The organism is uncultured Pontibacter sp. (assembly GCF_947495565.1).
In the GTDB taxonomy this organism is placed as follows: domain Bacteria; phylum Bacteroidota; class Bacteroidia; order Cytophagales; family Hymenobacteraceae; genus Pontibacter.
This window is the reverse complement of the sequence record NZ_CANLZM010000005.1, coordinates 1-57,671: the sequence shown is the minus strand read 5'-3', so window position 1 is coordinate 57,671 and position 57,671 is coordinate 1. Positions and strand designations below refer to the sequence as shown.

Genomic DNA, 57,671 nt, shown 5'->3' with positions numbered 1-57,671 from the left:
GCATCCGGGAAGATCGGGTACACGATCCGGATCAGGCCGTAGCCTCCCACTTTCAGGAGTATGGCTGCCAGCAACACCGAGATAGGCGTAGGCGCTTCCACGTGCGCATCGGGCAACCAGGTATGCACCGGCACCGACGGCACCTTAATGGCGAACCCGGCAAACAGCAGCAGGAACGCTATAAAACGCAAAGGCAGATCCCAGAGCACCGAGCCGGATAACACATGCAGCAGGCTGTTCGGGATAAAATTGGCCGGCTCCATCATGGCCGGAATGCTAAAGGTGCGCACCAGGTTATAGCTGCTGATCGCGTTGCGCTGCAACATTTGCTGCACCTGCGCAACCACTGCCTTACCGGCCTCAGCGCTCTGCTCCGCAAACCCCATTTGCACAGCCGTAGCCTGCGGGTCTATTACGGAAGTATACAGCCCGATCATCACGAGAAGTATGAAAAGCGAGCCCACCAGCGTGTAAATAAAAAACTTAATGGCGGCATACTCGCGCTTCGGCCCGCCCCAGATACCGATCAAAAAATACATCGGCAGGAGCATAAACTCAAAAAACAGGTAGAAAAGGAAGAAGTCAAGAGCCAGAAAACAACCCATCACGCTGGTTAGCAGCAGCAGGTAGAGCAAAATGTAGCCCTTTACGTTCTTGGTGATGGTCCAGGAGGAGATTACGCCGATTACGCCCACAATGCCTGTAAGCAGCACCATGCTGATGCTGATGCCATCCACCCCCAGAAAATAATCGATCTGGAAGCGACCCAGGCTGCCGAGCGTAAACCCGATCCAGTTTACCTTCTCTACAAACTGATAGCCCTGCTGCCCGTTGGCAAGCACCGCCCCATCGAAATTGAAGTATAAAAGTATGGCCAACCCCATCTGTACCAAAGTGCCTGCCAACGCCACCGCTTTTATGGGCTGCTGCAGGCGCACAGGCAGTAGCAGCACCAGCAGTGCGGCCAGCAAAGGTGTAAAGATGAGGCTACTAAGTATAAAATTGTTCAACGCTGTTGCTTGTTAATTACTGATTGTTTTTAAAAGCCGGGATATCAAATCCACCTATCCTTTAAGCCGCTAAAACCTGATCTCAAAGGTACCATCAAAACAGGATGATGTATAGCATTAGTAAAATAAATCCGAACAAAGAGTAAGCGTAATAGCTCTGCACCTTTCCGTTTTGCAGGCCCCGGCCAAGCCGCCCGGCAAGCTTCGAGAGCGCACCCACCAGCCACACCAGCCCATCAACTACCCAGCGATCAAACCAAGCCATAATTTTGGCTATAATCACCAGTGCTTTGCTGCCATTGTTCAAGGCATAATCTATCACGCGCTTGTCGTTGCGGTACAGGGCTCGGGCCAGCACCAGCGAGGGCTGCACAAAGGCTTTGTCGTAAAATTCGTTCAGGTAGAAGTGGCGTTGCGACAGGCGCGCCGCTGCGAGTTGCGGCTCTTCGTGCAGCAGTTGCGCCTCCGGCCTGTTTCTATACTTCAGGATCGCCCAGCTTATACCGGCCGCGCCCAGCAACGTTGAAAGTATGCCGAATACCAGGTGCAAGGTATGGTTTGCCTCGTCCTGCAGGTGCACCGCCTCCAGCAGCCTGCTGGAAAGTATGGATGTGCTCGTCAGGTTTTCCAGGCCGACACCCTGCAGTAACCAGCTACTGCCAAAGCTAAGCGGGTTAAGCGAGAAGAAAATGCCCAGCGAAAGTATAGCCAGCACAATCACCGGCCAAAGCATAACGCGCTCCACTTCCTGGCTTGTCTTCAGGCGGAGGTCCTGCACCGAAAAAGGCGCCCTAAACTCACCGAAAAAGATAAACCACATGTGCCGCGCCATGTAAAAAGCTGTGAGAAGTACCACCGTGAACCCAATAACCGGCACCAGAAAGTATGCTCCGCCACCCAGGGTCTGCGCCCAAGCCCAACTCCCGGAAAGGATGGCATCTTTAGACAGAAACCCGGAAAACAGCGGCAAGCCAACCAGCGCGGCAGTAGCTACTAAATAGGTATAAAATGTTACTGGCAGAGCTTTGCGCAGGCCACCCATGTTCCGGATATCCTGTGCGTTGAGGTGCAGGTGATGGTGGTGCAGCCCACGATGCATGGCGTGTATAACGATGCCTGAATTTAGGAAAAGCGCTGCTTTAAAGAAGGCATGCGTTGCTAAATGGAAAAGCGCGGCATTGTGCGCGCCTGTGCCCATGCCCATTACCATATACCCTAGCTGGGAGATTGTGGAGAAGGCCAGCACGGCTTTAATATCGTTTTGCGTAAGGGCTACCAGCGCCCCGATTAAGGCTGTAACAGCGCCAACTAAGGCAATAACAACAAGCGCGTCCGGCGTGAAGAAAGCATAGCAGCGGGCCACTAAGTATACGCCAGCCGCCACCATGGTTGCGGCGTGTATCAGTGCAGAAACCGGCGTGGGACCCTGCATGGCATCGGGTAACCAAACCTGCAACGGAAACTGCGCCGATTTCCCCACACAGCCCATAAACAGGCCAAGGCCAGCCAGCGTCAGGAAAGTGGGACCGATTTCTATGAGCCAGGGCTGTCCTTTTAAAGTATAGGTTACGATAAAGCTTCCGCCATCCCAGGTGCCGCTGCCTACCAGGGTGCGCAGCGTTTCGAGGTCGAAGGTTCGGAAGTAAGTATAAAATGCGAATAGCCCGAGCAGCAACCCGATATCGCCAACGCGGTTAAAGAGAAATGCTTTTTTGTTTGCCGCCACGGCAGCCGGCTTATGAAACCAGAACCCGATCAACAGGTAAGACGACAAGCCCACCAGCTCCCAGAACATAAAGAGCAACAGCAGGTTATCGACCAGCACGATACCCAGCATGCTAAACGTAAACAAGCCCAAGAAGGCAAAATAGCGGCTATAGCCTTTGTCAGCGTGCATGTAGCGTACCGAAAACAGCTGTACCAGCAGGGAGATAAAAGTAACGATCACCAGCATCAGCACGGTGAGGTTATCCAGCAAAATACCGAGCGTAAAATCTGTGAGGGAGCTGCCCGGCATGCTAAACCAGGTTGTGCGGCTATGGAAGGTGGTTACGTTCCAGGTTTCTAAAAAGAGCCAGCCGGAAAGTATAAATGCCCCTGCCGTGAGCGCTATGCCCAGCCAATCGCCGTGCCGCGGCAACAGCCGGCCAAAGGGCAGCAGCACCAAAAAACCCAACAGCGGCAGCAGCAGCACAACCAATGCGGCAGTGGTTTGGGGCGAGGCGGCCAAAGGCTGTAAGAGTTGGGTTAGCTCCAAGGTGCTTTCTGTTGAGTTAGGGTGCTTTGCGTAACAGCGGGCAAAGTTACATATATTGGCTTAAACTAATACGTATAGTTTAGGGCAGATTTCGGGAAGCTATTTGTTCTCTGCTGTTATAACCTCGTTCAGGTTTGCTGTTTTAAAATACTGATATACCCGCAGCACAATGGCCAGGGCCACGGCAGCCTCGGCTGCGGCCACCACAATCACGAATAGCGAGAACAGCTGCCCCTGCAGCAGCGAAGGGTCGTATCGGCTGAAGGCCACCAGGTTTAGGTTGGCAGCGTTAAAAATCAGTTCAATGCCCATCAGCACCACCACCGCATGGCGCTTGGTGATAACGGCAAGTATACCGATGCTGAACAGCGCGGCACTCAATAAAAGAATATGTTCTAGCGGAATCAGCTCCATACTTATGCGTTCTGTTTATCCGTGGCAATGTATGCGGCGCCCATCAGGGCCATCAGCAGCAGCAGCGAGGCCAGCTCAAAAGGCACTACCACGTCCGTCATCAGTTTAATGCCGATTAGTTGCACCGTGCTTTTCTGTTGCCCCAGCACATCCAGGTGCGTCGTTTGCAGCCAAGGCAGTGTGCTTATGTTTGCTTTCAGGATGGCGTAGCTCAGGCCGACAAGTATGAGCCCTGCCACCAGCGTACCCCAAATTTTGTTCACGCTCTCCGAGAGCACCGATTTATCATGCACCCGGCTGCTGAGCATAATCCCGAACAGGAGCAGCACCAGCACGCCGCCCACGTACACCATCAGCTGCGTTACGGCAATAAAATCGGCAAACAGCAACACGTAAATGCCAGCTATACTTAGCAGCGTTATCAACAGCGAAAAACCGGCATACAGCAGGTTGCGCGTCAGCACCATGTAGGCACCGGAAAGTATGGCAAGTATGGCGAAGATGTAGAAAAGCATGCGTTGTTTTAAATCCTGATGTAAAGGTATAAAATCCTGCAGAAACGTATCACTTCAAGATTATCTGGCAACGGCTCCTCTCCTGCCGCCCAGTTTTATTTGCTTTGATTTACGCAGCGAAGGCCGTTCTACCCATCTGTAGAAAAAATGAGCTACAAGTATGGAAAGCAGCAACCCAATCGCTACTAGCAGCACATTTAGCACGTCGGAATCTGTAAATTTTGCAACCAAATTGATAAACACAGCCCCGGTAATAGCATGCAGCAAGTATAAAGCGTATGAAATGCGCCCAAAAAAGCTTCCGACAGCGCTTTTCGCGAACGGGAACAGCAGGATAACCAGTGCCGTCAGCAGCGCGAAAATTACATCTGGGTAACCAAGCACTATCACTCCCGAGAGGCTACATCCGCCTAAAACAAGTATAAATTCCGTTAAGCTGATGTGGTTTGTGAGCCTCAGTGCCACCGCTATTCCCATAAAAAACAAAGGCAGCCAATCTATAAGGTGGCCCAAACCCGGAAATAGGACCGGAAGAATAAGCCCGATGACAAGTATAGCCCACCTGCCTGCCATCTGCCCTAAAAGCATGGGGCCGATCAGCGCCATAAACAGGTAAAACTGAAATTCAATGGCTAGTGTCCAGAACACGGGGTTTACCCACCTCACGCCTTCAAAGAACCCAACCAGGTAGCCCACATGCAGCAGCAGCTCTTTCGCGCTGGGGCGCAAGTCTACGGGAGTGGCACCCGGCACCAGTTCCCGGGCATACATGTATGCTACGGTAAGCAGCAAAGCCACCAAATACGGCGGCTCAATCCGGATAATCCTTTTTAATAAGTAGCTGCCAAAATGCTTCAGCTGATACCCGGACTTGAGAAGCGAAAGTGTGATGACTGTGCCGCTGATCACAAAAAACATCGGCACGCCATACTTCCCACAAGAGAAAAAATCGTTCACCGGTTCCTGCTCAAAAAGGGCATTTGATGAAATAAAGTGAAACAGGCAAACCATTAGTGCAGCCACACCTCTTAAAGAGTCGATAACGGAGAGGTGCTTTATTTCTGGCAACTGCATTTTATATATCTGGCGCAAGCGTCCGTTTGTCCCTTTTACATTACAGAAGCACGAAAAGACTTTTTAAACACAAAGTGGTGCTTTCAACAATACATCAATATAATTATCACCCCTTCTTCCTGGCTGCCAACGCCGCGGCTTTGGCGGCTGCCATTTCCTCCTGCTGTTTGGCGAAAAGCTGTTTCTTCTCTTCGGCCTGCTCCGGGCTTAGGTCTGTAAAGTGGTATACCATGTTTTTGATGTCTACTTCCGAGAAGTCGTACACGGGCGTCATGGTGAGGCAGTCGGTGGGGCAAACGGTGGTGCAGAGGCCACAGTAGCAGCACTTGGCCATATCAATGTCGAAGGTTGGCGCGTAGAGCCGTTTTTTGGTGCCGTCGGAAGTCGTGCCGATGTCCTCGGTGGCTTTCACAGAGTCGATGGTGATGCAGTTTACCGGACAGATCTTGGCGCAAAGGTCGCAGACAATGCAGTCGTCTATCTCGTTGTGCAGGCGGTAACGGCCGTTATCAGGCACAGGAATAGCCTCGTACGGATACTTGAGCGTAACCAGACCATCATCCTGCTTAAAGTAATTCGCATCCGACACATACTCTGGCGTGCGGCGCTTGTTGGCTTTCCGGAAGTGGCTCCAGGTCAGCCGCAGCCCGCTCAGCAGCGACTTCACCACGTACCAGAAACCAGTTGTATTATTTCTCACTTCGTTCGAGTTAAGAATTAAAAGTTAAGAGTTATGAGCCAAAATCACTTTTAACTCATAACTCTTAACTTTTAACTATATCATATCATTAACATCCGCCAGATGCCGGCCAGCAGCACAACAACCAGCGCAACGGGCGTTAGCACTTTCCAGCACAGGTGCATGAGTTGGTCTACGCGCAGGCGCGGATACGTCCAGCGGAGCTGCAACTGCAGGAACAGCAGCACAAATGTTTTGCTCAGCAGCCAGAAAATCCCCCAAAGTATACTAGAGAGTTCACCTACAGTTCCGCTTGTCCAATAAGCTAGGCTAACCGGCCCGATGTTTGGCAAAGGCGTGTTCCAGCTGCCCAGGAAAAGTATAACCGCCACCAGGCACACCAGCACCATCATACTATACTCTGCCAAAAACAGCACGGCAAACCGGAAACCGGAATACTCTACATGGAAACCCGCCACCAACTCAGACTCGGCTTCCGGTATGTCGAAAGGGGCACGGTTGCTCTCGGCCAGTGAGGCAATGAAGTATATTATAAAGCTCACCAGAAGTATAGGTGCCCGGAAAATGTTCCAGGTGGTGATGCCGCCTATCGTTGTTGTATTGATGCCAAGCTCCCTTATGCCGAATAGCCAGTTCATGTCGTACTCCATCCCCGGAAACTGGTTCATGAGCGCGCCCTGCTGATAACTGATCTCCTGAAAGTCAAGCGACTGACAAATCATGACGGCAGAAAGTATGGCCAACCCGGCCGGAATCTCATACGACACGATTTGTGCCACCGAGCGCATAGCGCCCAGCATGGCATACTTGTTATTTGAGCCCCAGCCCGCCATCAGCAGCCCCACCACATCCAAAGACACCACGGCCAGCAGGTAAAACACGCCAATGCCAATACCAGCCGGCACTAGCGCCGGCGCAAACGGAATTACGGCAAAGCCAGCAAACACAGCGGCAAAAATGAGGATGGGAGCCAGCTTAAACAGCTTTTTATCGGCCGCGGCAGGTATGATGTCTTCTTTCTGCAGCAGCTTCAGCACGTCGGCCACGGCCTGCAGCGAACCTTGCGGGCCCGCCTCGGTAGGCCCCATGCGGTCTTGCATAAAAGCGGCTACTTTGCGCTCGGCATAAGCCAGCACTATCACCACTCCCAGCAGAGCCCCCAAAGTCAGCAGAAAAGCAAGCATAGGCGTTCGTTTTGTTCGTGCAAAGGTAGGGCAAACTGTAGTTAATTAAGAATTCTGAATTAAGAATTATGCAGGCAGGACTTGATGAAAACAAAATCCCAATATCTTTTGTGTTGAAGATATCGGGATAAACCTGTTAATGCGCTCTACTAAAACTCAAATCCCATTTTCCTTCGTCAGGGTAATCGGCTCCCCGTCTGTAATAAGTATAGAGTGCTCGTGCTGCGCCACGTAGCCGCCTTTATCAGCCAATAACGTCCAGCCATCGCCTTTTTCGTGCGTATAGCTGCCTTTGGTAGAGATGAAAGTCTCTACGGCTACCACGCTGTTTTTGCGGAACCGCTGTGTATTGTCTTTATCGTAGAAGTTCGGGATTTCGTCTGGCGCCTCGTGCAGGCTTCTGCCTACTCCGTGGCCTACCAGGTTCTTGATCACTTTAAAGCCGTTCTTTTTGGCTTCTGTTTCAATAATCCTTCCTATCTCGGAGATTTTTTTTCCGCCTTTGATCTCTTTCAGCGCCTTATGCAAAGCATTTACAGAGGCCTCCACTAACTTGCTCAAGCCATGCACATCCTCGCCAAGTATGAAAGAGCCGCCATTGTCAGCATAGTAGCCATTTAGCTCGGCCGATACATCAATGTTAACTAAATCACCCTCTTTCAGCACCGTGGTTTCGGAAGGAATACCATGCGCAGCCTCGTTGTTGACGCTGATACAAGTATAACCAGGAAAATCGTACTCCGATTTAGGCGCAGATTTGGCTCCAAATTCTTCCAGTATTTTATTGCCGTACTCATCCAGCTCTTTAGTAGTGATACCTACACGAGTATACTCTCGCATTTTTCGGAGCGTAACGGCAACGGCTTCACTTACTTTCATTATCCCTTGCAGGTCTGCTTCTGATTCTACTATCATGTTCTTTTGTTTTACAATATCTCCTCCACCAAATGCGGCACAAACTGCGATAAATTGGTGATGATGCCTTTTTCTCTCCTGTAACCGATGGCGCAGCCTTCTCCGGCCCAGAACACGCCAGCCTGGTACTGGTAGCCTTTACTGTCTTCGGGCAGGTCTACCCAGCGCTGGTATACCTGCTGCTGCCCGTCGTACTCGCCGGCTATTTTTGTTACCGGCACGCGGTCCACTACCTCTACGCTTTGCCCCTCGCGGCCAAAGTATGGTTTGCGGATATACTTGCCAGTGATGGGCGAAAGGTCAGTTTCTAAAAGCAAAGGATGGTACGGGTACGCTTTCCAGAGCCAGGCCAGCATGCCTTTGCTCTGAAACAACAAGGTATAAGCCGGGTTAGCAACCATGACCGTGCGGGTAGCGGCAAGTTTTGTAAGGCTGTCGCAAAGCTCAGGCTCCTCCCAGGCAATCTGCTCCCAAGGCAGGAGCTTAAACAGAAACGGAAACTGCCGCCACTGCTCCTGCTCCACCTGCGCCCACACGCCCCGCTCCGCACCCTCCGTAGACACGACCATATCCTCTGCGGCACACAAATGCGGCTCGAAACCGGCTTCTGTAGCGGCCTGTACCAGTACCGCGCAATTGGCCTCATCTTCAGCACTGCCGCCCAAATAAGTTAACAGTAGCGCGGGAGCCAGGTCGTCGTTTAGCATGCGCCAGCTGCGGAGCTGCTCCACCAGGGCTTCGTACAGGCCGGAATACTGCTTTGCATCGGTTTTACCGGCCGCAGCCAGGCTTGCCCACTGCACCACGGCCGTTTCAGGTATCGAGGTGGCGGTGTCAGCGTTAAACTCTAGTAACTTCGGCCCCTCCGGTGTCTGTACCAGGTCGAAGCGGCCATACAGGTGCCAATGCCTGTCGTCGTTCCAGGACTGGCGCACCAGTTCCCACAGGTTTTCAGGAATGCCCAGCACGTTCAGGAATTCATCCGGAAGTGTATCCGGAATGGCATTTACCATCATCTCGTAGAGCGTACCGGCGGCTTCCAGTAAAGCATCTGCTTCCTGCTCAGGCAGCAGCACCGCTTCGCCGGGCACATAGTTGGCACAGCCATCCTCTACGCACCACTCCCAGCCCAGGCCACGCACGGCGGCTTCCACGTTGCCGGAGTGCGGCGCTACGCGGATTGTATTTTTATTCTGCATGAAATCTTCTTGGTTTAAGCTCCGGCCCCGCCGCTGCGGCCTCTAAAGAAGCCTCTTCTGCCTGAGCTTGGCGCAGCGCGCTGCTGCCGGTAGGTTTGCACGTTCTGGCGCCAGGCAGCGGTGTTGTTCATCAGGCCGGGGTTGGCATAGTAACCGGAGCGTGGCGACATAGTACGGCCGGCCATATAGCCCATTGCGCTCCACCATAACACGTTGCCCATGCCGAAACCACCTTGCTGGTACGTCTGCCTGTTATCAGACAGCGCCTTCATCTGGTTTTCCAGTTCCAGGCCCTGCAGTGTGTCCACGCGCCCGTCATTATACTTTAAAATGGCCATGCTTTTGCCGGGAGCCGTAGTTTGCTCATCGGTTATCTTCCACTGGTCTGGCGCTTCTTCCGTCAGCTCAGTGATAATGCCGTCCGGCACGGCCACCTCTTCCCCTGCGTTCCACTCCTCATTTTGGTTATTAGACCCGCAACCGGTGAGGCCCATGCATGCGGCGGCGGCCACAATAAAGGCATTGCGCTTCAGGTCGCCTATGGTCAGGTATTTCTTCTTCATCAGGATGTATACTTAAGTATAACTTAAAGATAAGCTTTTTACGCGGAAGCCCCGAAACCGATTGATTTTAAACCCTTCCAGCCAACGTAACCGCCACAGCTCTTTTTCAATAAATGAAAGTATAAACTATCAGCAACAGCAGCAGCCAAAGTATAGGCGCCTGCGCCAAAACTACTCTCTAACTCTTAGACTCTCTAACTTTAAGCCCTACTCCCACAGCGGGTAATGCTCCAGGTGCACTTTGCGCTTGAAGAAGATGCGGGTGCTTTCCTCGAAAGAGCGCGTGAAATCGGATACGTAGAAATGGTGGTCGCCTTTCAGGGTTTCGGCGGACAGGTTGTTTTGCTCCAGGTAATCTTTAACATGTTGGGCTACAATCTGGCTGGCATCCAGCACATCTACCTTGCCTTGATAATATTGCTCAATCTGCTTTTTGATGAGCGGATAGTGCGTGCAGCCAAGTATAAGCGCCTCGATGCCCTGCAGGTGCGGGTCGGAGAGATACGCGTTGATGACGCTTTCAGAGATAGTATCGTTAAAAAAGCCTTCCTCGATCATGGCGGCCAGCAGCGGCGTAGCCAAGGATTTCAGGGCGATGCTCTGGTCCAGCTCGTCCACTTTTTTGCGATACACGTTGGAGTTCACGGTTTGCTTTGTGCCGATCAGCCCGATGGTTTTATCAGGATACGTTTTGCCGATGTACTGCACAATCGGGTCGATTACGTTGAGCACCTTTGCCTTGCTGCCCACATACTCCTTCACCAGCTCATAGGCTGCCGCCGAAGCCGAGTTGCAGGCAATAAGTATAACTTTGCACTGCTGGCGTATCAGCAAATCGCAGATCTTCACGGCATAGGCCTGTATCGCCGCCGTGGATTTATCGCCGTAAGGCAGGTGGGCCGTGTCGCCGAAGTAAACAATGCGCTCGTTTGGCAGCACATTTACAATAGCCTGCGCCACCGTAAGCCCTCCTATCCCGCTGTCGAATATTCCGATTGGCCTGTCTCTTTTATCCTGGTTCATACGGAGCGAATTTAACTAAAAGCGCTATATTTTGATTATTCACACTAATATTTTGAACGTTCACAATATTTTGTAACCTTTTCGAATTTATACTTACCATCAAAAGTTATATTTGTGAAAAGATAATTCACATAATCTGGATCGATAAATAAAAAAAGTCAAAACCATTTGTTGATTAATAATAAAAACTTATTTTTATCAATCATACGCCACACTTAACTGCCACCCATGGTAGTTAACCTTTTTCAAAGGTGCTTATTCTGATTAAAGGAAGAAACAGACTCAAGGCCTGTTATTGGCCAACGCTAACTTTAATACCCTGTTGCCCATGCAAAGCACTCTTACCCTTCCGGCTTCACCCACCATTAAACGCACTGCTTTATATGGCACGCTGTCTGCCCGATTTGTATCTTTTCTGGTAGATACCACACTGCTCGTATTTTTTTATACGTTTATTGCATACGGCATGGGCGGTGCCCCAGAGCACCTGTATACCTGGGATAAGATTTTTGCGAACGGGGTTGAAGTAACTGAGCTACTGTCGGTAGCTAAAATGATTTTCCTGAATCCATACTTCCCGCTGTTGCACTGGGCTTATTATACTTTCCTGGAGGCCTCTCCAAAGCAGGCTACAATTGGTAAGTTTACGCTTGGCTTGCGGGTTACCGACCAGCGTGGCAAACCAGTAACTTTTGCCCAGGCTAACCTTCGTTACTTCTCTAAGCTGCTTTCATTAGTTCCGCTGGGTCTTGGCTTTATATTGATGGTCAATTCCCGCCGCCATCAAATGCTGCACGACTACATCGCACGTGCACTGGTAGTTAACGAATAGTCGCTCACTCAAAAATTGCACTATTTTTCATACCAAATCCTTTATCAACGTATAATCATCTGTAATCAAATACGAAAGGAGGATAATTATGAGATTCATTCCAACACGGTTTCACGGTGTGCTAGACTATGTCGTGGGCCTTATATTTATTGCAGCCCCTTGGCTGTTTGGTTTCTCAGATGTTAACTGGGCAACCTGGACAATTGTAGCTGCCGGTGTTCTGGCACTGCTGCAAACTATCTTCACTGACTTTGAGGTGGGCCTCATCCATAAAATACCGATGCAGTCGCACCTAATGGTAGATTTTGGTCTGGGCGTGATTCTGGCGCTTTCGCCATGGATATTTGGCTTTGCAGACCGGGTGTTTATGCCTCACCTGATTGGAGGCGTGTTCGCTATACTTGCATCCATGACAACGCATCGCCAGCCAAGCGAGTCTTATAGCAGGCGCCATGTCACACAAGAAACCACACATTAAACAACCGTAAAACCAGAAAAAGGCCGGCCCTACAAGGCTGGCCTTTTTTATACATGTCTGTTTTCTGACGGCGGCATTATCTTTTGTGTCGGCACATCACTAACTTTGTAGTATGAATTATTTATCAGCTGAGAATATATCCAAAAGCTTCGGTGACCGCTGGCTTTTCAAGAACCTGAATTTTGGCATTAGCCAGGGGCAGCGTGTAGTGCTGGTGGGCGTAAACGGCTCCGGAAAAACAACTTTGCTCAATATACTGGCCGGCAAGCTGCCGCCTGATGAGGGCAGCGTGAGCGTGCGTAAAGAAGTAAGCATTGGTTACCTGGGCCAAAACCCGGAGTTTAACGAAGAGCTAACAGTGCAGCAGACCATCTTCTCGATGCAGAACGAGACACTGGAGCTGATAAAAGACTATGAGGCCGCCATTACCGACCCGGATACAAGCGCAGAGAAAATGCAGCATGTAATGGAGCGCATGGATGAGCTGCAGGCCTGGGATTTTGAGGTAAAGGTAAAGCAGGTTCTCTCCAAGCTGGGCATCAACAACTTGGATGTGCAGATCAAAAGCTTATCTGGTGGGCAGCGCAAGCGCGTGGCAATGGCCCGTGTACTGATAGAAGAGCCGGATATGCTGATTCTGGATGAGCCTACCAACCACCTGGACCTGGACACGATTGAGTGGCTGGAGGGTATGCTGAGTACCCAAAACACCACGCTGCTGATGGTGACGCACGACCGTTACTTTCTGGACAAAGTATCCAATGAGATTGCCGAGCTTGATAACGGTGAAATTTATACTTACAAAGGCAACTACAGCTACTTCCTGGAGAAGAAGGCTGAGCGAGAGCTCTCTGCGGCCGCAGAAACCGAGAAAGCCCGTAACCTCATGCGCAAAGAGCTGGATTGGATACGTCGCCAGCCAAAAGCCCGTGGCACCAAAGCAAAGTATAGAGTGGATGCCTTTGAGGACCTAAAAGAGAAAGCCGCCAAAAAAACAGCCGCTCCGCAGTTGGAGCTATCGGTTAAAACCACACGCCAGGGCGGTAAGATTATCGAAGTTGACCATATCTCTAAGTCCTTTGGGCAAAAGAAAATAGTGGATGACTTTAGCTATGTGTTCAAGAAAAAGGACCGCATTGGTATAGTTGGCCCTAACGGAGCCGGCAAATCCACTTTCCTGAACATGCTGACCGGCAAACTGCAGCCTGATTCCGGTATAATAGACGCTGGTCAAACCACGGTTTTCGGTTACTACACGCAAGATGAGCTGACGTTTAAGGACGACCAGCGCGTGATTGACATTGTGAAGGAGATTGCGGAAGTGGTGGAAATGGCCAACGGCGAGGTAATTACCGCGAGCCAGTTTTTGCAGCACTTCCAGTTTGCGCCACCGCAGCAGTATACCTTTGTAAGCAAGTTGAGCGGCGGCGAGAAACGCCGCCTGCAGCTGCTGCGCGTACTCATCAAGAATCCGAACTTCCTTATACTTGATGAGCCAACCAACGACCTGGACATAATCACGCTCAACATTCTGGAGGACTTCCTGCTGAACTTTGGCGGCTGCCTGCTTATAGTAAGCCACGACCGCTACTTTATGGACAGGCTGGTGGAGCACCTTTTCGTGTTTGAGGGAGAAGGCAAGATCCGCAACTTCCCGGGCAACTACACCGATTACCGCGAGTGGCAGAAAGAGCAGGAGAAGCAGGAAAAATTACAGGAAGAGGAGATGAAAACCGCAGCTCCGGCACCTGTTGTGGAGAAAAAGCCAGAGCAGCCGGACAACAAGCGCAAAGCTACCTACAACGAAAAAAAAGAGTATGAGCGCCTGGAGAAAGAAATACAGCAGCTGGAAAGCCGCAAAACAGAGCTTATAGAAACCATGAACGCCGGCACCACCACCGACCACGAACAACTGAGAGCGTGGGCAACTGAGCTGGAAAGTATAAACCAGCAACTGGAAGAGAAGGAATTCCGCTGGCTGGAGCTGGCAGAGATCATGTAAGTTTAAATAAACATCAAAGTAAATCCCCTTCTGGCTTCAGGAGGGGATTTATTTTTCCAGTCCTTTTACCACCACTTTTACTTTCTGGTTTTGCTGCCCCGCCCGCACAAAGGTATTGTAGAAATCTTTAGGGTCGTTCAGTGTGCTATAGAACTGATCCAGGTATTTGATCGTTTGCTTTTTGTACCTCCTATCCAGCAGCTGGGAGGTCTGGTATACATTATAGACAGCCTGCTTGCGCGAATTGAATATTTCACGTATCTGCACGTATACTTCCTCCTGGTACAAATAGCCCCGAAACAGCCGCTGCCTTACAGATTTAATTCCTAGCTCCGGCGGCGGCGAAGCATAGGGCGTACTCACAATTCCGGCATAATCAAAATCAAAAGGCACTGGCACTGGCGCAGCAAGAGAGTCCGTATGCAGTAAATCGATGTTGTGCCTATAGGGTACAGACCAATCTGTGTTTCCGATCATAAACTGGAAAAAAGCCACTCTGGCCATAGACGATGGATCTGCCATATCCATGCGTATCCGCAGTTCTTCAGGCAAAACTACCGCATTGCTGCGTGCTGCCATCACATCATTATCCTCTATTAAAAAAGCATAATTGGTTACTGTTTTGCGCTTGCCTCTTACATCTTCATACGTTATTTGGCAAAGCCTTACGCGGTAGCTGGCATCGGTTAATATGTCGTATAACTTATACACCAGGTACTCGCGCAGCACATACTCATTGTTGAGGCAGTGCGTCACCAGCTTAAGTTTGTTTACTTTGCCGAAGACTGTTTTTTCAACTGTTTTGCGTGAGAAGTTTAGCTGCAGCGGTGGGAAACGGCACACAGACGGGTCTCGGCGGCGGTTACCCCGAACCCTTACCTTTAGCTTTTCCTGCACTTCCGTGCCATCTGCATTTCTGTAAGTGATAACTGCCTGATGGTCGCTCCTTTCATCTCCTCTATCCTTCAGCACCGCCTTCACATCCATAGAAAGCTTAAAAAGCAGCACCTCATCACTTAGAAAAAGAGGATTTTCCAGCTCCTGCTGCACCACGGAAGTTTGTACAGCAGCAGCAGGCACACCTGCTTCAGTCTGTGCTACCAGTTGCCAAGGCAAGCATAGCAGCAACAGCCAGCTAAGTGAGTACAGAAACCGTGTTTTCATATCAGCGGTAAGCTATAAGCTATAAGTATGGTGCTCCCGAAATCTCCAGCTCATGTAAACAGACCTGAGCGATATATTCCTAACTCAGTTATGAAAGCTTTGTGCCTGTAGCCGGAGGTGAGGGTAGTTTGATTACTGCGCAAGTATAAATTTTACCTGAACAGCTCTTCCATTACTTTGGCCTTCATCAGGGTAGTATCCATTTTAATTTCTAACCGGATGGAGTCTTTTTGTTGCGGCACCAGTGTAGAGTCCATAGCAAGTTCCACCACGGTTGTATCTATGCGGGGAACTACTACCAGAGAGTTCATTTCAAAGTTGAGAAGGCGGGCCACTGTAGGGGCAATATCAATTAAAGTATACCTGGCTGTCACCTCGCCTTTTTTAAAATCAGGGCCAAGGGCCAGCAGGTAAATCTGTTGGCAGCCGGCGCAGTTGTCTCCGTGCTCGGTCCAGCCGCCGTTTATGCCATCCAAGTGGCGGCCATGGTCTGTGGTGACAAACAATGTGGTTTTTTTCTTGAAAGCCTCATGCTCGTTCAGGAAATCCCAAAGCTCCTTAGCGTACCTGTCCCCTCTGGAAATCCCCCTCAGGTAATTCTCCCAATTGCCGGCGTGCGCAAAACCATCTGGCTCCATAAAGTTAATCAGCATCAGGTTGGGCTTATGCGTACTGAGTATATTTTTTGCCACTGCCAAAGTCAGTGAGTCCATCCGGTAACCACTCCCCGGCCCGCTTACCCCGGCATTAACCGACGGCTGAAAAGTGCCTTGCCAGTCAGGCCGTTTTGTGTCGGCCAGTATATGCAGTTTATCTTTGCTTGAAACGATCCAGGCAGCCGTAGCCGGTTTACCAGTTTGCTTCAGGAAATACTGAAAAATAGATGGATTGGCCGGTAACTCATCGCCATAATTATCGATAGGCTGGTTTACACCTGTTGTGATGGCAGCATGCCCTGAGTTGGTGTACGTATAAGCATCGTTAAAGAAGTTGGGCAGAAAACTGCCTTTCCCTTTTAAGCTAGTAGCCATGTTAGGTATAATGCCAGGTGCGGCTCCCCAGGTTTCAGACCAGCGTGTGCCATCTATCACCAGTATAACCACGTGTTCTGTTTTAAGTGCATCTGAGTCGGAGGGCGGTGCTGTGCAGGCAAATAGCATGGCGCATACAACAAACAGCAGCCTTTTACGGAGGCGGAAACATTTTTTAATAAAAGCTGCTGCTCTTGTGGCACTCATATCACTACATTTTATACTTGTATGTATAATTATATGTACGAAATGTGTAACTATTCAGACATCTTATACTTATTCGCACTACTGAGTAAATAGCAACTGAACCAACTGTTCGCTATTGATTTAAAAAAAACCTTCCATAATTATTTGCGTTTAACACATAACTTCGCATTATTGCATCACTTACAGAACAAATGCATAAACCAGCAGCCATAGCGACCACATTTTCTTTGCCAACTTCCCTTGGCACGGTGCTGCTGCATACTGCCTATTCTTATTGCCTGAGCGTGTATAGCTATTACAGCTATTATTATCGCTATTACAGCACCCGCAGCTAAGGCAACCACCAACTCAGATTTTTAGATAAGGAGCAACCCCAGCAAGGCACTCCAACGGTGAACCTGCCAAAGCAGCGGCTCAAGCCTCTGCTTTTTTCTTTTTGTACCTATTCCAAAACATCAACCATAAGAGACATGAACCTGACACAGAACTACAGCACCTACACCGAAGAAAACCATAACGTTTGGGCCATCCTGTTCCAGCGCCAGATAGAAAACCTTCCGGCTAAAGCCGTACCCGAGTTTTTTGAGGGACTTAAGCTGGTGAATTTTCAGCCAGATCGCATTCCGAATTTTGAGGAAGTAAATAAACGCCTGAAGCCTTTGACCGGGTTTGAAGTAGTAGCAGCCCCCGGCATTGTAGACGATGCCCTATTTTTCGGCCTGATAGCGGAGAAGAAATTCCCGGCTACCGTGTGGATCCGAAGCATGGACCAATTGGATTACCTAGAGGAGCCTGACATGTTCCATGATGTTTTCGGGCACGTGCCGCTGCTCACCATACCGGTTTACTGCGAGTTCCTGGCAAAATTATCGGCTATGGCGCTGCAGCACGTAGACCGCCCGGACATTGTGGACCGCCTGACGCGCATCTACTGGTATACTATTGAGTTTGGCCTGTTCAGGAAGCCGGGCGCCGAGGCACGCATTTACGGCGCAGGCATACTTTCGTCTGTAGGCGAGAGCAACCTGTCTGTGTCTGAGGAGAGTGTAAAGCATGATTTTGATGTGCAGCACATCCTGGATACAGGTTATATTAAAGAAACCTTTCAGAGCCAGTACTTCTGCATAGAAAGCTATGAGCAGCTCCTGAAAAGCCTGCCACAGATAGAAGAAGCCATACTTAAGCTGCGGGAAGAACCTGTAGCGACAGAATAAACGGTATTGGAAAGAAGAAATTTGAGAAAAGTCCAACCTTATGCAGGCTCAGCTAAAGTATGAGCTTAGGAGCGGGCAATTCCCACAGTTTCTGATTAAAAAAGTTTTAGTTTAAAGATTGACGAAAAAACGGCCCGGGTGTTGCCCGGGCCGTTTTTGTTATAGCAAAGTTAGTGCGTCAGTTCGTGGCTGATCTGGAAACCCAGCTTGCGTGGTTTTGTCAGGTGCATATTCTCCAGCTTCTGCTTCAGGGTAATGCGTTCAATATCACTTACATCCTGCCCCATCAGGTCATTGTTAACAGCTGCCACCATGGCGCTTTCCACTATAATGCGCAGCACTTTATCGCTCAAGACATTCTCAGCTATATTACTGATTTTGTCCGGTGGCAGGTCGAGCTGTTTAACCCCCTCAATGCAGTAGTGGTTTTCAATATTGATGAGCATGCGGCCGATCAGATAGCCTGGGTCGTCGAGGCGATTATACTTAATAGTATCAGCCATAAAATTATACGCCATAATGTGCCCAAAAAACCTTCTTCTGAAATCCTCGTCCACATATTCGTTTCGCATAATTTCGTAGTCATCCGGGAAGGTGATGATGTTGGTGTGCATCACAAACACAAGCAGATCGCCTGAGAACTTTATCTGGAACTCGTGCTCACCGATTGGCCGATACTCTATAATAACATCGGCATCCTGCTCCGTTACCCGCTCGGTCAGTTCTGCCACCAATTCCTGTGAGATCTCTTTTAACCGCTCAAAGGATTTTTTGGTGTTCCGGTAAATTGCCTGCTTGGTTTTAGACTTATGGTGCAGGCCGTTAATTATATCGTTTAATCTATCTTCCATAGTTTTTTTACGCCGTTGAGGTATGTCAGATTTAGGTTTTACCGCACTTGTTGCCACTTTGTTTAATTTATGAGGCATCAGACTAAAATCCTCACAAACTTTAAACTGTAGATACAGACTATACTTCAGCGCATAACAAATTATGAATCAGCGTTATACTTTGGAGGTGGGATTAACGTAAGTACCTCCTGCCCCTGCATTTTAAAAGCCACCTGCCGGAGCCCGGGTTTTGCGCCAGGGTATTGCAACAGCATCTGCTGCGCCTGTGGCAGCTCAAACACCTCAGGTATAGCATGCACTGCGCCAGCCGGCACATGCTGCTCCTGAAGCAGTTTCAACAAAACCTCCCGATCCTGTTGCGCTACAAGTTGCCGTAACCTTTCGTTTACCTCTTGGCGGTGCTGCACCCGTTCGTAATTGGTTTTAAACTTCGGATCCTCAGCCATACTTTCCGCCTTTAGTATGGCGCATAGTTTTCTGAATTGCCTGTCGTCGCCGATAGCCAGCACCAGCTGCTTGCTGCATTTACAAGTATAAACAGCGCCATATGGCACAATATTGGGATGCTCTGAACCCATCCGCTGTGGCTCCTGCCCCGCCACCAGGTAATTGGTAGCCTGGTTAGCCAAGGCCGAAACCGCAGCCTGCAGCAGCGACACCTGTACCAACTGCCCCTGGCCAGTTCGCTCCCGCTGCAACAGCGCTACCAGTAAGCCCTGCTTCAGTTGGTGCGCAGTTAAAATATCCATAAGGGCGACAGGCATTTTTACCGGCGGGCCGCCCTGTTCTCCGTTCAGGTACATAAAGCCGCTCTCCGCCTGCACCACCGCATCGTAGCCGGCCCGCCCGTCTTCCGGGCCATATCCGGTGATATGCCCATAAATCAGCCTTGAATTTATACTTAACAGCGCCTCATAATTTACCTTAAGCTTTTCGGCATCGCCGGGTTTGTAGCTGGCTATAACTACATCGGCCTCCTTTACCAAAGTATACAGCTGCTGCAACTGCTCCGGATCTGTAAGGTTGAGGCTCAGGGAGGATTTGCCCCAGTTGGCTGCGCAAAAGTAGGCGGGTGTGTCAGTATCTGCTGGCTCAGACTTTAACTTCCAGCTGCGGGTAACGTCGCCACCTGAGGCAGCATTCTCCACCTTCAGCACGCGCGCTCCCAACTCTGCAAAAAACTGCCCCACGCTTGGCCCGGCCAGCACACTAGCTAGCTCCAGCACCAGCATGTCTTTAAATATCGGCTGTATCATGTACTACATTGCGTTGATTAAAAATAAAAAGCCGCCAACTAAAGTCAGCGGCCAGTTTATACTTTATTTTATTTCTTACCCGAGCTCTGCCAGAACTTCCCCGCTCAGCTCCAGGTTATGGTATACTTGCTGCACATCATCATCGTCTTCCAGCGCGTCAATCAGCTTGAGTATTTTTTTCACCGCCTCCGGGTCTTCTACTTTTACAGTTGTCTGGGGCAGGCGCTGCAGTTCGGCACTCTCCAGGTCCAGGTGCAACTCCTCTGCTTTCTTCTGCATAGCCCCAAAATCTTCCATGGCGCTGTAGATGGTGAGGTAGCCATCCTCAAATTCTACTTCTTCCGCTCCTCCATCTGCCAGTTCCAGCAGCAGCTCATCTTCTTTAACCGGCTCCTCAGGATTTAATTTAGCAACAAAAATACCTTTACGGTCGAAGAGGTACTCTACTGAGCCGCTGGTGCCCAGGCTGCCTCCGCTCTTGTTAAACAGGGTGCGCAGGTTTTGGACGGTGCGGTTAATATTATCTGTCAGGCACTCCGCAAAAACTGCCACGCCGCTTGGGCCGTATCCCTCATAGTTTACCTCGGTATAGTCGCCGGCATCATTTCCCTCTCCTTTTTTTACGGCCCGCTCTATATTTTCTTTTGGCATGTTGGCGGATTTGCTCAGCTGTATGGCAAGGCGCAGCCGCGGGTTAGCATCGGGGTCGGCACCACCTATTTTTACAGCTACCGTAATCTCTTTAATTAGCTTGGTAAATATTTTAGAGCGTTTGGCATCCAGGGCTCCTTTCTTACGCTTTATCTGCGACCATTTGTTATGTCCTGCCATGTGCTAGTTATACTTTGTTCTTTCTCTTTGATGAGTCTGAAGGTTTTAACCCTCTGAACAAATTAAAAAAAATTTATCTGAAAGGCATAAAAAGAGCGGCCCCGCTTTCGCGAGGCCGCTCTTTTTAATAATATGGTAACATCTATAATGCTAAGGCTAAACCAGCAGCATAAAGATGGCATTTACAATATTAAGGCCTACCAATAAGAAGAAGTTAGGTGACTCTTGTACAACTTTTTTCATGACTATATAGGAGTTAATATATATTTTTTTAGATGTTATGATTTCTGCTATTTAAAAGAGGTTTACGCCATCTATCCGTCAATGTTTCAACAAACTATAACTTTATTAACAAAGATTAAGATATATAGATATTCTAATTTGCTTTTAAGGCCAGTAAACTAATTTTTAACACAAACACTCTAACCACAGAATTGAACTATTCAAATTCTGCCACATCAACAACAACTCTTCCTTGTCCAATTTTTTACAAACATAATACATATCAATGACCAACACCAACATTATTCAAAAAAATATTTGAAAAAACCCATATATTTTTAGTAGCTATATTTGTAGTATCTTTACTGAGAAAAGCGGCTGATGGATAAAAGATGGCCGCCATGTATGACACAAAACAATAACACAGTGGACTTCCATTCTTTTAACCTACACGAGGATGTACTGACGGGTATCAACTCTATGGGCTATAACAACCCTACCCCCGTACAGCAGCAGGCTATCCCGCTTATTCTTGAGCAAAAGGACCTGATTGCCTGCGCACAAACCGGCACAGGAAAAACCGCAGCTTACCTGCTGCCGCTCATCGATCGTATTTCGCATGAAGGGTACGAGCACACCAGCACACTTATACTAGTGCCAACCCGCGAACTGGCCAAGCAGATTGACGAGCAGGTAGAGGGCTTTGGCTACTTCGCCTCCGTTAGCTCCATTGCCATTTACGGCGGTAACAAAGGAGATGACTGGGAGCAGCAGAAACGTGCGCTCACCACAGGTGCCGACATTATTATAGCCACTCCGGGCCGCCTGCTCTCGCACATGGCCATGGGTTATGTTAAGCTGGACCAATTAAACCACCTGGTGCTAGACGAGGCAGACAAGATGCTAGACATGGGCTTCATGGATGATCTGATCAAGATCATCAGCCAACTGCCGAAGCAGCGCCAGACACTTTTGTTCTCAGCCACCATGCCACGTAAAATCCGGGACTTGGCCCAGCAGATTCTGCAGCAGCCTGCCGAGGTGAACCTGGCTATTTCGAAGCCTGCCGAAGGTATAGACCAACGCCTTTACCTGACTTTCGATAACCAGAAACTGCCTTTACTGGAGCACCTGCTCCGTGAGTTGGACGTGCAGAGCATGATCATCTTTACCTCCCGCAAATCCAATGTTTCGCCGATTGTGCGCTCTCTAAAGAAGATGAACTTTACAGCAGAGGGCATCTCGTCTGACATGACTCAGGATGAACGCGAGAAGGCGCTGCAAGGCTTTAAAAACAAGCAATACCAGATTGTAGTAGCGACAGACATCCTCTCCAGAGGCATTGACATTGACAGCCTGAGCCACGTGGTAAACTTCGATATGCCGCAGGATGCCGAAGACTACGTGCACCGCGTAGGCCGAACGGCTCGTGCTGCTTCTACGGGCATGGCCATAACATTTGTAAACGAGAAAGACATGTTCCGGGTACAGAAAGTGGAGCGCCTGATTGAGCGCGAACTTCCGAAACTGCCGCTTCCGGAAGACTTTGGTCCTGGACCGGCTTTTGACCCTACACGCAGGGACGGCGGCAGCCACCGCAGCCGTACAGGCAATAAACCCGGACAAGGCAGCAAAGGAAGCAGAAACAAAAGCAAGCACCATAGAGGGCCAAAGCCTGATGCAAATGCAGCTCCGCGCCCAGAAGGCCAGCCAAAGCAAGAGGGCAGCGACAGACCTATTAAGGCTGCCGTTCAGAAAGAAGGCGGCAACGGAAATAAAAACCGCAGCAGAAATCGTAACCGAAACAAGAACAGCAACAACCAAGGTGGCAGCCCAGCCAGCAGCGCTCCTGCCACACCACAAGTATAGCGATGCGTGCCCTACTGCTGATAGACATACAGAATGATTTTTTGCCCGGTGGCGCACTGGCTGTGCCAGAAGGCGATGCTATAATTCCGGTTGTGAACAGGTTACAGCAGCAGTTTGATCTAGTAGTGGCGACCCAGGACTGGCACCCGCCGCAGCACAAGAGTTTTGCCTCGCAGCACGCTGATAAAAACGTGTTTGAGGTGACAGATCTAAACGGGCTGGAGCAGGTGCTGTGGCCCGATCATTGTGTGCAGGGCACGCCAGGCGCAGCGTTTTCAGTTGAGTTGGAACAGCAACGTATCGAGGCTATTTTCCGAAAAGGCACCGACCCGGAAGTGGATAGCTACAGCGGCTTTTTTGACAACGGTCACCGAAAGAGTACTGGGCTTGGGGGTTACCTTCGGAGCAAAGGCATAACAGAAGTATACTTAGCAGGCCTTGCCGCTGACTATTGTGTGTACTTTTCGGCTAAAGATGCGTTGGCAGAAGGCTTTAAAGTATACTACCTGGAAGACGCGGTGCGGGCCATTTCTGCAGAAGGTTTTGATAAGGCCAAAGCCGACCTTCGGGAGCGCGGCGCACAGATTATACAAAGCCATGCTTAAGTGTAAAGTATAAATAATCAATTATTTAAAAGCCACCTCTACTACAGGTGGCTTTTTTTGCGCCTGTTGCACAGCGGGAGCAGCTACAGCATGGTAATGCCATACCTTATTTCTGCACTTACGCCTGCTGTTATAGAACTTATCTAATAAATATTGTTAAGTTTGCATATTATACTTCTGAGATTTTGCGTTATCTTTCCACAAACAAACTTTTAGGGCAAGTATAGGCGGCGTAGCGGCTTGAGGTATTTAGGAGAAGTGAGGACTTAAAAGTTTTAGAATAGGTTAACCTATCCTTCAGTTGATTTCAGCGTGCTCATTTTAACCTAACTTATACATGAAACAAACCTTACTGCTGGCCCTGTGCCTGATGCTCTGTTCCTTCTCCCGGGCCCAAAGCCCTGCCAACGGCACCATTAAAGGCATAGTGGTGGACTCTGCCAACCAAGCACCGCTTAGCTATGTAACTGTGGCGGTAAGCCTTACTGATAAAGATGAAGCCATCAAAACCACCTTTACACAAGCTGACGGAAGCTTTGAGGTTAACGGCCTTCCGTTGGCTGCTTATAAAATCATACTTACCTATGTGGGTTACAAGCCTTTTTCTGTGGAGGTACCTGCTCTGGAAACCGGTAAACCTGCAAACCTGGGCAGATTAAGTATAGCCAGCTCAGCTAAACAGCTGCAGGAGGTGGAGGTAACTGCTGAGAAAATGCTCATCTCCCAGGACATCGACAAAATAAGCTACAATGTTGAGTTTGACCCTGAAAGCAAAACCCTGACTGCGCTAGATATGCTGCGGAAAGTACCTATGCTCAGCCTCGACTCCGACGAAAACATACAGCTGAACGGCAGCAGCAACTACCGGGTGCTGGTGAACGGCAAAAACTCCACCCTCTTTGCCCGCAACCCTAAAGACGTGTTCAGGAGTATGCCAGCCAATACAATTAAGCGTATTGAAGTAATTACAGACCCGCCTGCCAAGTATGATGCCGAGGGTATTGGCGGCATCATCAACGTGATTACCCATAACGAGCCTTCTAACGGCTATAACGGCAGTGTGCACCTTACCCAGGCCTCGCCGGAAGCCCGCTTTGCCTCTGCCAACATAAAGGCAAAGGTGGGTAAGTTTGGCATCTCGGCTTATGGCGGCGTAAACAGGTTTACCAACCCCACTTTTAATTCTTCCTTTGAGCGGCTGGATAAACTCACGGGCACCCAACTGCTGCAGCTAAGCAGCGGAAACTCCAAAAACCAGTTCAGTTACATAGACAGCGAAATGAGTTATGAGCTAGACACGCTCAACCTGCTGTCGGCCAAGTTTAGCATAAACGGAAGCGATTGGGAACAGCTTGGCCTGCAGACGGTGGAGCAGCTGAATGCAGCAGGCAACCGCACGCAGGCGTTTCACCGCAACCAAAACACACTAGGCCTGTGGGGCGGCATAGAGGCAGGGCTGGATTATCAGCATACGTTTAAACGGGATAAGAACCAGCTGCTCACGCTATCCTACAAAATAGGAGACAACACTAACCGTGACGAAACCGACCTTGCTTTCACTGAAATTCTGAATTACGCAGGCCCGCAGGATACCCGCACCCAGAATGAGGGTAGCTCCGTGGAGCAGACTGTGCAGGTAGATTATGTGCACCCGATAAAAAAGCATACGCTGGAAGTAGGCGCCAAAACTATACTTCGGGATAATGGTAGCGACTACTTTTACCGCAACTTTAACGCGGAGACCAACACTTTTGAGGATGTGCCAGAGCTCAGCAATGAGTTTGATTACAACCAGGATATTTATGCTGCCTATACTTCTGTAAGCTTGCGTTACGACAAATGGGGCATACGAACGGGTACACGCCTGGAGAAGACCATAGTGGATGCTGACTTTAAGTCTTCCAGGTCGGTGGCGGAGCAGAACTACCTAAACTTGATTCCGAGCCTGACGCTGACGCGCACCCTGAAGAACATGGCCAGCCTGAAGATATCGTACACCCAGCGCATTGAGCGGCCAAGCTTATGGTACCTGAACCCTTACGTAGACCGCCAGAACGAAAAAGCGATCTCGTTTGGTAACCCGGAACTGAAGGCGGCCACCAGCCATGTGTTTAGTTTAGGGCATAGCATGTTTAAGAACAGCAACTCTCTGAACAGCACCCTTACCCATACTTTTACAAACAATGCCATCCAGAATTATACTACCTATAACCCTGCAGACTCGGTGAGCACCACCACCTATGGCAACATTGGACAAAACAGCACCACAACCCTCTCCCTTAACGGTAACTCCACACTGTTTGAGAAACTTACCCTCAGTGTAAACGGATCGCTTTCTTACAGCCAATTAAGTGGCAACATAGCTGGCAAAAACCTGGAAAACAGCGGCGTTAGCGGCTACATGTACAGCTACGCCAGCTACCGCTTCGAGAAAAACTGGCGTGCAAGTATAAATGCTGGCTACTATGCGCCACGCGTGCTGCTGCAGGGCCGTTCCAACGGCCAGTTCTGGAACAGCTTCTCGGTGAGCAAAGACTTCCTGAAGCATGAAAAAGCCAGCATTAGCCTGTCGGTACAGAGTCCGTTTGAAAAGTACTTTACCGGGTACAGCGATTTGAGCGGCCAAAACTTTGACCAGCGCACTGAGTTTCGCTATCAGCGCCGCCGCATCAACATCGGCTTTACGTATAAATTCGGCAAGTTGAAAGAAGATATTAAACGCACCAAACGAGGTATCAAAAACGACGACCTGAAAAGCGGAGGCGGCGATAAGGGCGGCGGAGGCAACTAACAGTAGTTTATAAGTATAGCCTAGTTGCGTTCTAAACCGGCCAGGTTATACTTATAAAAATTGCCCCTTATTATTAGCCTCTCAGCCGGTTGTAGACTTGTGTTTGCAAACAAGCTGTAGACAAGCCGAAGCAATACTGTATAAACTGCCTTTTAAAATGGTTTATGCTGATCAAGCAAAAAAAATCTGATGACTTGATGTAATACTATAATCGAATCAACTATGGCCAATACAAATACTTTGGATTTAGTAGACCAATACTTTGCACACTTCAACAACCATGATTGGGAGAAGATGGCTGGAATGTATGCAGAAACAGCAGCGTTCAAAGACCCGTCACTTGGGCAAGGCATTGTAACGCAGACTCGTGAGCAGACCATCCAAAAATACAGCGAGCTGAACGAAATATTCCCAGACTTAAAAGACACAGTTATTCAAGTATACCCGTCAGGTGAGCAGCACGCCATTGTAGAGTTTGTATCGAGCGGAACTGCGCCGGATGGTTCGGAGTTTAGACTTCCGATCTGCACGATTTTCACATTTGAGAACGGTAAAATCGTGAAGGACTTCACATATTACGACAATTTTGAGGAGTAAAGAGCTTTGGTTTTATACTTGGCACCGACACGTTTGCGGCCTGTTTATTAACAGTATGGCTCATGATAGGCAGTAACCAGGTAGTTAAAACAATCACCAAAACGACGAAGAAATGTATGGCTTTGTAAACTCTACTTTAGGCTGGTTTCATCTGGTTGCTGCCTTAATTGCTATGGTTGCGGGTGCTTTTGTGCTGGCGACTAAAAAAGGTACAAAGCAGCATAAAAGAGTTGGCTATGGCTATGTTATTGCGATGGTTTTAGTTTGCGGATCAGCGTTGGCCATCTACAACCTAACCGGAAAATTTGGCTTATTCCATATCATGGCAATTGTAAGTTCCCTGACTTTGGCCTTGGGAATGCTGCCATTGTATTTGAAGAATTTTCCCCGAAAGTATAAAACAGTGCATATTTGGTTTATGTACTACTCGGTTTTAGGGCTTTATGCGGCTTTTGCTTCGGAGTTAAGTGTGCGTATTCCGGAAAAGCCTTTCTTTGCTATGGTTGGTATTGCAACAGCCACTGTGTTTGGAGTCGGAACAGTATTCATTTCAAAAAAGGAACATGTCTGGAGCAAACACTTTGAGCAGAAGCATCATCTCCAACACAGCGAATAAGAAAGTATAAAACGTGGAAGCAGGGCGCTTTACTTTTTATACTTTACGCGATCTCCTACAGCACCTGCCCCACCCCAAACAGCAGCACGAACAACAGAGTTGTCAAGGCCATTTGCTTTAAGTATGGATCAAGCTCTTTAGAGGTTTGCTTACGCCAAACATTAACTGCATTTGCCAGTACCAGCGGCAGGGCAAGTACAAACAGAAACTGCCATAGTGTTTGGTAGTTCAGCAGCACATAGGCAAAGGCGCTTGCCACTCCGCCCAGCAACAGCAGCAGGTGGTAAACCCTTGCCCGCTTCGGGCCAAGCCGCACAGGTATGGAGCGTTTCCCGGCCAGTGTATCAGAATTGATGTCGCGGATATTGTTGACGTTGAGTACCGCTGTGGAAAAAAAGCCGCAGATAAGCGCCGGAAGTATAACGCTTGGCTGTAGTGCCTGCGCCTGCAAAAAGTAGGTTCCCAGTACGCCTACCAAGCCAAAAAAAACAAACACGAAGACATCGCCTAAGCCGGCATAGCCATACGGTTTGTCGCCGGCGGTGTAGTTAATGGCCGCCCAGATAGAAGCCAGCCCCAGCACCAGAAACAGCACAAACAGCAACAGCCCTTCCGTACCGAAAGCTACCCACAACAGCAGTAAACCAGACATTAGCGAAAGTAGACTAAACACCAGCATCCCCTTCTTCATCTGTTCGGCCTGTATATGCCCTGCCTGCACCGCGCGCATCGGCCCCTCGCGGTGCACGCTGTCGGCGCCGTGTTTGGAGTCGCCGTAGTCGTTGGCCAGGTTAGAGAGTATCTGCAGGAAAAGCGTAGTGAGCACACAAAGCCCTACCACAGAAGCACTAAAGTAACCATTGGCAGCCGCCATAAAGCCTCCCATACCTATACAAGAGAGCGCAAGCGGCAGCGTGCGGGGCCTAAAAGCCGAAATCCAGGCCTTTACCAGACCTGGATTTTGGTTTGTTGTGTGTTGTGATGTATTCAAAATTCTATACGATGCTAATAAACCGGTGCAGGCAAGCGCTTGCCTTGTCTTAATTACTGTTTGATGGCAGCTAACAATTCCTCATCCATCGGTTTTACTTTGGATGGATAGAAGGCCACTACCTTGCCATTTTCGTCTACCAGATACTTGTTAAAGTTCCAGCTCGGCTCCTCTTTGCCGGGTGCATTCTGAGCCAGCCAAGTATAAAGCGGATGCCGGTCTTCTCCTTTTACAGAAATCTTTTCGAGCATCTGAAACGATACGCCATAGTTTTTCTGGCAGAAAGAAGCAATCTCCTCATGAGAGCCTGGCTCCTGGCCGCCAAAGTTGTTTGCCGGCAAACCAAGTATAACCACCTCGTTGCCGTGGGCTTCGTGCAGCTTCTGCAGGTCTTCGTACTGCGGCGTGTAGCCGCACTCAGAGGCAGTGTTAACCAGCAGTACCTTTTTGCCTTTGTACTGCGAAAAATCCACGTCTTTTCCATCCAGCGACTTCATTTTAAAAGTATAAAAATCGCTGGTCTGCGTGTTCTGGGTTGATTCTGTAGCCATAGTTTTTTGTTTGAGGTCTAAGTTGCCCCCGCCTGTGCAGGAAGCTGTTATCCCTAATACAAGCACCGGCGCTAAAAGTTTATGCAAGCTATTCATTTTGATGGCTCTATGGCTTATGAAGTATGTATGTTGAAAGCAATTTTAAAAATCCCCCTAAAGGAAGTATGGCTAGTTTGTTTCAAACAACCATGGCAGCTACGGCGCAAGCGCTTACGCTAGTGATCGGTTTAAGTGGAACCTCCAGCCAAGTCGGATCGCAAGTTTGGTTATAAGGAGGCACGGGTTGCAAACCCGCGCCAGCAAATGATACTCAGCTATAGAAATCCTCCTGCTTTACATCCTCTCCGGCACCTCAATGCCCAGCAACTTCATGCTTTCGCGCACGAAGCGGGCCACCATAGCAGAAAGGGCAATGCGGAAGCTACGCGCCTGCTCATCAGTTTCGTTAAAGATGGAGATCTCTTGATAGAAACGGTTATAGGCCTTTGCCAGCTCGTAAGCGTAGTTGGCGATAACAGAAGGCGCGTACAGGTTACCGGCCTCTTTCACCACGGCCGGGAAGTTCACCAGCTGCGTGAGCACCTCCTGCTCCACCTCGTGCAAGTTATCGAAGCTCTCAAATGCAGCAGGATCATACTTGATACCCATCTCACCGGCCTTACGAAGTATGGCCGAGATACGGGCGTGCGTGTACTGCACAAATGGCCCGGTGTTGCCACGGAAATCAATCGACTCCTGCGGGTTAAAGAGCATGCGCTTCTTCGGGTCTACTTTCAGCAGGAAGTACTTCAGGGCGCCCATCGCCAAAGTATGATACAGCTCCTTAGCCTGCTCCGGCGTGAAGCCCTCAATCTTGCCCAGTTCCTCGGTCTGCTGACGCGCGGTGTCGACCATCTCCTGCACCAGTTCGTCGGCATCTACTACGGTACCTTCTCTGGATTTCATCTTACCCGATGGCAGGTCCACCATGCCATAGGACAGGTGATAAATGCCGTCGGCATAAGGCTTGCCCAGTTTCTTCAGCGTGGCCTTCAGTACCTGAAAATGGTAGTTCTGCTCATCGGCTACTACGTACAACGACTGGTCGTACGGGAAGTCGTTATACTTCAGCTCTGCCGTGCCGAGGTCCTGTGTAATGTACACGGAAGTACCATCAGCTCTTAAAAGCAATTTCTCGTCCAGGCCTTCGTCTGTCAGGTCTACCCACACAGAGCCGTTGTCTTTCTTAAAGAACACCTCCTTCTGCAGGCCTTCCTCCACACGCTCCTTACCTAAAGTATAGGTCTCAGACTCATAATAGAATTTATCGAAATCAACGCCGATGGTGCGGTAGGTCTGATCGAAACCAGAGTATACCCAGCTGTTCATGGTTTTCCAGAGGTTCACCACGTGCTCGTCGCCCTGCTCCCACTTCAGCAGCATGTCCTGAGCCTCCAGCATCCAAGGGGCTTTTTTCTTGGCCTCCTCTTTGTCCATGCCCTGCGCCACCAGCTCATCAATCTGCTCTTTGTAGGCCTTATCGAACAGCACGTAGTACTTGCCCACCAAATGGTCGCCTTTCATGCCGCTGCTCTCCGGAGTTTCGCCGTTGCCCAGTTTCTCGTAAGCCAGCATCGACTTGCAGATGTGGATACCACGGTCGTTCACCAGGTTCACCTTCATCACCTTATGGCCGTTGGCCTTCAGGATCTCCGACACGGAGTAGCCCAGGAAGTTATTGCGCAGGTGGCCCAGGTGCAGCGGCTTGTTCGTGTTTGGCGAGGAGTACTCCACCATCACGTTGCGGCCGCTCGGCTCGCCGTGGCCATAGTTTGCATCGGTCATAATGCCGCGGAACAGCCGCAGCCACTCCTGCTCCTCCACCTCCAGGTTCAGGAAGCCCTTCACAACGTTGAAGTTCTTTACCTCCTTAGCATGCTGCTTCAGGTACTCGCCCAGCGCCTGCCCGATCTGCTCAGGGCCCTTGCCCACCTGCTTGGTGTAGGGGAAGGTAACGAAGGTAAACGAGCCGGCAAATTCCTTGCGCGTAGGCTGCAGGGCAATTTGTGAGGCATCAACAGTGATTTCGAACAAGGCGTTGAGGGCCTGGCTTATGCTTTGGCTAATGGCGTTTTGTAATTGCATTACTGTATGGCTGTACTTTTAGATTCTCGGTGTAAAATGGCATCGGTAGCGGCTTCCAGTATATCAAAAGCGTTCTCGGCCATGGTATTCTCAGTGTCTAGTGTCGGGTTGATTTCCGTCATTTCGTAACACACCACGCGCGGGTCCTGCAGCAGCAGGTAATTCAGCTCCTTGGCCTGCGTTACGGTAAGGCCGGTTTCTACGGGTGTGCCGGTGCCTTTGGAGAACTTAGAGTCTAGGCTATCCACATCAAACGACACGTAAATGATGTCGCAGTCCTTCAGGCGGTCCAGGGCCTCCTGGGCTACCTGTGGTATGCCTTTCTGGTTCACCTCATCGTAGGTAAAGTTCTTGATGCCGTACTTGCTGATAAAGAAATCCTCGGGCTCCTCGGTATCGCGCACCACAATGTATACCAGGTGCTCCGGCTTCAGCTTCGGCCCGTCGTAACCCAGTTTTTTAAGGGAGTTCCAGAAGAACACGGTTTCCGGTGCCGGGTCGTTTATCTGGCGCTCCAGGTTATCTACGTTCAGGGCCATGGCCAGCGGCATACCGTGCACGTTGCCCGATGGCGAAGTATAAGGCGAATGAATATCGGCATGCGCATCAATCCAGATAACGCCTAAAGTTTTATTCGGGTAGGCGGCTTTTATACCAGCAATGGTTCCGTGTGCGTTAGAATGATCGCCGGCAAGTACCAAAGGGAACATTCCTATATTGATGGTTTGCTCTACGGCGTTGGCAATATTTTTTTGCACGGTTAGGATGCTGTCGATGCGGTGCGCATTCGGGAATACATCCTTATCAAACAAAGTATAGTTTAGATCCGGTACGCTGACAGAGTTAAACCGCTTGAAGTAATCAGAACCCTTGTCCCAGCAGGCTACGCGTAGCGCTTCTATCCCCATGCTGGCTCCTCGTGTTCCGGCCCCCAGCTCAGACCTGACTTCTATCAGTTTTACTTTTTTCATAGATTTAGAACAAACTTTTTGCAAAGATGGTAAAATACGAACAATATTGCATGTTTTCTTAACTTCCCCTAACCAACAGAATGGATAAATACACGGATCTGATCCACCAAACTTTTGATTTCCCTACTGAAGAATTCACAGTAGAAAACAACGAGTTGCTGTTTAACGGTATTCCTCTGATGGACATCATCAAACAGTACGGCACACCTCTTAAACTGACATACCTACCCAAGATAGGCTCTCAGATACAGAAGGCCAAACGCCTGTTTAATGAGAGCATGCAAAAGCTTGATTATAACGGCACCTATACTTACTGCTACTGCACCAAGGCCTCTCACTTCTCTTTTGTGATGGAAGAGGCCTTGAAAAACGGCGTACATATCGAAACCTCCTCAGGTTATGATATGGAGATCGTGAAGGCGCTGTTTAAGAAAGGCAAGATAACTAAGGACACCTATATTATCTGCAATGGCTTTAAGCGTGAGCGTTACCGCCACCACATTTCCGGACTTATAAACGACGGCTTTGTGAACTGTATGCCTATACTCGACCATTTGGGCGAGATTGAGTATTACAAGGAGCACGTAAAAACCAAGGCAAAGGTTGGCATCCGCCTGGCCTCTGACGAGGAGCCTAAGTTCGAGTTTTATACTTCGCGGCTGGGCGTGCGCTATAACGATGTGATAGACCTGTACGAGCAGCAAATTAAATCTGACGATAGGTTTGAGCTGAAAATGCTGCACTACTTTATCAACACAGGTATAAAAGACACTTCTTACTACTGGTCTGAGCTTAGCCGCTTTGTGTACAAATATGCCGAGGTGAAGAAGGTTTGCCCGGAGTTGGACACTATTGATATTGGCGGTGGCTTCCCGATCAAAACCTCTATTCAGGCGGATTACGACTACCGTTATATGACGGAGGAAATCCTGCGCACTATCAAGCGCATCTGTAACGAGGAGGGCGTGCCGGAGCCTAACATTTTTACGGAGTTCGGTATTTTTACAGTAGGTGAGAGTGCCGCTAACATTTACTCTATCCTGGACGAAAAGCTGCAGAACGACAAAGAGCTGTGGTACATGATAGACGGCTCTTTTATTACCAACCTGCCGGATGCCTGGGCCTTAAACCAGCGCTGGCCGCTCTTGGCAGTGAATCATTGGGACAAGCAATACCGTAAGATACAAATAGGCGGGATGACCTGTGATAGCCAGGATTATTACAATTCTGAAATGCATTCTTTCCAGGTGTTCCTGCCGAAGATCCCCAAGGGAGAGCCGCTTTATATTGGTTTCTTCCATACGGGCGCATACCAAGAGCAACTTAGCGGGTATGGTGGCATTAAACACTGCTTAATACCATCTCCACAGCATATTCTGATTGATAGAGACGAAAATGGTGAGCTAAAAACTTGGCAGTTTGCGCCAGAACAGAGCAGCGAAGCAATGATGAAAATACTGGGTTACGAGGTATAGGAAATTACCTATGTTTTGAAACAGTTTTTTTGCTTTTAAAGTATTTATACTATTTTTGGTCCTAAATCCTTCAAAATACAATACCATGAAGAAAGTTATTCTATTAGGTAGCTTGTGCCTGGCAATGGGCATAACCTCTTGCAAAACCTACTGCCCGGCGTATAATTACGCTACAGTAGAAAACCCGGCACAAGAAAAGGCTACAGTAACCGCCTCTGCTAACGAAGTGGCTACTGACAAAGCCAGCATCTAACCCCCACGCGAAAAACTAAACCATACATAGAAAACCGGCCTTGAGTCGGTTTTTTTGTTTCAGGGAAACACTGAAACTGCTGAGAAATAAAACTAACCAGATGCCGCTGCCTGCTTATTCCATCAGCAGACAGGGGCTGAAGTAACGTGCTGGTGTATATGAAGTCTTGCAAAACTTACTTTAGATTATCCACTGCAACGGCTTGTATAAAAGGCGAACGAGGCGTAGCCGAAGTATGACTTATATACCTTGTTGGCGGCAGATTTTCTTAGTACAACTTAAATTCTTCAGGTAACCTCCTGTTTACAAAGCGGAAGAGCTGAGCAGCCTGATCTGAAGCTCGCCAAGCACCCTTAAGCCCCCATTGAGAGCCTTCTAAGCGCTTTTTATCATAAATTAGAGAGACGGTAAAGCTTGCTCCATCAACTATGTTTTCTCTTATTTGGCTACCTTCTTCAATTTCGTTATTCATATCTATAGTAGTTAGATAAGCATGGGTCAAGTTGTAAAGAGAGTCTATTGCACTATCCTGCAATTTTACTTTTAAAGTATCAACAACCTCAACCGTGTCCTGATAATGATGCTTTAAAATGTAAAGTGTGTTCTCGTCAAGTCGGCCATTGTTAATTTTGAAGCGTTGGCGATCGTATACTGTAACTTCTGTGTTGTACATGAAGGCCTCGAACTTAGTACCAAGGCCGAATGTCAGAATCTCTACTCCATACTCTTTGGATTTCACCTTCTCGGTTCGCTGACAAGATGAAAATGGAAGTAAAGCTGCTAAAGACAAGTAAAAGAGTAAGTTTTTATTCATGATTCAATTTACCGCCAACTATCTGCTAGCAGGAGTACCTACTCCTACTAGCTGCACTATGTATGGATTTGATTTGCCTGCTTACATGATCCATAATTCCAAGTAAGTATACTTAAAACATCAGATTATTCCTATACTTCCCCACCTGACTTTGCAAGTATAAACTGCGCCGCCTCCCACAGATCTGCCATTTGCCATACATGTGCGTTGGGTTCATACTTGTCGCCAACCAGAATACCCTTCACTCCTACTTTCTCGGCAGCTTCCAGGTCGCGCAGGGAGTCGCCTACCATCCAGCTTTGGGCGGGGTCGATGTTATACTTTGCGATGGCCTTTTCCAGCATCAGGCTGTCGGGTTTGCGCGAGAGGGAGGCGGAGAAATTCGGATGGCCGGGAGCCATGTAATGGGCATCAATCAGGGAGTTGCAGGTGTCCTGAAGTTTGCGGTGGCAGGCCAAAACATCTGTTTTTTTGTACAATCCTTTGGCTACCCCTCCCTGGTTTGTAACCACTATCAGCAAATAGCCGTTCTTCTTCAACAACCCAAGCGCCTCAGGCACGCCGGGCAGCACTTCAAAATCTTCCAATGCATACGTATAGTCGCCGCGCTCACGGTTCAGCACGCCGTCACGGTCCAAAAAAATACACTTTTGCTTCTGCATGTGGCATAGTAAGTATGGGTGAGGCGCTAAATTACACATTTAAACGTTTAAGCTAGAAACCGTTGGTCTGCACAGTAAAAGCCAGCGGCCAGACACACGCCAAAATAACTTTAACAGAAGCAGCAGTAGATGAGAGTAGCGATTATTGGAGCAGGCATATCGGGATTGGCGCTGGCATATTATTTACAGAAGCTAGGCATCCCGTACGACCTCCTGGAGGCCGGCAGCCAGGTAGGAGGCAATATCCGTTCTGTTAAAATAGGCGATTACCTGCTGGAGTTAGGCCCGAATTCTATCCAATTATCACCGGAGGTTGCCGACCTGATTCGAGAGCTGAAACTGGAGCAGGAGGTGCTGCCTGCCGCCGACAACAGCCACAATCATTTTGTGCTGCGCAACGGAGCGTACCGCCAGTTGCCCCTCACACCATTCTCACTTCTTTCCGATAACTGCTTCTCCTGGAAAGCCCGCTACCGCATGCTGCAGGAAAAGAACATTCCGGTTGCCGGCCACGAGTACGAAACAGTATCCGAGTTTTTTGAGCGCCGCTTTGGCCCCGATGTGCTGGAGTATGCAGTAAACCCATACATAGCAGGCATGTACGCCGGCGACCCAAACAAGCTGCTGATCCGGAAAACATTTCCGCAGCTAAAGGCGCTGGAGTTAGCGCATGGCTCTGTCCTGAAAGGGCTGTCGCAGACCCCGGCAGAGACAGACCTGCTAAAGTCTTTCTCGTTTGTGGATGGCATGTATACACTGCCGCAAGCCATTGCCGATAAGCTGATCTCGCTGCACACCGAGCACCGTGTAGAAATGGCTACCCGCAGCCAGGGCAAGTATATTGTTAGCTGCTCCTCCCCTACCGATACGGACACCGAGGAGTATGACCTGCTGGTTTTGGCTCTTCCCGCGCATCATGCTGCCGGCCTGCTGCATTATACGTTTCCCGGCATGGCTGCTGCGCTGCAAAACATCTATTACCCGCCCCTGTCGGTGGTGCATTCTGTTTACAACCGCCGCGACCTGGCTAGCCCGCTAGAGGGCTTTGGTGCCATGCACCCTAAATCAGAGGATGCCTTTACGAGCCGGTCTATCTGGAGCAGTTCGGTTTTTAGTGGCCGCTGTCGCCCGCACGAGGTACTTTTTACAACGTTTGTGGGCGGGGTGCAGTCAGAGCACCTGGCTTTAACAAACCGCGAAACGCTTTTAAAGCAGGTTCACGAAGAGCTGAAAGCGCTCCATGGCATCACAGCCGACAGCCCTAACTTTCAGTACACGCACCTCTGGCAAGAGTCCCTTCCGCAATATGACATCCATATTGAAGATGCACACGACATGGCTCAAACACTGGAAAATGACGGCATGTATATTGCCGCTAACTGGCATGCAGGCATGTCTGTTACAAGCTGCATCAGGCATGCGAAAGAAATTGCAGGTAAAATTAATTCTATCAGGGTTCATGCTCACAATAGCTGATTAGCTATATTTGAAGCATGAAAGATGCGTTGGTGATCATCCCAACTTATAATGAGCGGGAAAATGTAGAAACGATGGTGCGCAGGGTAATGTCCTTGAGCCACCCGTTCGAGCTATTGATCATTGACGACGGCTCTCCGGATGGCACTGCCGATATCGTGCGCCAACTGCAGCTGGAGTACCCTGAACGCCTGCACCTGGAAACCCGCCAGGGCAAACTTGGCCTGGGCACTGCTTATATCCACGGATTTAAGTATGCGCTGCGCCACGGTTATGAGTATATCTTTGAAATGGACTGCGACTTCTCGCACAACCCGGAAGATTTGCTGCGCCTTTACGATGCCTGCGCCAACCAAGGCTACGATGTGGCCATTGGCAGCCGCTACGTGCAGGGTGTAAATGTGGTAAACTGGCCAATGAACCGCGTGCTAATGTCTTGGTTTGCTAGCTGGTATGTGCGCCTGGTAACAGGTATGCCCATTCACGATACTACGGCCGGTTTCAAATGCTACCGCCGCAAAGTGCTTGAAACCATACAGCTCAACGAGATTCGCTTTGTGGGCTACGCTTTCCAGATCGAGATGAAGTTTCTGGCTTATAAGTATGGTTTTAAGATAAAGGAAGTGCCTATCATTTTTACAGATCGCACCAAGGGCGTTTCTAAAATGTCGTCGGGTATTTTTAAGGAGGCCGTTTTAGGTGTCATCAAAATGAAAGTAAACAGCTACTTCCGCCACTTCGACCGGTACTAACCAGAATCCTGATTTTAGTTTGGCTGCTTTACCTCACCTTTCTAGTATAGTTTGCCGGGCAACATAACATTCTTCTCGCTTTTATACTTCTTTTAATGGCTCTTATAGGATACAGCTAGAGGCGCAGCAAGAGTGCTTATAGAGTCTAATTCACAGCGGCACAAAGTATAGTTTTTCATACTATTTTCGTTAAGCGTAAGCAGCGCAGCCGAAGCAGCTGCAAAGACTTTAAAATGCTTTTCTGAAAAGCGAAGCAAGTCTTGCTTCCCTTAGCTATATTTGGAACTTTGTAGAACAGCACAACATCCTTTCCCTATGGATAGCATTTATTTTTGGATCATATTTAACGCGTTTGTCATTGTGCTGCTCATCCTGGACCTTTTTGTGTTCCACCGCAAGGAGCACGAGGTTAAGATAAAGGAAGCCCTGCTCACCAGCCTGTTCTGGATTGTGCTGGCCCTGGGCTTTAATGTGCTCATCTACTTTTGGAAGGGCGAACAATCGGCTATGGAGTTTCTTACTGGCTACCTGATCGAGAAGTCGCTGAGCGTAGATAATCTTTTCGTTTTTATCCTGATTTTCAACTACTTCAAAGTCCCGCTTAGATACCAGCATAACCTGTTGTTCTGGGGAGTTTTCGGGGCGCTGGTGCTGCGTGCCATTTTTATACTTTTAGGAGTCGCGCTTATTGCCAAATTCCATTTCCTTATTTACATTCTGGGTGCTTTTTTAGTGTACACAGGCGTTAAAATGGCTTTCTCCAAAGATAACGAAGTGGACCCTGAGCACAACCCGCTGGTAAAGTGGGCCAGCAAGCACTTACGCATCACCAAAACTGCTGTAGGCGGAAAATTCTTCACTAAGATAGACGGTAAATGGTTTGCCACACCGCTGTTCCTGGTGCTGATCATGATTGAGAGTACCGATGTGGTTTTTGCCGCCGACTCCATACCGGCCATACTTGCCATTTCTAAAGATCCGTTCATAGTTTATACTTCAAATGTGTTCGCTTTGCTGGGTTTACGCGCTTTATACTTTGCGCTGGCCGGCATCATGCAGCTGTTCCATTACCTGCATTACGGCTTGTCGCTTATTCTGGCTTTTATAGGCGTCAAGCTGCTGCTCAGCGATATCTACCACATCGATATGAGCTATGCCCTGATGGCCGTTGGCGCTATTCTGGCAATTTCCGTTGCCGCATCCCTGCTGTTCCCCAAAAAAGAAAGCGAATTACCTGAGCCTCCTATAAAGCAATAAACAGCTGATTATCAACAAGTATATCTATACTTTAGCGATAGCTTTATAAAAATATATTTTGGTAAAAATTTGCTTTATTGGTTGCTTATACTTTATACTTGCTAAAAATAAAGACAAAGACATGCTTCAGCAACTAGCCTGCATTTATACGAATTCCTTTAAGGTGCTCCACACGGGGCTTCCGAGGTAATGTATTGTGCATCGTAAAGAGCTGTAGGATATAAACCACCAAGGGAGCCCCGCCACAAGCGGGGCTCTTTTGTTTTAAGCTAATTTCAAACTAAATCAACCAAAACCGAGATTTTTAACATGCCAAAACCATGAGAGCAAGTAGAACACCGATCAATGTAGCACAAAAAAGCAGCTTCCGACACGCAGACGGCAGCCTGGTGCTAATTGCGGGACCATGCAGTGCCGAAAGCGAAGAACAGATGCTGAAGACAGCCCAACAACTCAAAGCCATTAAAGGGATTAATGTGCTGCGAGCAGGAATCTGGAAATCGCGTACACGCCCTAATTCGTTTAAGGGTGTCGGTACGGTGGGGCTACAGTGGCTCGAAATGGTGAAAAAGGAAACCGGCCTGCGCACCGCCTGCGAAGTGGCCAATGCACAGCATGCCGAGGAGGCCATGAAACATGGTGTAGACATCCTGAGCATCAGCGGTCGCGCTACGGTAAACCCTTTCGCTATGGAGGAGATAGCCGCTGCCCTGAAAGGAACCGATATGCCTGTGCTGGTAAACAACCCGGTTTACCCGGACCTGGGCCTCTGGCTGGGTGCTCTGGAGCGCCTGAACCAAGCCGGTATCACGGACCTGGGCTTGATAAACCGTGGCTTTGCCGCCGATGAGCAGTACCCGTACCGCAGCCACCCGCGCTGGGACCACATGCTGCAGCTACAGGAGATGCACCCGGAACTACCTATACTTTGCGATGCCGCGCACATTGCCGGCCGCCGAAGCCTGCTGTACCCAGTTAGCCAAAAAGCTGTAGATTTAGGTGTGGATGGCTTGCTGTTCGAATCGCACATGAACCCGGCAGGGGCACTTAGCAGTCCGCAGCAGCAGCTGATGCCGCAGGAACTGGACCTGCTCATCAATGCCATCGAATCCAAAGTAAAGCTGGATGGCACGAACCATTTGGTGGAGCAACTCGATGACCTGAGCCAGCAGATGGACAGCGTTGATAAGGCGTTGGTGGACCTGTTGCTTCGCCGCCGCGAGGTATCGCAGAAGATAAGCCTGCACCAGATGGGCGATGTGCAGGAGAGCCTTGAGGTAAGTCGTTGGCAGCAGGAGTTGGATGCCTGGCTACAGCGCGACGACTACACCGACATGGACAGCAGTTTTGTCAGAACGCTGATGGAGGCGCTACAGCAGCATCGCCAAAACCCGCAGGGACGTATAGGCTCTACTGCCGTAGCATAATATAATTTTGATAAGAGATAAAGTATAAACTGATGCCACACAACACATTTTATTTTAGCTATTACTTTTTTGGTTCTCCGCCGGGGCTCCACAGGTAATGCTATTGTGTTTACGAAACGCATCGAAGTATAAACCAAAGAAGCCCCGCCACAAGCGGGGCTTCTTCTTTTTCAACCCCTCAACACTCTAACCATGAACAGAACCAAAATTGCCATACAAGGTGGCCCGGCTTCCTTCCATGATGCAGCGGCCAGGCTGCTGCAAACCGGAAAAACGATTGAAACACTAAACTGCACCACCTTCCGCAGGCTTTGTGCCGCGCTACAGCAGCAAGAGGTAGATGCCGCCGTAATGGCTATTGAAAATACTTTGGCCGGGAGCCTCTTAGCCAACTACGCTTTGCTGCTGGAGCACCACCTGCACATAACTTCAGAACTTTGGCTGCCCATAGATCAGACCCTGATAGCGCTGCCCGGGCAATGTATACAGGATATCCGGAAAGTGCTCTCGCACCCGGTGGCGCTGACGCAGTGCAGTGGTTTTCTGCAAAAGCACCCACACCTGCAGCCTCAGCAATCACACGATACTGCAGACAGCGCTAAAACTATACAGGAGCAGCAACTGAAGAACACCGCAGCCATAGCCGGAAAAGTAGCCGCAGCACTATATGATTTGGAAATTCTGGCAGAAAACATAGCTGATACCACTGACAACCATACCAGATTTCTGCTGCTGCAGCGTGAGCAGCCTGCTGTGCCTGCCACTGCCGATAAAGCCATACTTGCTTTCCGGAAGCCACTCCATACTTCTACTCTCACCCTGCTCCTGAGCCTGCTGCAGAAGCACCAGGTGGAGCTGACACTGCTGCAAAGCCTGCCATCTACGGATAGCAGAGGAAGTATGGTGGCAGAGGTAGAGGCGGAGCATGTGGAGCAGCTGCAGGAGGCTATCGCACATATCAGGCCGCTGGTGGAGGAGCTACAGGTGCTGGGGCTGCTGCAAAAAGCGGTTCACCCGGCTAAAGTATCAGAAAGAGAAACAGCAGCTATACTTTAAAGGCATGATCATACCAAAAGCAGACAGGTTGCAGCATGTGCAGGAGTACTACTTTTCGCGCAAACTGGCGGAGGTGCGGGCACTGCAGGCACAGGGCAGGGAAATCATCAACCTTGGCATCGGCAGCCCCGATATGGCTCCATCTGAGGCAACTATTGCGGCACTTACGCATTCGGCGCAACAACCTAGCAGTCACGGTTACCAGCCTTACACCGGGACAGCTAAACTCCGGCAGGCCATGCAGCAGTGGTATGCACAGGTGTACCTCGTAGAGCTACAGGAACAGGAGGTGTTGCCATTGGCAGGATCTAAAGAAGGCATTTTCCTTATCTCCATGGCTTTCCTGAACCCCGGAGATAAGGTGCTGGTGCCGAACCCCGGCTACCCGGCTTATGCCGCCGCAGCGCGCCTGGCTACTGCCGAGGCTGTAAATTATACTTTGGATGAAGCCACCGGTTGGCTGCCACAGCGGGAAGAACTCGAGCAGCTGGTGGCGCAGGGTGCTTTTAGACTGATGTGGATCAACTATCCGCACATGCCAACCGGTACTGCGGCTGCAACTGAAACGCTGGTGTGGCTAGCGGAATTTGCGCAACAGCATGGCCTGCTCCTCGTCAACGATAACCCTTATAGCCTGGTACTCCACCAACAGCCGCCGCTTAGCCTCTTAAGTATAGCCGGAGCCAAAGAAAACTGTCTGGAGCTGAACTCGCTGAGTAAATCGCATAACATGGCGGGTTGGCGTGTGGGCATGGTACTGGGGCGGCAGGAGTACCTTTCGGCCATACTTGCCGTGAAGAGCAACCTCGATTCGGGGCAACTGCTACCGGTGCAGGAAGCTGCCATCGCTGCCCTCCAGAATAGCGATTTCTGGCATACAGAACGCAATGTAGTATATGCGCAACGGCAGCAGTTGGCCCACCTTCTCCTGAACCAGATGAGCTGCACTTACCAAGCAAATCAGGCAGGGATGTTTATTTGGGCACTTGTTCCGAAGGAGATCGCTGATGTGGAGGCCTATTTAGACGAGCTACTTTATGAGCAGGGCATTTTCCTGACGCCAGGTAAAATATTCGGCAGCCAGGGCGAACGCTATATCCGAATCTCGCTCTGCGCGCCCGCCGCACAATTCAAAGAAGCCACCAAAAGAATCAAATCATCTCAAGAAATCAATAAAGAAGTATAAAAATGACTAACCCAACCAACCTTAAGACTGTTGCCAGCACAAAAATTTTAAACGGCGGGCCGCTGCCAACTGTAATTGCCGGGCCATGCAGCGCAGAGTCCGAAGAACAGATGCTACAGACGGCACGGGAGCTAAAGAAAGACCATCGAGTATCTATTTTCAGGGCGGGTATCTGGAAGCCGCGTACCCGTCCGGGCCTGTTCGAGGGCGTAGGTGCTGTGGGGCTGGAGTGGCTGCAGACGGTGAAGCGGGAAACAGGCCTGCAGACAGCCGTGGAAGTGGCCAACACGCAGCACGTGGAAGAAGCGCTAAAGCATGGTGTGGATATACTTTGGGTAGGCGCGCGCACTACCGTAAACCCGTTTTCGGTGCAGGAAATAGCTGATGCACTGCAGGGCGTGGATATTCCGGTGATGGTGAAGAACCCTGTAAACCCGGACTTACAATTGTGGCTGGGGGCGCTGGAGCGCCTGAGCCGCGCCGGCATTACAGACCTGGGGCTTATACACCGTGGTTTTTCTACTCCGAGTAACAAGCCGTACCGCAACCACCCAAAGTGGCAAACCATTCAGGAGATACGAAGCTTGGCTCCGGGCATTCCGCTGCTCTGCGACCCTAGCCACATTGCCGGTCGCCGCGACCTGCTAGAAACCGTGAGCCAGCAGGCGCTGCACCTGGGCGCGGACGGCCTGATGATCGAGACGCATATCAACCCAGATGTAGCCCTTAGCGATGCGGCCCAGCAAGTAACCCCAGCAGGCCTGGACAAGCTTCTGACCGTGCTGGACCTGGAATCGGAGCGGGTGGCGCAGCCAGAGCAGTTGCAGGACCTGCGCACCTTAATAGATAAACTAGACCATGAACTGCTCAACGTGCTGTTTCTTCGGTCGGATGTTTCAAAAAGAATCGGAGAGTACAAACGCGACAATGCACTGGATATTTATCAGGCCAGCCGTTGGCAGCAGCTACTGGAGAACAGGCTGAAAACTGCAGGCGACATTGGCTTGGATGAAGATTTTGTAAAAGCAATTTTCGACAGCATCCACAGCTTCTCGCTTGGTTTACAGAACGAGGTTTACGCAGCCCCCGCTACAGCTAATCCTGTGGAGTAGCTGTAGTACATTGTTATACTATAGATGTTAAATAACTGCCCCAGCCATACTTCCGTCGAATATTAGAAGCGTTATAAGGCACGTTTTGTACCTTTGCCGTGTTGCAAGGCAGCAACAAGTATTAAGTTATTAGCTCTCATGAAAACTCCTATTTCGCGCCTCCGCACGGTGGGCATCTACGAAGGTCTGTCTTACCTTATATTGCTGGGTATAGCAATGCCTTTAAAGTATATGTTTGATCTGCCTCTGTTTGTAAAGTATGTGGGCTGGGCGCACGGTGTCCTGTTCGTGCTCTACATGCTGGCGCTGCTGCAGGTAACGCTGGTGCACAACTGGGGCTTAAAAAAAATAGCGGCTGGTTTCATCGCCTCTCTGCTGCCCTTTGGCCCGTTTATTCTGGATAAAAAGCTATTGGATAAGGAAGAGGCTGCAGCGAAAGAGCAGAAGCAGGCACAAGTAGCGTAAGCTGCTTTTTAATACTTTGCAAAACGCCCATTTGCTTTGAAAGCAGGTGGGCGTTTTGCTTTTATGATACTTAATTTTTTGTAGTAGCCTCACTGGAGCAAGCGTCCGCTTATACCTTTAGCTGCTGCTGTTTAAAACATGAAACAAGCTACACATTCTAGTTGCTGCTGATCCTCAGTCCTAGAAGCGGCTTATTTCATTTCCGACTTTGGCTCCCTCAAGCCCGAGAGGGCTCGTCCTCGGGCATCGCGTGGTGTATTGAAGCTGCCATCGCTGCGCTGCAGGCTGCCTCACTCCGTTCGGCACCGCATCAATACAAGGCGCTCAACCCAAGTACTGGGATCAGTTCGATAGCCGCTGTTTATGCAACAGGAACTGAATTCCCCTCTCGGGAGGGGCAGGGGTGGGTTTACACCTGTAGGGACAGGTCGCGACCTGTCCGCGCTATACCAGCAGCAATGAAACTTATACTTTAGCCAAAGCAATAACAGGCTCCCCTTCTTTGACAAGGAGGGGCAGGGGTGGTTGGAACCGGTACAGAAGAAGTCCACTAAATCTGCTCTCAATCCACAACCTTCCTACGCGCCTCAGCCTGTGCTATTATGCTTGCAGCCAGCAGTTGCAGCGCATGGTATATCATGATGGGCAGTAAAATGATTCCGACCATGTTGCCTCCCGGAAAAAGCACTTTCGACATGACTGTGCCGTGCACCAACGATTTTTTAGAGCCGCAGAAGATAGCTGTGATCTGGTTTTCGCGGTTAAAGCCCAATAGTTTGGTAATACCATAAATGATTCCGTACATCAGGAAAAACAGCCCGATCATTGCGGCACCAAGTATAACAATATCCGTTATACTGTACCCGCTGAACATCTTCCGCGCAAACGATTCTGAGAATGACGTAAATACGATAAGCAGAATAATGACCTGATCAAACACACGCAACCTGCCTTTATGGCGCTCGGCAAAAGCGCCCCAGTAGCGGTGCAGCACTATACCTAACACCACTGGCAACAGCACCTGCAGCACCAGTTTCCCCATTACGCTACCCATATCAAAGCCCTCTGCGCTGGTCGTCAGGAAGAGGCCCATCCAAAGTGGTGTGATGAAAATACCCATCAGGCTGGAAATACTGGCGTTAAAAATAGCCCCCGGAATGTTCCCTCCTGCTATGGATACCATTACCACTGATGAGGAAACCGTGGAAGGCAGCGCCGCCAGGTAAAATACCCCCAGCCACAGCAGCTCCTGCGGAGTGTCTCTAAATAAAGTATACAGCGGCAAAATGAGCATCGGGAAAAATATAAATGTGCTTAACTGCACTACCAAATGCAGTCTCCAGTTGCTCAGGCCCACCTTCAGCTTCTCAGGACTCAGGCGCAGTCCGTAAAAAAAGAAAATAACTGACACGCCATAATTAGCCACATCGCCCAGCGAGACCGCCCCCCGGTCCACACCCAACTCCGGCCACAGGTAAGCCAGCACAATCATGCTTATAAGCGCCAGCAGAAACCAGTCGAGGCCCACACGTGCCGCCGCGGCACTAGCCCTTGGAATCAGTCCAACTAAGTTATCTTCGTTTTTCATCATCGCAAGTATACGCAACTATACTTTTGTAAAGCAAACAGCCCCTACAACTATCGCTGCAGGGGCTGCCTTTTATACTTTAGTTATTTAAAAATCCAGCATATCAATTGTCTCTAACTCGAACTGGCTGGTATCTTCTTCCACCGTAGAGGTATCGGGGTTCGTTACGATCAGGTCGCGGGCACGGCCGTAGAGGCGCACATTCGGGTACAGGTTTTCATACTCTTCCTGAGAAATTAGCCCACGGCGGCGCATAATGCCCCCGATCATGCGGTAGTATCCAGACTTCCAGCTACGTAGGTTTCCGGCACTGTCAAAAGAAGAACGGTAGCGCTTCGGGCTCGGAATAATACTGGTCAGGAAAATGGCCTCCGCCAGGTTTAGCTCCGACGGCTGTTTGCCAAAATAGAACCGCGAGGCATCTTTAGCGCCATACACATCCGGCCCCCACTCTATTATGTTCAGGTATACTTCAAACAGACGGTTTTTAGATACCAGGTCCAGGTTCTCGATCAGCCACACAATAATGGCCTCCTCTACCTTACGGGTTACTGTTTTCTGGCGCGTCAGGAAGACGTTTTTTACCAGCTGCATGGAGATGGTGCTGCCCCCACGGGCAAACTCCCCTTCTTTCAGATTTTTGATAATTGCCTGCCGGAAAGCCTCCTCATGAAAGCCGTTGTGGCTGTAGAAGCCCGCATCTTCAGCAGAAAGTATGGCATTGCGCAAGTATGGCGATATCTGGTTGATAGGCGCGTAAAACGGATTGGCAGGGCCAACGGTAAAAGTCCGCACCGGCTTGCCGTACTCAAACATAGTATGCGTAAACGAGCTGTTTATCTTTTCTATGTTGGTATTGCCCCATTCCACAATTTTGAAGTCTTCGGAGGCATCCAGATCAGAGTCAAACACCACCTGCTCCAGGCTATCCATGTTCAGGTGAAATTTCAGATCATATTGCAACCAACCTTCGGCCCTGATCCCTTCCAGGTTCTCGAACAATCCGGGCGGCAGCGAGCTGAAAAAATCATTGCCGGGCACTTGCTCCGTTTTTACCTTCAGGTCAAAGATCTTGGAGGTTTCGTTGTGATAAGCGGCGTATACATTGGCACGCGCTTTATTTACACGCACCTCTGTCAGGCTGTCTACCACATATAAATTCGGGCCAAGCGTTACCACATAATCTACGGCACCTTCTTCTACCATAATATCCTCATCGGCTAACTTAGGGTGGTTCAGCAGCATGTTGTTCACCATAGCCGAGCCGCTTACAGTAAGTTTGTCGTTGCGGTACTTTTTGTCCTGCAGGCTTATGTGCAGCGTGTCAAAGGCAACCATGGCATCAAACTTCTGCTGCACATAAGGCAATCTTATACCTGCTGTATCGGCTGTATACAAGCTGGCTGAAATATTATAGTCGCGCGGGTCTATGGTGCCTTTTACAAGCAGGTTATTCACCAGCGAGTCGGTGCGCACGTAAAGTTCCGAATTGATATTGCCATCATCTATCAGCAAGTAAGGCATCCGAATATCTATAGTGCGGTTTGTAGAAGTATAAGAGGCGTTCAGGTTCTTGAAATCCACCTGGTCCGGCACGTTATCAAAGGCTGTTTCGAGCAGGCGGTTCAGCAGCTGTCCGTAGTTGCGGCCAGTGCCGGTGGTGTCTGCAGGCTGTTCAGGCGCTTCTTCATCTTTTTTCAGGAGGAAATCGAAATTAGTAACCTCTCCTTTTTTCACGGCTGTCAGGTAGCTGTCGTTTACCACCAGGCGTTTAAATACAATGCGCCCTTTAAAAAGCGAACGGAAACCAACCGTGGCATGCACGCTGTCAGTCACAAATAGCGTGTCCTGCTTGAGCGGCACCAGCGAAATATCACTTAACACCACAGAAGTCCAGTCTACAAACTCGGCATTGCCGATTTTGAAGTCTACAGGGTACCGGTTCTCTACCTTGGCAATAACACGCTCAATGGTATAATTAAGCAGACGGCTCCTGAAAGCGAATAGCAGCACAAACAAGAGTACAACGAAGGCTAGCACACCGCCAACCCAGATAAGAATTTTATTTTTCAAACGATGGTCCAAAATAGAATATGGTGCGAATTAACTAATAAGATTTGTATCAAAAAAAGCAGTGCGCATTAATACAGGTTTTTCGCTATATAATGACGCATGAATTTACCTATTCAACACTTATTACGGCTACAGCCCCGATAGGATATATCAGCCATAGCCTTAGCTGCAAGCTTAGTGCCAAAGATGATTGACACACAACGCTTTAACTTAGTTCACAATCAACAAGTTGCGCATATGCAAAGGGCATCAGGGGGCGGCTGCAAAGTATAAAGTATAACTCCGAAGCTGCAGAATTGGCTTCGTGTAGCAAACCTGTGTATCTTTGAACAGGAGAACCACATCCCCAAACCATGAACCTGACAACACTTACCGCTATCTCGCCGGTAGATGGCCGTTACCGCCGCCACACCAGCGACCTTGCCCCCTATTTTTCTGAATTTGGCCTGATCCGATACCGCGTTCTGGTAGAGGTGGAATACTTTATTGCGCTTTGCGAGCTGCCGCTGCCGCAGCTGCAGCATGTTAACTCAAGCCTTTTTCCGGAGCTGCGCGGTATCTACGAGAACTTTACGGAGCAGGACGCCCTGACCATTAAGGAAACGGAGAAAACCACCAACCATGATGTAAAGGCCGTAGAATATTTTCTGAAAGAGAAGTTTGACCAGCTGGGCCTAAGCGAGCACAAGGAGTTTATCCATTTCGGACTTACCTCCCAGGATGTAAACAACACGGCCATACCGCTCTCCCTGCGTGAGGCGCACGAGCACGTGCTGCTGCCAACTTACCAGGCCATACTTCAAACGCTTCAGGGGCTGGCGCAACAGTGGGATAGTATACCCATGCTGGCCCACACACACGGACAGCCTGCCTCGCCAACACGTTTGGGCAAGGAAATTATGGTGTTTGCCGAGCGAATGCAGCGCCAGCTGGACTTGCTTCGTCAGGTGCCATTTTCTGCCAAGTTTGGTGGAGCAACCGGCAACTTTAACGCTCATCACGTAGCTTACCCAAGTATAAACTGGCCAGAGTTTGGCAACCGCTTTGTGCAGGAGCAGCTTGGCCTTATGCGCAGCCAGTACACCACCCAAATAGAGCATTACGATAACCTGGCTGCCTATTTTGATGGCCTCAAGCGCCTGAACACGATTCTGCTGGACTTTTCGCGGGATGTGTGGCAGTATGTGTCGATGGGATACTTTAAGCAAAAGATAAAAGCCGGTGAGGTAGGGTCTTCTGCCATGCCGCACAAAGTAAACCCGATAGATTTTGAAAACGCCGAAGGTAATTTAGGTATCGCAAACGCCCTATTTGAGCATTTGTCAGCCAAACTGCCTATTTCGCGCCTGCAACGCGATTTAACAGACTCAACTGTGCTGCGCAACGTTGGTGTGCCGCTGGCGCATGCGTTGATAGCCTTAAAATCCCTGGAGAAAGGTATAGGCAAACTGGAGCTTAATGAGGCGGCTTTGCACGCGCACCTGGAGGATAACTGGGCTGTGGTAGCCGAGGGCATCCAGACGGTGCTACGCCGCGAAGGATACCCGCAGCCATACGAGGCCCTGAAAGAACTGACCCGCAAGAACGAGAAGATGACCGAGGAGCGCATTCATACTTTCATCGATACGCTGCAGGTAAGCGATGAGGTGAAGGCGGAGCTGAAAAATATATCTCCGTTCAACTACACCGGTGTAAAGCAGCTTATTGGATAATTGCCTCAATAGTATAAAATGAGAATCCCCGGCAGCCTGAGTTGCCGGGGATTCTCATTTTAGCTAAATCTATACTTAAAGATTTTTAGACGAAACTCACCTGCAGGTCGTGCTTCAGGAAATACTCCAAACTGAAGCGTTTATCAGTTCCAGGTTTATAGTTCTCAGGCCTTGGCTCCACCTCAAAATCGCCATCGTTAAAAGGTTTATAAAAGTGGCTGTTCTCTGGAGTATAAGGCAACTGCTGGTAAGTAACTCCTGCCGCCGCCGCCAGTTCTGCCATACTATAATCTCGCTCGCCAAGTATAGCTTCCACCTGTTTACCTGTAAAACCCTGCTGCTGCAGATGCTGGGCGGCTATGCAAGCCACTTCGTAAGAGGAAATGTAGGGCAGCTTCAGGTTCGGCAGGTATGGCGTGTGAAGCCCCCAATTCAGGTTCTCGAAAAAATTGCCACAACGCAGGTGCAGCAAGTGCTGTGGCAGATTTTTATTCAACTCCTCCTCCAGCGCCACCAGCTTGGTTGGCTTTCCGGATTTCTTAACAATGCTGTTGCTGATGTTGACGATATGCGTAACCGCTGTGTTTTGCAACAAATGCGCTAACCTTTGTGCAGTGGTAGATACATCAGCAAAAGCATCATCTGGCACGGTAAGGTAAACGCTGCTAGCTTTTTGGAGCGCCTGGTGCAGAAAAGCATCATCATTAAAATCGCCTTCTAAAATTTCTGCCTTGCCCTCAAACTGCGCCAGGCGGCTACGGCTGCGGCCCATTACACCTACCTGCGCGCCTCTGTTCAGCAGCTCCTGCGCCACCTTGCCACCAATGTTGCCTCCGGCGCCTAGCACCAGTATATAATTTTTCTGTTTCATAGTTTGAGCTGAAGTCATACTTGTAAGCAAAATAAATCTACGCTGCCAAAGTATAAGTAGCCATTAGGCAGACAGCTGCGCATAAAAGCCAGAAAGCAGCAGTGCCTTACCAAGGCAGCCCGTTTAGGTTAATGTATTTGGGTTTATAAAGGAGCAGATTGTTCGCTGGAAGCAACATAACATTGGAATCATAAAGTTGCTCGCCAGTTGGCTGATAATAGTATAGCTCACACTCTTCCAGCTTATTCCAACCCAAACGGCTGTAGAACGGCAACAGAGCATCAGCACAAAGCAGCAGCGCGTAGGCACAGCTTAACTCTTCGAAAACAAATTTCTCTGCCTCACGCAAAACTTTGCTGGCGTAGCCTTTACCCCGGAATGCCTTTGGAGTAATCACGTTATTGATTCCGGCTACTTTATATAGCTGCCCATCCATATTTACCTCCCGCAGCACCACATGGCAAACCGTGGCTATCTCGTCATTCTCATACATCGTCAGCACCCACTCTGGCTCCGCCCATTCGCGCTCCTGCACAAAGGCGATGTGCCCAAATTCTTCCTCAATAAACTGATGGAGTATACTTCTGGCAGAAGGCATTAGTTCACTATACTTTTCAATCTTGATCATCTGCAAATATATACTGATAGCTATATTTAAACCTGTAGAGATTTTAGAGTTATGGAAAAAGGATGATAATTTTTTTGAGAGAAACAGGCTATACTTTTACCTTTTCGGCCAGCTCCCACATGGCCTGCACAAAACGGCTCCAGCTAAAGCGCTTTTTATACTTTGAGATGTTGTCTGAGAGCAAATTTGCGTTGCCGGAAGTATAGAAATGCTGTATGGCAGCGGCAATAGTTTGCGGCTGCGGCTCTACCACATACCCTACCTCACCGTGCGGCACCAACTCCGCAAGACCTCCGACGCGAGTTACCACCATCGGCTTGTTAAAATGATAGGCCACCTGCGTTACACCGCTTTGGGTAGCGTGTTTGTAAGGCTGCACTACCAGGTCGGCGGCGCAAAAGTAGTGGCGTACTTCATCGTTAGGTATAAAATCGGTGCGTAGTATAAGCTTATTCTGCAGCTGCAGCTCTTCGATAAGTTGGTGATAAGGCGCGGCATCCTCGTAAAACTCACCGGCAACAATAAGCTTCAGGTGCTGCAGCTCTTTTACCTGCGGGTCGGCCATAGCCTGCAGCAGCAGGTCTAAGCCTTTGTAAGCTCGGATAAAACCGAAAAAGAGCAGGTACTTATACTTTGGATCGATACCTAAGGCAGCACAAGCGGCTTCCTTAGTCTCAGCCTCCCCAAAATTATCATAAAGCGGGTGCGGCAAGTATACGCTCGGTTTCTTCGGCTCAAACTGCTCTAGGTCCTGCTGCACCGACCGCGATAAGGTAACAAAGCCGTGGCAGGAACCTAAAAAATATTTGGTGAAAGGCACATCACCGGGGCGCTTCTCGTGCGGCACCACATTATCTGTGATAGCCAGAATGCGGCTATACTTATTTCTGTGGATGATGCGGGCTATGGTACCCAATGCCGGCCCCATAAACGGCAGCCAATAACGAAACACTACCAGATCGGGCTGCTGCTTTTTTATGTACTGCCCAGCGCGCCACCAGCTTAGCGGGTTTACAGAGTTTATCAGCACTTTTATAGCTAACCCAGCTGGTGCAGGCTCTGTGGTAAACTGGCTCTTGCCCGGGAATAGAAAAGACGGGTACTGCAGGCTGAAAGTAACTATTTCTACCTCACAACCTGCTTCCTGAAAAGCATAAGCCATCCGCTCGTTAAACGTGGACATACCGCCGCCACGCAGCGGGTGCGCTGGCCCGACTATGGTTACCCGCTTCGCCATTTACTTTTTTATGGAGCCTACTTTATCGCGGATCAGGTACTCGTTGCGCTTGCTGGCAGCCATAGCAATCATCTCGGCCAGGAAACCAGCCAGAAAAAGCTGCACACCAAGTATAACAGCCACTAACGCCAGGAAGAACAGCGGCTGGTCTACAATATCGCGTACGCGGCCCTCTGAGTAAAGTCCGAACAACTTCTGCATGATCAGCCAAACCGTTATGCCCAAGCCCACAACAAACATGAGCGTACCCAACGAACCGAAGAAGTGCATCGGGCGCTTTTTAAAACGGCTGACAAAGGTAATGGAGAGCAGGTCCAGGAAACCGTACACAAAGCGCTCCAGCCCGAACTTTGTAGTGCCATACTTGCGCTCCTGGTGCTGCACCACCTTCTCGCCTATCCTTGTAAAGCCGTTCCATTTGGCTATAACCGGAATATAGCGGTGCATTTCGCCATGTACCTCTATGCTTTTTACCAGCAGCTGCCGATACGCTTTCAGGCCACAGTTAAAGTCGTGCAGCTGTATGCCGGATAGCTTTCGTGTGGCGGCATTAAAGAATTTAGTAGGGATTGTTTTGCTGACAGGATCAAAGCGCTTTCTTTTCCAGCCGCTCACCAGGTCATACTTCTGGTGCTTGATCATATCATAAAGCGCAGGAATCTCCTCCGGGCTATCCTGCAGGTCGGCATCCATGGTAATGACTACTTCGCCCTCGCAACGGCGAAAACCTTCGTTCAGGGCAGCAGACTTTCCATAATTACGGTTAAAGCTAATGCCTTTTACGGCTTTGTCCTCCTCACCTAAAGTATGGATTACCTCCCACGATCGGTCGGTACTGCCATCATCCACCAGTATTACCTCATAAGAAAACTCGTGCGCGTGCATCACTCTTCTGATCCAGCGCACGAGTTCAGGCAGCGACTCCTCCTCGTTGAAGAGCGGAACTACTACCGAAATATCGTAAGTGTATTGCATGTTTTATTCAAACTCCGGCCGCGATCTCTTCATAATAGCAGAGATAATCAGCGACAGGATCAGTCCTCCAAAAAGTCCGTTTTTTAATGCGCCCCAAAGCTGATTAACAGGTGTGTTTTCAGCCAGAATCGTTTCGCGCTGTTCCTCTATCACACTGTCATCAACACCAAGCATAATCATTTGTTCTAAAGCGGCATCCACCATTTTCTCTGGAATGGTTGGGTCTATAAACTGCACGTAAAGCATCGTAAAAAGCCCAGAGATGAAGCTGGCAATAACCATGGTAACTATACCTAGTATCAACCCTTGCATGTAGGTCATGTAGCCGCCGTTGCTTTTTCTGTAATCACGCATTGCCAAAACCAGGATGGTAATGGAAATAATTAACGATACAGCTAAGGCTAGAAAAATATTACCAAAGCTCTCCGTTATGTAGCCGTATAGAGAAAACACGATGGAAATAATACCTGCCAGCAGCCCCCATTTCAGAGCGGTTGGAAATACTGAAGGAGCCTTTTCAGTTGCAACGGGTTGATTGTCGGTCATAGTTATAGTGTTTATAGGTTAGATGAAATCATTTCCGGAAAAATACGGCGGCCACTAACGCGAAAATACTCCCCACGATTAGTCTCCACAAAAAGAAATCTGCTGCCTGAGTCGAGGGCGTAAGGTTTTCCAAGGCATTATACACATTTTTGTAAGCATCCTCCCCCAGTAGCTGTATCTGCTGCTCGCGCGTCTCCTCCAGCAAAGCCTGCATTTCTGTAATGTGGTTTTGCAAAATTACCGGCCCCACCAGGTATATAAGCACCAACACAAGCATCGCTGAACTCAATGCACTGTAAAACGCCACCGCTAACCCAACCCGCAGCCCTTTGCCAAAACTAAGTTCTGTCTCTATAAACTTTTTGTAGTACCGGATGGCCAGGAATATAAAGATTGGAATAGGCAAGTATGATATTCTACCCATATCGCCAAAAGGGTTATAGCCAACAAAGTATAGCAGTGCTACCAGCGCAAAGCAAACAATGCCACTCATTACGCCATAGCGTATCCCTACCCGCACAATTGTCTGATTAAACATGTCTTTCCCTCGGATAGAGTGTGCATTAGGCCAACTCTACCTAAATATAGGTATAAATATATTAAAAAGAATCGTTGAGCACTAACTGCCCTTTATGAATTGTTCCTAACACCGCCCCCTTCAGCTGTTGGCCTATAAACGGGCTGTTATGCGATTTCGACTTTAGGCTTTCCGTATTCGGAATCCAGTTCTGGGCAGGGTTAAATAAAGTTAGATTAGCTACCTCACCTTCAGCAATACGTACCTCAGGCAAACCCAGAATGCGCCTCGGGTTTACTGTCAGTTTCTCCAGAAGCACCTCCAGCGGTAAGTCCAGAGTTGTGTTAGCCACAGCAAAAGCTGTTTCTAAATTGATGATCCCGAATTCTGCCAGGTCGAACTCTAGTTTCTTAGCTTCCACATCCTGCGGCATATGCGCTGACACAACAGCGTCAATCGTCCCGTCTTTCAGACCTTCTTTGATGGCTGCACCATCCGCTGCACTCCTGAAAGGCGGCGTAACTTTATAGTTTGTGTCGAAGGCTTCGATTGTTTCATCGGTAAATGCCGCCTGATAGCTGGCTACATCACACGTTACCTGCAGCCCTTCAGCCTTTGCTTTGCGTATGGCCTCTACGGCGGCCGCAGTGGATATAAGCGAGAAGTGCATTTTACCGCCTGCGTAACGCAGCAGCTGCAGATCGCGGGTTACGGTCACCTCTTCGGCCAGGGAAGGTATGCCTTTCATACCCAAACGGGTGCTAGCCTCGCCCTCATGCATCTGTCCATTCTCAGTAAGGCGGGTGTGCTCAGGTCTGTTCATCAGCAGTCCATCGAATGGCTGCAGGTACTGTAGTGCCTTTAGTATAACATCTGCGCCTTGCAACGGATGTGTTCCGTCAGTAAAAGCTACTGCGCCTGCCTGGTACAGATCTATCATTTCTGTCAGGTCTTTCCCGTAGGTATCAACTGTTACTGCAGCAGCAGGAAGCAGCGTTACCGGCAAAGTATGGCTTTTGCTTTTGATATAGTTTATAGCGCCTTTCGTTTGAACCACCGGTTCTGTGTTAGGCAATAGTAGCACCTCGGTAAAACCACCAGCGGCGGCGGCGGCGGCAAGGCTTTCCAGGTCTTCTTTATACTCCAAGCCAGGCTCACCAGTGAAAGCCTGCATATCTACCCAACCAGGCGATACGCTTAAACCTTCGGCTTCTATGGTTTTGTCTGCCTCTTGATCTTCAGAACCAATGTATAAAATGACTCCGTTTTCTATCAGGATATTCTGCTGCTGCAGATGAAACTCGGACTGTGAATTGTAAATAGTTGCTGCTCGGAGAAGTACTTTCATGCTAGAGGAATCTAATAAGTGCTATTTCGGCCATCAGGAAAAACAGACACAATATTAGGCAATATTTCCAAAGCTTGACGCCAAAATATCTTTTTTCGAACTCACCTTTTACTGAAAAGGCGTCACCATAGTCATACACGTGAATATTTGCGCGTTCGTTTCCTATTAAAGCGCGCAGTTCGTCCGGAGAGTATTGCTCTAAGTATGACTCATCTTTAACATAATTAAAAGCCAGCGTTGCAACTACAGAATCTTGGAGCTGCAGGTTATAGAAACCGGCCTCGTGCATATCTGGCGGCACATTAAAAAACAGCTTGCCTCCTCTTACCTGCTGCTCCGGTATAAAAGCCACAGTATCTCTACGCAACTCATATACGCCTTCTTTTCGCATAGCAACAGCCGGAACTTGAATAGTGCCCCCGCCCAAAGTATACGCCAGCTGCTGTGCCTGCTTATAGCTACTAATTGCTAACCGATACATGATAGGAACGAACAGTGCATGATTAGGCAAGCTACTGAAGGACTCCGTTAGGGGTGTGGCCATTAAGTAGACAAAGCCACTGCCTCTGTCGAAGCGGGAGAGAAAAGGAGTTCCGCCTCTATACTTTAAAATATCATCTGCCGCCCTTGACCAAGCTAGGCTTCTCACAGCTGTTGGCATTTTAATACTAGGATCAAAATCAGAGAAGATACTTCGAAAGAAAGGGTGATTAGGGTCTGGTGCAGCCAAACTAGTTTTAGCTGCATTAGCACCTGTAAAATTAGCAGCCAAGCTCAGGTTCTGAAACAAAGAGGCATATGCACCATTGCTTTCGTTGGTGGGCGGAATTATTGTTAGTGTCCCTCCCTCTTTTACGTAATTTGCTACTGTAGCAGCAAGTGCTGTAGAAAGAGAATTTATACTATTCAGAATAACTATATCAGCGGCAGCTAAAGCAGCATAATTAATATTACCGCTCCCAAAAGAAGTATACTTAAAGAAAGACTCATTACCGTACAGCCGCTGCAGAGAAGTAGCCTGATCATCGGTGATTTCAACAATGTTGATTGGTGCTGATGGAGCCAGAACAAAATGATATGTATTATCAAATACGACAGGATAGTCTTCCAACTGTACATAAGCTTTCAGTGCGCCTACTCCAGAAGCTCTAAAAGTCATAACAGCATCTACAGACTGGTTAGCAGGAAGATCTATACTTAAAGCAGAAACTTGCTGCTCCTGAACAAATAATTTTACCGGTAGACCTTGAATAGCCTCATTACCATTGTTAGACAGTTTTACACGCAGCGCATTATCCGCCCCAGCTCGAATAAACTCATCTTCTAAGTATACAGAATCAATAGTGATATTTATAGTGCTGGCTGCTTTTAGAGGTACTAAATGTACTTGCGTCAAAGAATCTGCTTTATCAAGAACAGAAGGCACAAAACTGTTCTTTTGGAAATCTGAAATGATAAATAAATTAGATGCTTTATTTGTAAAAGCGGAACCAGGCGCAAAAGCCTTAGCCGAAAAATCAAGTTCATCTAGCACAGTACGCGCTTCTCCACGCTGCATTGAGGAGCCATGGTTAAGCTTTTCTGAAGACGAAATTTTAAAAGCTGCAGATGCAGGAAAGAGATCAGAAATTACCTTCGCCCGATCAGTAGCCACGTTTAATAGCAACAGGTCTTCCTCCTGATGCAGGTTTTGCATACTAAATGAATTATCAACTGCTATACTTACATCTGCATCATCCACTACTGTAGCGGCATCCGAAGCTGGCAGAAAAGGCTGCGCAAAAGCAAGCACTAAAAACGTTATAAAGAGAATACGGGAAACAAGTATCAGTAAATCCTTAAGATTCCTATGGCTGGCTGTAAGGTCTTTAGAAACTTGAATAAATCTTACATTACTAAACATGATTCGCTTGGCACGCCTTAGTTGCACCAGGTGAAGGATAATAGGTACAGCCACGGCTGCCAGTGCAAACAGAAAAGACGGAAACAGAAATGCCATAGCTCAAGTTAAAGAGGAGCAGAGGAAAAAACAACTGCTCTCGAGCTATACTTCAAAATGTAATAGTAAGTTAGATTCTTAAGAGGTTGGATCTGTCGGCCTCCCCCTTTCTGCTGCTGCGGGCAACCCTGGCTGCCGCAGCTTTTGGGTATGTTGTGGTGTGAAAAAGGAAAAGGGGGGCAGCG

General features: G+C 49.1%; 52 protein-coding genes (1 of these 52 running past the window's edge). 20 read left to right on the top strand and 32 right to left on the bottom strand.

Translation table 11 applies throughout. The annotated features are described in order from the left end of the window. The 11 genes from Q1B04_RS08180 to murI form a co-directional block, all read right to left on the bottom strand. Positions 1-1,010 carry the 5' portion of an NADH-quinone oxidoreductase subunit M gene (locus Q1B04_RS08180; protein ID WP_299757898.1) on the bottom strand. It extends 736 nt beyond the left edge of the window, so the window shows 1,010 of its 1,746 coding nt (coding positions 1-1,010); the start codon lies at positions 1,008-1,010; the stop codon falls past the left edge of the window. Between the two features lie 94 nt (positions 1,011-1,104). After that, positions 1,105-3,267, bottom strand: a complete 2,163-nt coding sequence (gene nuoL, locus Q1B04_RS08175; RefSeq protein ID WP_299757896.1) for an NADH-quinone oxidoreductase subunit L — start codon at positions 3,265-3,267, stop codon at positions 1,105-1,107. 99 nt (positions 3,268-3,366) lie between these two features. Next, positions 3,367-3,681, bottom strand: coding sequence for an NADH-quinone oxidoreductase subunit NuoK (gene nuoK, locus Q1B04_RS08170; RefSeq protein WP_299757894.1), 315 nt, complete (start codon positions 3,679-3,681; stop codon positions 3,367-3,369). Positions 3,682-3,683: 2 nt separating this feature from the next. After that, positions 3,684-4,196 carry an NADH-quinone oxidoreductase subunit J gene (locus tag Q1B04_RS08165; protein ID WP_299757891.1) on the bottom strand — a complete coding sequence of 171 codons (513 nt, stop codon included), beginning with the start codon at positions 4,194-4,196 and terminating at the stop codon, positions 3,684-3,686. Between the two features lie 60 nt (positions 4,197-4,256). Further along, on the bottom strand, positions 4,257-5,270 hold the full coding sequence (locus Q1B04_RS08160; RefSeq protein WP_299757888.1) for an acyltransferase: 1,014 nt from the start codon (positions 5,268-5,270) through the stop codon (positions 4,257-4,259). Between the two features lie 106 nt (positions 5,271-5,376). Then, positions 5,377-5,970, bottom strand: a complete 594-nt coding sequence (locus Q1B04_RS08155) for a 4Fe-4S dicluster domain-containing protein (protein ID WP_299757885.1) — start codon at positions 5,968-5,970, stop codon at positions 5,377-5,379. An 80-nt stretch (positions 5,971-6,050) separates the two neighbouring features. Next, positions 6,051-7,154 carry a complex I subunit 1 family protein gene (locus tag Q1B04_RS08150; RefSeq protein ID WP_299757882.1) on the bottom strand — a complete coding sequence of 368 codons (1,104 nt, stop codon included), beginning with the start codon at positions 7,152-7,154 and terminating at the stop codon, positions 6,051-6,053. A gap of 156 nt (positions 7,155-7,310) precedes the next feature. Further along, entirely contained in the window at positions 7,311-8,069 is a 759-nt protein-coding gene (map, locus tag Q1B04_RS08145) for a type I methionyl aminopeptidase (protein ID WP_299757880.1), read from the bottom strand. Positions 8,070-8,080: 11 nt separating this feature from the next. Next, positions 8,081-9,268: a glutathionylspermidine synthase family protein gene (locus Q1B04_RS08140; protein WP_299757877.1), complete on the bottom strand. Its 1,188-nt coding sequence runs from the start codon at positions 9,266-9,268 to the stop codon at positions 8,081-8,083. A gap of 14 nt (positions 9,269-9,282) precedes the next feature. Then, positions 9,283-9,831, bottom strand: coding sequence for a hypothetical protein (locus tag Q1B04_RS08135; RefSeq protein WP_299757874.1), 549 nt, complete (start codon positions 9,829-9,831; stop codon positions 9,283-9,285). A 207-nt stretch (positions 9,832-10,038) separates the two neighbouring features. Continuing rightward, on the bottom strand, positions 10,039-10,854 hold the full coding sequence (gene murI, locus Q1B04_RS08130) for a glutamate racemase (protein WP_299757872.1): 816 nt from the start codon (positions 10,852-10,854) through the stop codon (positions 10,039-10,041). Positions 10,855-11,182: 328 nt separating this feature from the next. On the opposite strand from murI, the gene Q1B04_RS08125 reads away from it, so the two are divergent. The 3 genes from Q1B04_RS08125 (at position 11,183) to Q1B04_RS08115 (ending at position 14,166) form a co-directional block, all read left to right on the top strand. Further along, positions 11,183-11,686 (top strand): RDD family protein, encoded by a 504-nt coding sequence (locus Q1B04_RS08125; RefSeq protein WP_299757869.1) that lies wholly within the window; start codon positions 11,183-11,185, stop codon positions 11,684-11,686. Positions 11,687-11,774: 88 nt separating this feature from the next. After that, positions 11,775-12,164, top strand: a complete 390-nt coding sequence (locus Q1B04_RS08120; protein WP_299757866.1) for an SPW repeat protein — start codon at positions 11,775-11,777, stop codon at positions 12,162-12,164. Between the two features lie 112 nt (positions 12,165-12,276). Beyond that, positions 12,277-14,166, top strand: coding sequence for an ABC-F family ATP-binding cassette domain-containing protein (locus tag Q1B04_RS08115; RefSeq protein ID WP_299757864.1), 1,890 nt, complete (start codon positions 12,277-12,279; stop codon positions 14,164-14,166). A 48-nt stretch (positions 14,167-14,214) separates the two neighbouring features. Here Q1B04_RS08115 and Q1B04_RS08110 read toward each other — a convergent pair whose 3' ends face one another. Then, a complete protein-coding gene (locus Q1B04_RS08110; RefSeq protein ID WP_299757862.1) occupies positions 14,215-15,330 on the bottom strand; it encodes a hypothetical protein in 1,116 nt (371 codons plus the stop codon). A gap of 152 nt (positions 15,331-15,482) precedes the next feature. Next, the gene (locus tag Q1B04_RS08105) at positions 15,483-16,568 is read right to left on the bottom strand and encodes an alkaline phosphatase family protein (protein WP_299757859.1); all 1,086 of its coding nucleotides are present in this window, start codon (positions 16,566-16,568) and stop codon (positions 15,483-15,485) included. 470 nt (positions 16,569-17,038) lie between these two features. Here Q1B04_RS08105 and Q1B04_RS08100 point away from each other — a divergent pair, with 470 nt between their 5' ends. Next, positions 17,039-17,782: a phenylalanine 4-monooxygenase gene (locus Q1B04_RS08100; protein ID WP_299757856.1), complete on the top strand. Its 744-nt coding sequence runs from the start codon at positions 17,039-17,041 to the stop codon at positions 17,780-17,782. Between the two features lie 170 nt (positions 17,783-17,952). Here the strand turns inward: Q1B04_RS08100 and Q1B04_RS08095 are convergent, their stop codons facing one another. The 3 genes from Q1B04_RS08095 to Q1B04_RS08085 form a co-directional block, all read right to left on the bottom strand. Beyond that, positions 17,953-18,633: a hypothetical protein gene (locus Q1B04_RS08095; protein ID WP_299757853.1), complete on the bottom strand. Its 681-nt coding sequence runs from the start codon at positions 18,631-18,633 to the stop codon at positions 17,953-17,955. 140 nt (positions 18,634-18,773) lie between these two features. Further along, a complete protein-coding gene (locus tag Q1B04_RS08090; protein ID WP_299757850.1) occupies positions 18,774-19,889 on the bottom strand; it encodes a CaiB/BaiF CoA-transferase family protein in 1,116 nt (371 codons plus the stop codon). A gap of 75 nt (positions 19,890-19,964) precedes the next feature. Further along, positions 19,965-20,720, bottom strand: a complete 756-nt coding sequence (locus tag Q1B04_RS08085; RefSeq protein ID WP_299757846.1) for a YebC/PmpR family DNA-binding transcriptional regulator — start codon at positions 20,718-20,720, stop codon at positions 19,965-19,967. Positions 20,721-21,422: 702 nt separating this feature from the next. On the opposite strand from Q1B04_RS08085, the gene Q1B04_RS08080 reads away from it, so the two are divergent. From Q1B04_RS08080 to Q1B04_RS08060, 5 genes are all read left to right on the top strand, one after another. Beyond that, complete coding sequence (locus tag Q1B04_RS08080) at positions 21,423-22,811, top strand: DEAD/DEAH box helicase (protein ID WP_299758349.1); 1,389 nt, start codon at positions 21,423-21,425, stop codon at positions 22,809-22,811. Between the two features lie 2 nt (positions 22,812-22,813). Next, positions 22,814-23,416, top strand: coding sequence for a bifunctional nicotinamidase/pyrazinamidase (gene pncA, locus Q1B04_RS08075; RefSeq protein ID WP_299757843.1), 603 nt, complete (start codon positions 22,814-22,816; stop codon positions 23,414-23,416). Positions 23,417-23,753: 337 nt separating this feature from the next. Continuing rightward, complete coding sequence (locus Q1B04_RS08070) at positions 23,754-26,207, top strand: outer membrane beta-barrel protein (protein ID WP_299757841.1); 2,454 nt, start codon at positions 23,754-23,756, stop codon at positions 26,205-26,207. 222 nt (positions 26,208-26,429) lie between these two features. After that, complete coding sequence (locus tag Q1B04_RS08065) at positions 26,430-26,804, top strand: nuclear transport factor 2 family protein (protein ID WP_299757840.1); 375 nt, start codon at positions 26,430-26,432, stop codon at positions 26,802-26,804. Between the two features lie 112 nt (positions 26,805-26,916). Further along, complete coding sequence (locus Q1B04_RS08060) at positions 26,917-27,420, top strand: DUF2306 domain-containing protein (protein ID WP_299757837.1); 504 nt, start codon at positions 26,917-26,919, stop codon at positions 27,418-27,420. Between the two features lie 55 nt (positions 27,421-27,475). Here Q1B04_RS08060 and Q1B04_RS08055 read toward each other — a convergent pair whose 3' ends face one another. From Q1B04_RS08055 to rocF, 4 genes are all read right to left on the bottom strand, one after another. Beyond that, positions 27,476-28,411, bottom strand: coding sequence for a 1,4-dihydroxy-2-naphthoate polyprenyltransferase (locus tag Q1B04_RS08055; RefSeq protein ID WP_299757834.1), 936 nt, complete (start codon positions 28,409-28,411; stop codon positions 27,476-27,478). Between the two features lie 53 nt (positions 28,412-28,464). Then, complete coding sequence (locus Q1B04_RS08050) at positions 28,465-28,962, bottom strand: glutathione peroxidase (RefSeq protein ID WP_299757832.1); 498 nt, start codon at positions 28,960-28,962, stop codon at positions 28,465-28,467. Between the two features lie 333 nt (positions 28,963-29,295). Continuing rightward, positions 29,296-31,086, bottom strand: coding sequence for an arginine--tRNA ligase (gene argS, locus Q1B04_RS08045; protein ID WP_299757829.1), 1,791 nt, complete (start codon positions 31,084-31,086; stop codon positions 29,296-29,298). Beyond that, positions 31,086-32,057 (bottom strand): arginase, encoded by a 972-nt coding sequence (gene rocF / locus Q1B04_RS08040; protein ID WP_299757827.1) that lies wholly within the window; start codon positions 32,055-32,057, stop codon positions 31,086-31,088. The genes argS and rocF overlap by 1 nt, the downstream gene beginning before the upstream one ends. Before the next feature lie 80 nt (positions 32,058-32,137). Between rocF and Q1B04_RS08035 the strand changes: the two genes are divergently transcribed. Together Q1B04_RS08035 and Q1B04_RS08030 are read left to right on the top strand one after the other, a co-directional pair. Continuing rightward, positions 32,138-33,532: an arginine decarboxylase gene (locus tag Q1B04_RS08035; protein WP_299757825.1), complete on the top strand. Its 1,395-nt coding sequence runs from the start codon at positions 32,138-32,140 to the stop codon at positions 33,530-33,532. An 85-nt stretch (positions 33,533-33,617) separates the two neighbouring features. Next, positions 33,618-33,785: a hypothetical protein gene (locus tag Q1B04_RS08030; RefSeq protein WP_299757823.1), complete on the top strand. Its 168-nt coding sequence runs from the start codon at positions 33,618-33,620 to the stop codon at positions 33,783-33,785. Between the two features lie 268 nt (positions 33,786-34,053). On the opposite strand, the gene Q1B04_RS08025 is transcribed toward Q1B04_RS08030, so the two are convergent. Both Q1B04_RS08025 and Q1B04_RS08020 read right to left on the bottom strand, forming a co-directional pair. After that, entirely contained in the window at positions 34,054-34,599 is a 546-nt protein-coding gene (locus Q1B04_RS08025; protein WP_299757821.1) for a hypothetical protein, read from the bottom strand. Positions 34,600-34,730: 131 nt separating this feature from the next. Further along, positions 34,731-35,261 carry an HAD family hydrolase gene (locus tag Q1B04_RS08020; protein WP_299757819.1) on the bottom strand — a complete coding sequence of 177 codons (531 nt, stop codon included), beginning with the start codon at positions 35,259-35,261 and terminating at the stop codon, positions 34,731-34,733. Positions 35,262-35,390: 129 nt separating this feature from the next. Here Q1B04_RS08020 and hemG point away from each other — a divergent pair, with 129 nt between their 5' ends. The 8 genes from hemG (at position 35,391) to Q1B04_RS07980 (ending at position 43,992) form a co-directional block, all read left to right on the top strand. Then, complete coding sequence (gene hemG, locus Q1B04_RS08015; RefSeq protein WP_299757816.1) at positions 35,391-36,737, top strand: protoporphyrinogen oxidase; 1,347 nt, start codon at positions 35,391-35,393, stop codon at positions 36,735-36,737. 17 nt (positions 36,738-36,754) lie between these two features. Then, positions 36,755-37,489, top strand: a complete 735-nt coding sequence (locus Q1B04_RS08010; protein WP_299757814.1) for a polyprenol monophosphomannose synthase — start codon at positions 36,755-36,757, stop codon at positions 37,487-37,489. A gap of 315 nt (positions 37,490-37,804) precedes the next feature. Then, on the top strand, positions 37,805-38,746 hold the full coding sequence (locus Q1B04_RS08005) for a TerC family protein (protein ID WP_299757811.1): 942 nt from the start codon (positions 37,805-37,807) through the stop codon (positions 38,744-38,746). A gap of 320 nt (positions 38,747-39,066) precedes the next feature. Beyond that, complete coding sequence (locus tag Q1B04_RS08000) at positions 39,067-40,173, top strand: chorismate mutase (protein ID WP_299757808.1); 1,107 nt, start codon at positions 39,067-39,069, stop codon at positions 40,171-40,173. Positions 40,174-40,365: 192 nt separating this feature from the next. Next, positions 40,366-41,229, top strand: a complete 864-nt coding sequence (locus Q1B04_RS07995) for a prephenate dehydratase domain-containing protein (RefSeq protein ID WP_299757805.1) — start codon at positions 40,366-40,368, stop codon at positions 41,227-41,229. A gap of 4 nt (positions 41,230-41,233) precedes the next feature. Beyond that, positions 41,234-42,415, top strand: coding sequence for an aminotransferase class I/II-fold pyridoxal phosphate-dependent enzyme (locus Q1B04_RS07990; RefSeq protein WP_299757802.1), 1,182 nt, complete (start codon positions 41,234-41,236; stop codon positions 42,413-42,415). A 2-nt stretch (positions 42,416-42,417) separates the two neighbouring features. Further along, positions 42,418-43,527, top strand: coding sequence for a chorismate mutase (locus Q1B04_RS07985; RefSeq protein ID WP_299757800.1), 1,110 nt, complete (start codon positions 42,418-42,420; stop codon positions 43,525-43,527). 138 nt (positions 43,528-43,665) lie between these two features. Beyond that, complete coding sequence (locus tag Q1B04_RS07980; RefSeq protein WP_299757797.1) at positions 43,666-43,992, top strand: DUF3817 domain-containing protein; 327 nt, start codon at positions 43,666-43,668, stop codon at positions 43,990-43,992. A gap of 562 nt (positions 43,993-44,554) precedes the next feature. Here Q1B04_RS07980 and Q1B04_RS07975 read toward each other — a convergent pair. Further along, a complete protein-coding gene (locus Q1B04_RS07975; RefSeq protein WP_299757795.1) occupies positions 44,555-45,583 on the bottom strand; it encodes a bile acid:sodium symporter family protein in 1,029 nt (342 codons plus the stop codon). A gap of 84 nt (positions 45,584-45,667) precedes the next feature. Continuing rightward, the gene (locus Q1B04_RS07970) at positions 45,668-47,653 is read right to left on the bottom strand and encodes a biosynthetic peptidoglycan transglycosylase (protein ID WP_299757793.1); all 1,986 of its coding nucleotides are present in this window, start codon (positions 47,651-47,653) and stop codon (positions 45,668-45,670) included. Positions 47,654-48,006: 353 nt separating this feature from the next. Here Q1B04_RS07970 and purB point away from each other — a divergent pair, with 353 nt between their 5' ends. Next, positions 48,007-49,365, top strand: coding sequence for an adenylosuccinate lyase (gene purB / locus Q1B04_RS07965; RefSeq protein ID WP_299757791.1), 1,359 nt, complete (start codon positions 48,007-48,009; stop codon positions 49,363-49,365). An 85-nt stretch (positions 49,366-49,450) separates the two neighbouring features. Here the strand turns inward: purB and Q1B04_RS07960 are convergent, their stop codons facing one another. The 8 genes from Q1B04_RS07960 to Q1B04_RS07925 form a co-directional block, all read right to left on the bottom strand. Beyond that, positions 49,451-50,236, bottom strand: a complete 786-nt coding sequence (locus Q1B04_RS07960; RefSeq protein ID WP_299757789.1) for an NAD(P)H-binding protein — start codon at positions 50,234-50,236, stop codon at positions 49,451-49,453. Positions 50,237-50,342: 106 nt separating this feature from the next. Beyond that, a complete protein-coding gene (locus tag Q1B04_RS07955) occupies positions 50,343-50,864 on the bottom strand; it encodes a GNAT family N-acetyltransferase (protein ID WP_299757786.1) in 522 nt (173 codons plus the stop codon). Positions 50,865-50,952: 88 nt separating this feature from the next. Further along, entirely contained in the window at positions 50,953-52,101 is a 1,149-nt protein-coding gene (locus tag Q1B04_RS07950) for a glycosyltransferase (protein WP_299757784.1), read from the bottom strand. After that, on the bottom strand, positions 52,102-53,076 hold the full coding sequence (locus tag Q1B04_RS07945; protein WP_299757782.1) for a glycosyltransferase family 2 protein: 975 nt from the start codon (positions 53,074-53,076) through the stop codon (positions 52,102-52,104). It abuts the gene before it with no gap. A gap of 3 nt (positions 53,077-53,079) precedes the next feature. Continuing rightward, entirely contained in the window at positions 53,080-53,622 is a 543-nt protein-coding gene (locus tag Q1B04_RS07940; RefSeq protein ID WP_299757780.1) for a DUF4199 domain-containing protein, read from the bottom strand. A 28-nt stretch (positions 53,623-53,650) separates the two neighbouring features. Continuing rightward, positions 53,651-54,160 carry a DUF4199 domain-containing protein gene (locus Q1B04_RS07935; protein WP_299757778.1) on the bottom strand — a complete coding sequence of 170 codons (510 nt, stop codon included), beginning with the start codon at positions 54,158-54,160 and terminating at the stop codon, positions 53,651-53,653. A gap of 61 nt (positions 54,161-54,221) precedes the next feature. Next, positions 54,222-55,487 carry a dihydroorotase gene (locus Q1B04_RS07930; protein ID WP_299757776.1) on the bottom strand — a complete coding sequence of 422 codons (1,266 nt, stop codon included), beginning with the start codon at positions 55,485-55,487 and terminating at the stop codon, positions 54,222-54,224. Position 55,488: 1 nt separating this feature from the next. Beyond that, positions 55,489-57,486, bottom strand: a complete 1,998-nt coding sequence (locus Q1B04_RS07925; RefSeq protein WP_299757771.1) for a BatA domain-containing protein — start codon at positions 57,484-57,486, stop codon at positions 55,489-55,491. Positions 57,487-57,671 lie beyond the last annotated feature (185 nt).

What these genes read in the sequence shown, in the direction of transcription:
- nuoK (WP_299757894.1), bottom strand. Translation starts at nt 3,681, where the DNA reads ATGGAGCTGATTCCGCTAGAACATATTCTTTTATTGAGTGCCGCGCTG.
- Q1B04_RS08165 (WP_299757891.1), bottom strand. Translation starts at nt 4,196, where the DNA reads ATGCTTTTCTACATCTTCGCCATACTTGCCATACTTTCCGGTGCCTAC.
- Q1B04_RS08160 (WP_299757888.1), bottom strand. Translation starts at nt 5,270, where the DNA reads ATGCAGTTGCCAGAAATAAAGCACCTCTCCGTTATCGACTCTTTAAGA.
- Q1B04_RS08150 (WP_299757882.1), bottom strand. Translation starts at nt 7,154, where the DNA reads ATGCTTGCTTTTCTGCTGACTTTGGGGGCTCTGCTGGGAGTGGTGATA.
- map (WP_299757880.1), bottom strand. Translation starts at nt 8,069, where the DNA reads ATGATAGTAGAATCAGAAGCAGACCTGCAAGGGATAATGAAAGTAAGT.
- Q1B04_RS08140 (WP_299757877.1), bottom strand. Translation starts at nt 9,268, where the DNA reads ATGCAGAATAAAAATACAATCCGCGTAGCGCCGCACTCCGGCAACGTG.
- Q1B04_RS08135 (WP_299757874.1), bottom strand. Translation starts at nt 9,831, where the DNA reads ATGAAGAAGAAATACCTGACCATAGGCGACCTGAAGCGCAATGCCTTT.
- murI (WP_299757872.1), bottom strand. Translation starts at nt 10,854, where the DNA reads ATGAACCAGGATAAAAGAGACAGGCCAATCGGAATATTCGACAGCGGG.
- Q1B04_RS08125 (WP_299757869.1), top strand. Translation starts at nt 11,183, where the DNA reads ATGCAAAGCACTCTTACCCTTCCGGCTTCACCCACCATTAAACGCACT.
- Q1B04_RS08120 (WP_299757866.1), top strand. Translation starts at nt 11,775, where the DNA reads ATGAGATTCATTCCAACACGGTTTCACGGTGTGCTAGACTATGTCGTG.
- Q1B04_RS08115 (WP_299757864.1), top strand. Translation starts at nt 12,277, where the DNA reads ATGAATTATTTATCAGCTGAGAATATATCCAAAAGCTTCGGTGACCGC.
- Q1B04_RS08110 (WP_299757862.1), bottom strand. Translation starts at nt 15,330, where the DNA reads ATGAAAACACGGTTTCTGTACTCACTTAGCTGGCTGTTGCTGCTATGC.
- Q1B04_RS08105 (WP_299757859.1), bottom strand. Translation starts at nt 16,568, where the DNA reads ATGAGTGCCACAAGAGCAGCAGCTTTTATTAAAAAATGTTTCCGCCTC.
- Q1B04_RS08100 (WP_299757856.1), top strand. Translation starts at nt 17,039, where the DNA reads ATGAACCTGACACAGAACTACAGCACCTACACCGAAGAAAACCATAAC.
- Q1B04_RS08095 (WP_299757853.1), bottom strand. Translation starts at nt 18,633, where the DNA reads ATGGAAGATAGATTAAACGATATAATTAACGGCCTGCACCATAAGTCT.
- Q1B04_RS08090 (WP_299757850.1), bottom strand. Translation starts at nt 19,889, where the DNA reads ATGATACAGCCGATATTTAAAGACATGCTGGTGCTGGAGCTAGCTAGT.
- Q1B04_RS08085 (WP_299757846.1), bottom strand. Translation starts at nt 20,720, where the DNA reads ATGGCAGGACATAACAAATGGTCGCAGATAAAGCGTAAGAAAGGAGCC.
- Q1B04_RS08080 (WP_299758349.1), top strand. Translation starts at nt 21,423, where the DNA reads ATGGGCTATAACAACCCTACCCCCGTACAGCAGCAGGCTATCCCGCTT.
- pncA (WP_299757843.1), top strand. Translation starts at nt 22,814, where the DNA reads ATGCGTGCCCTACTGCTGATAGACATACAGAATGATTTTTTGCCCGGT.
- Q1B04_RS08070 (WP_299757841.1), top strand. Translation starts at nt 23,754, where the DNA reads ATGAAACAAACCTTACTGCTGGCCCTGTGCCTGATGCTCTGTTCCTTC.
- Q1B04_RS08065 (WP_299757840.1), top strand. Translation starts at nt 26,430, where the DNA reads ATGGCCAATACAAATACTTTGGATTTAGTAGACCAATACTTTGCACAC.
- Q1B04_RS08060 (WP_299757837.1), top strand. Translation starts at nt 26,917, where the DNA reads ATGTATGGCTTTGTAAACTCTACTTTAGGCTGGTTTCATCTGGTTGCT.
- Q1B04_RS08050 (WP_299757832.1), bottom strand. Translation starts at nt 28,962, where the DNA reads ATGGCTACAGAATCAACCCAGAACACGCAGACCAGCGATTTTTATACT.
- argS (WP_299757829.1), bottom strand. Translation starts at nt 31,086, where the DNA reads ATGCAATTACAAAACGCCATTAGCCAAAGCATAAGCCAGGCCCTCAAC.
- rocF (WP_299757827.1), bottom strand. Translation starts at nt 32,057, where the DNA reads ATGAAAAAAGTAAAACTGATAGAAGTCAGGTCTGAGCTGGGGGCCGGA.
- Q1B04_RS08035 (WP_299757825.1), top strand. Translation starts at nt 32,138, where the DNA reads ATGGATAAATACACGGATCTGATCCACCAAACTTTTGATTTCCCTACT.
- Q1B04_RS08030 (WP_299757823.1), top strand. Translation starts at nt 33,618, where the DNA reads ATGAAGAAAGTTATTCTATTAGGTAGCTTGTGCCTGGCAATGGGCATA.
- Q1B04_RS08025 (WP_299757821.1), bottom strand. Translation starts at nt 34,599, where the DNA reads ATGAATAAAAACTTACTCTTTTACTTGTCTTTAGCAGCTTTACTTCCA.
- Q1B04_RS08020 (WP_299757819.1), bottom strand. Translation starts at nt 35,261, where the DNA reads ATGCAGAAGCAAAAGTGTATTTTTTTGGACCGTGACGGCGTGCTGAAC.
- hemG (WP_299757816.1), top strand. Translation starts at nt 35,391, where the DNA reads ATGAGAGTAGCGATTATTGGAGCAGGCATATCGGGATTGGCGCTGGCA.
- Q1B04_RS08010 (WP_299757814.1), top strand. Translation starts at nt 36,755, where the DNA reads ATGAAAGATGCGTTGGTGATCATCCCAACTTATAATGAGCGGGAAAAT.
- Q1B04_RS08005 (WP_299757811.1), top strand. Translation starts at nt 37,805, where the DNA reads ATGGATAGCATTTATTTTTGGATCATATTTAACGCGTTTGTCATTGTG.
- Q1B04_RS08000 (WP_299757808.1), top strand. Translation starts at nt 39,067, where the DNA reads ATGAGAGCAAGTAGAACACCGATCAATGTAGCACAAAAAAGCAGCTTC.
- Q1B04_RS07995 (WP_299757805.1), top strand. Translation starts at nt 40,366, where the DNA reads ATGAACAGAACCAAAATTGCCATACAAGGTGGCCCGGCTTCCTTCCAT.
- Q1B04_RS07990 (WP_299757802.1), top strand. Translation starts at nt 41,234, where the DNA reads ATGATCATACCAAAAGCAGACAGGTTGCAGCATGTGCAGGAGTACTAC.
- Q1B04_RS07985 (WP_299757800.1), top strand. Translation starts at nt 42,418, where the DNA reads ATGACTAACCCAACCAACCTTAAGACTGTTGCCAGCACAAAAATTTTA.
- Q1B04_RS07980 (WP_299757797.1), top strand. Translation starts at nt 43,666, where the DNA reads ATGAAAACTCCTATTTCGCGCCTCCGCACGGTGGGCATCTACGAAGGT.
- Q1B04_RS07975 (WP_299757795.1), bottom strand. Translation starts at nt 45,583, where the DNA reads ATGATGAAAAACGAAGATAACTTAGTTGGACTGATTCCAAGGGCTAGT.
- purB (WP_299757791.1), top strand. Translation starts at nt 48,007, where the DNA reads ATGAACCTGACAACACTTACCGCTATCTCGCCGGTAGATGGCCGTTAC.
- Q1B04_RS07960 (WP_299757789.1), bottom strand. Translation starts at nt 50,236, where the DNA reads ATGAAACAGAAAAATTATATACTGGTGCTAGGCGCCGGAGGCAACATT.
- Q1B04_RS07955 (WP_299757786.1), bottom strand. Translation starts at nt 50,864, where the DNA reads ATGATCAAGATTGAAAAGTATAGTGAACTAATGCCTTCTGCCAGAAGT.
- Q1B04_RS07950 (WP_299757784.1), bottom strand. Translation starts at nt 52,101, where the DNA reads ATGGCGAAGCGGGTAACCATAGTCGGGCCAGCGCACCCGCTGCGTGGC.
- Q1B04_RS07945 (WP_299757782.1), bottom strand. Translation starts at nt 53,076, where the DNA reads ATGCAATACACTTACGATATTTCGGTAGTAGTTCCGCTCTTCAACGAG.
- Q1B04_RS07940 (WP_299757780.1), bottom strand. Translation starts at nt 53,622, where the DNA reads ATGACCGACAATCAACCCGTTGCAACTGAAAAGGCTCCTTCAGTATTT.
- Q1B04_RS07935 (WP_299757778.1), bottom strand. Translation starts at nt 54,160, where the DNA reads ATGTTTAATCAGACAATTGTGCGGGTAGGGATACGCTATGGCGTAATG.
- Q1B04_RS07930 (WP_299757776.1), bottom strand. Translation starts at nt 55,487, where the DNA reads ATGAAAGTACTTCTCCGAGCAGCAACTATTTACAATTCACAGTCCGAG.
- Q1B04_RS07925 (WP_299757771.1), bottom strand. Translation starts at nt 57,486, where the DNA reads ATGGCATTTCTGTTTCCGTCTTTTCTGTTTGCACTGGCAGCCGTGGCT.